This window comes from Campylobacter sp. BCW_6465 (genome assembly GCF_001762815.1).
Classification (GTDB): Bacteria; Campylobacterota; Campylobacteria; order Campylobacterales; family Campylobacteraceae; genus Campylobacter_D; species Campylobacter_D jejuni.
In genome coordinates, this window is the sequence record NZ_MJXN01000112.1 from 317333 (window position 1) to 366826 (window position 49494).

Annotated in this window: 49 protein-coding genes and 3 pseudogenes (1 of these 52 running past the window's edge); 35 read left to right on the top strand and 17 right to left on the bottom strand. The window is 29.6% G+C overall.

Features of this window, described 5'->3' with window-relative positions; genetic code table 11:
* Positions 1–100: the end of a SixA phosphatase family protein gene (locus AJ886_RS09755; RefSeq protein WP_004305696.1), read on the top strand. It extends 413 nt beyond the left edge of the window; 100 of the gene's 513 nt are visible here — the last part of the coding sequence; the start codon falls outside the window, past its left edge; its stop codon occupies positions 98–100.
* Between the two features lie 14 nt (positions 101–114).
* On the opposite strand, the gene rpoD is transcribed toward AJ886_RS09755, so the two are convergent.
* Together rpoD and AJ886_RS09765 are read right to left on the bottom strand one after the other, a co-directional pair.
* On the bottom strand, positions 115–1983 hold the full coding sequence (rpoD, locus tag AJ886_RS09760) for an RNA polymerase sigma factor RpoD (RefSeq protein WP_070287621.1): 1869 nt from the start codon (positions 1981–1983) through the stop codon (positions 115–117).
* Between the two features lie 79 nt (positions 1984–2062).
* Entirely contained in the window at positions 2063–2944 is an 882-nt protein-coding gene (locus AJ886_RS09765) for a LysR family transcriptional regulator (RefSeq protein WP_070287622.1), read from the bottom strand.
* Between the two features lie 112 nt (positions 2945–3056).
* Here AJ886_RS09765 and AJ886_RS09770 point away from each other — a divergent pair, with 112 nt between their 5' ends.
* Positions 3057–4154 carry a YeiH family protein gene (locus tag AJ886_RS09770; RefSeq protein WP_070287623.1) on the top strand — a complete coding sequence of 366 codons (1098 nt, stop codon included), beginning with the start codon at positions 3057–3059 and terminating at the stop codon, positions 4152–4154.
* 92 nt (positions 4155–4246) lie between these two features.
* Entirely contained in the window at positions 4247–4819 is a 573-nt protein-coding gene (locus tag AJ886_RS09775; protein ID WP_002861734.1) for a hypothetical protein, read from the top strand.
* Positions 4820–4834: 15 nt separating this feature from the next.
* Here the strand turns inward: AJ886_RS09775 and rsmG are convergent, their stop codons facing one another.
* Positions 4835–5401, bottom strand: a complete 567-nt coding sequence (gene rsmG, locus AJ886_RS09780; RefSeq protein WP_004305702.1) for a 16S rRNA (guanine(527)-N(7))-methyltransferase RsmG — start codon at positions 5399–5401, stop codon at positions 4835–4837.
* Positions 5402–5962, bottom strand: a complete 561-nt coding sequence (gene ribA / locus AJ886_RS09785) for a GTP cyclohydrolase II (protein WP_002854114.1) — start codon at positions 5960–5962, stop codon at positions 5402–5404.
* A gap of 57 nt (positions 5963–6019) precedes the next feature.
* On the opposite strand from ribA, the gene hemB reads away from it, so the two are divergent.
* From hemB to AJ886_RS09815, 6 genes and pseudogenes are all read left to right on the top strand, one after another.
* On the top strand, positions 6020–7003 hold the full coding sequence (gene hemB, locus AJ886_RS09790; RefSeq protein WP_044779212.1) for a porphobilinogen synthase: 984 nt from the start codon (positions 6020–6022) through the stop codon (positions 7001–7003).
* Positions 7000–7920 carry an ornithine carbamoyltransferase gene (argF, locus tag AJ886_RS09795; protein WP_044779213.1) on the top strand — a complete coding sequence of 307 codons (921 nt, stop codon included), beginning with the start codon at positions 7000–7002 and terminating at the stop codon, positions 7918–7920. Before hemB ends, argF begins: the two co-directional genes overlap by 4 nt.
* The gene (locus tag AJ886_RS09800; protein WP_044779214.1) at positions 7917–8408 is read left to right on the top strand and encodes a DUF2603 domain-containing protein; all 492 of its coding nucleotides are present in this window, start codon (positions 7917–7919) and stop codon (positions 8406–8408) included. Before argF ends, AJ886_RS09800 begins: the two co-directional genes overlap by 4 nt.
* Positions 8395–9750 carry an oxygen-independent coproporphyrinogen III oxidase gene (gene hemN / locus AJ886_RS09805; protein ID WP_002861729.1) on the top strand — a complete coding sequence of 452 codons (1356 nt, stop codon included), beginning with the start codon at positions 8395–8397 and terminating at the stop codon, positions 9748–9750. The genes AJ886_RS09800 and hemN overlap by 14 nt, the downstream gene beginning before the upstream one ends.
* 1 nt (position 9751) lies before the next feature.
* The gene (locus AJ886_RS09810) at positions 9752–11017 is read left to right on the top strand and encodes a (Fe-S)-binding protein (RefSeq protein ID WP_053872888.1); all 1266 of its coding nucleotides are present in this window, start codon (positions 9752–9754) and stop codon (positions 11015–11017) included.
* A pseudogene (locus AJ886_RS09815) lies at positions 11014–11774 on the top strand (DUF5416 family protein). The gene AJ886_RS09810 and the pseudogene AJ886_RS09815 overlap by 4 nt, the downstream one beginning before the upstream one ends.
* Before the next feature lie 2 nt (positions 11775–11776).
* Here the strand turns inward: AJ886_RS09815 and AJ886_RS09820 are convergent.
* The gene (locus AJ886_RS09820; protein WP_002853356.1) at positions 11777–11983 is read right to left on the bottom strand and encodes a membrane protein; all 207 of its coding nucleotides are present in this window, start codon (positions 11981–11983) and stop codon (positions 11777–11779) included.
* 232 nt (positions 11984–12215) lie between these two features.
* Between AJ886_RS09820 and AJ886_RS09830 the strand changes: the two genes are divergently transcribed.
* Both AJ886_RS09830 and AJ886_RS09835 read left to right on the top strand, forming a co-directional pair.
* Positions 12216–13436, top strand: a complete 1221-nt coding sequence (locus tag AJ886_RS09830) for a CynX/NimT family MFS transporter (RefSeq protein ID WP_002861726.1) — start codon at positions 12216–12218, stop codon at positions 13434–13436.
* A gap of 1 nt (position 13437) precedes the next feature.
* Positions 13438–14589: a M20 aminoacylase family protein gene (locus tag AJ886_RS09835; protein WP_044779510.1), complete on the top strand. Its 1152-nt coding sequence runs from the start codon at positions 13438–13440 to the stop codon at positions 14587–14589.
* A gap of 3 nt (positions 14590–14592) precedes the next feature.
* Here the strand turns inward: AJ886_RS09835 and AJ886_RS09840 are convergent, their stop codons facing one another.
* The gene (locus AJ886_RS09840; RefSeq protein WP_070287624.1) at positions 14593–15333 is read right to left on the bottom strand and encodes a YaaA family protein; all 741 of its coding nucleotides are present in this window, start codon (positions 15331–15333) and stop codon (positions 14593–14595) included.
* 91 nt (positions 15334–15424) lie between these two features.
* Positions 15425–16543 (bottom strand): lipoprotein adhesin JlpA, encoded by a 1119-nt coding sequence (gene jlpA / locus AJ886_RS09845; RefSeq protein WP_070276548.1) that lies wholly within the window; start codon positions 16541–16543, stop codon positions 15425–15427.
* Between the two features lie 221 nt (positions 16544–16764).
* Between jlpA and AJ886_RS09850 the strand changes: the two genes are divergently transcribed.
* Complete coding sequence (locus AJ886_RS09850; RefSeq protein ID WP_070233108.1) at positions 16765–17604, top strand: cysteine ABC transporter substrate-binding protein; 840 nt, start codon at positions 16765–16767, stop codon at positions 17602–17604.
* A 39-nt stretch (positions 17605–17643) separates the two neighbouring features.
* A complete protein-coding gene (locus tag AJ886_RS09855; RefSeq protein ID WP_044779505.1) occupies positions 17644–18891 on the top strand; it encodes an MFS transporter in 1248 nt (415 codons plus the stop codon).
* Here AJ886_RS09855 and AJ886_RS09860 read toward each other — a convergent pair.
* Positions 18874–20142, bottom strand: coding sequence for a M20/M25/M40 family metallo-hydrolase (locus AJ886_RS09860; protein ID WP_044779504.1), 1269 nt, complete (start codon positions 20140–20142; stop codon positions 18874–18876). The genes AJ886_RS09855 and AJ886_RS09860 overlap by 18 nt on opposite strands.
* 67 nt (positions 20143–20209) lie before the next feature.
* On the opposite strand from AJ886_RS09860, the gene AJ886_RS09865 reads away from it, so the two are divergent.
* Both AJ886_RS09865 and AJ886_RS09870 read left to right on the top strand, forming a co-directional pair.
* Positions 20210–20737, top strand: a complete 528-nt coding sequence (locus AJ886_RS09865; RefSeq protein WP_070233110.1) for a thermonuclease family protein — start codon at positions 20210–20212, stop codon at positions 20735–20737.
* 8 nt (positions 20738–20745) lie between these two features.
* A complete protein-coding gene (locus tag AJ886_RS09870; protein ID WP_044779503.1) occupies positions 20746–20919 on the top strand; it encodes a hypothetical protein in 174 nt (57 codons plus the stop codon).
* On the opposite strand, the gene AJ886_RS09875 is transcribed toward AJ886_RS09870, so the two are convergent.
* From AJ886_RS09875 to AJ886_RS10945, 4 genes and pseudogenes are all read right to left on the bottom strand, one after another.
* Entirely contained in the window at positions 20920–21498 is a 579-nt protein-coding gene (locus tag AJ886_RS09875; protein WP_002873190.1) for a hypothetical protein, read from the bottom strand.
* Between the two features lie 72 nt (positions 21499–21570).
* A complete protein-coding gene (gene cmoB, locus AJ886_RS09880; RefSeq protein WP_074470040.1) occupies positions 21571–22461 on the bottom strand; it encodes a tRNA 5-methoxyuridine(34)/uridine 5-oxyacetic acid(34) synthase CmoB in 891 nt (296 codons plus the stop codon).
* Between the two features lie 73 nt (positions 22462–22534).
* Positions 22535–23005, bottom strand: a pseudogene (locus AJ886_RS10415) (ShlB/FhaC/HecB family hemolysin secretion/activation protein); the annotation flags it as partial.
* 39 nt (positions 23006–23044) lie between these two features.
* Positions 23045–23614, bottom strand: a pseudogene (locus AJ886_RS10945) (hypothetical protein); the annotation flags it as partial.
* Between the two features lie 306 nt (positions 23615–23920).
* Between AJ886_RS10945 and AJ886_RS09895 the strand changes: the two are divergent.
* A complete protein-coding gene (locus AJ886_RS09895) occupies positions 23921–24295 on the top strand; it encodes a YbgC/FadM family acyl-CoA thioesterase (protein WP_002871461.1) in 375 nt (124 codons plus the stop codon).
* Here the strand turns inward: AJ886_RS09895 and AJ886_RS09900 are convergent.
* Genes AJ886_RS09900 through AJ886_RS09910 form a run of 3 tightly spaced genes read right to left on the bottom strand, consistent with a single transcriptional unit; the run spans position 24287 to position 26558 of the window.
* On the bottom strand, positions 24287–25477 hold the full coding sequence (locus tag AJ886_RS09900; protein WP_070233116.1) for a hypothetical protein: 1191 nt from the start codon (positions 25475–25477) through the stop codon (positions 24287–24289). The genes AJ886_RS09895 and AJ886_RS09900 overlap by 9 nt on opposite strands.
* On the bottom strand, positions 25474–26082 hold the full coding sequence (locus tag AJ886_RS10645; protein ID WP_070210213.1) for a uracil-DNA glycosylase family protein: 609 nt from the start codon (positions 26080–26082) through the stop codon (positions 25474–25476). The genes AJ886_RS09900 and AJ886_RS10645 overlap by 4 nt, the downstream gene beginning before the upstream one ends.
* Positions 26079–26558 (bottom strand): GNAT family N-acetyltransferase, encoded by a 480-nt coding sequence (locus tag AJ886_RS09910; RefSeq protein ID WP_002867426.1) that lies wholly within the window; start codon positions 26556–26558, stop codon positions 26079–26081. Before AJ886_RS09910 ends, AJ886_RS10645 begins: the two co-directional genes overlap by 4 nt.
* Positions 26559–26688: 130 nt before the next feature.
* On the opposite strand from AJ886_RS09910, the gene rpmH reads away from it, so the two are divergent.
* The 14 genes from rpmH to AJ886_RS09980 all read left to right on the top strand — a co-directional run bounded on the left by rpmH (position 26689) and on the right by AJ886_RS09980 (position 40672).
* Positions 26689–26823 carry a 50S ribosomal protein L34 gene (gene rpmH / locus AJ886_RS09915; RefSeq protein WP_002776864.1) on the top strand — a complete coding sequence of 45 codons (135 nt, stop codon included), beginning with the start codon at positions 26689–26691 and terminating at the stop codon, positions 26821–26823.
* Positions 26820–27146: a ribonuclease P protein component gene (gene rnpA, locus AJ886_RS09920; protein WP_002853349.1), complete on the top strand. Its 327-nt coding sequence runs from the start codon at positions 26820–26822 to the stop codon at positions 27144–27146. Before rpmH ends, rnpA begins: the two co-directional genes overlap by 4 nt.
* On the top strand, positions 27143–27484 hold the full coding sequence (gene yidD, locus AJ886_RS09925; protein WP_002865962.1) for a membrane protein insertion efficiency factor YidD: 342 nt from the start codon (positions 27143–27145) through the stop codon (positions 27482–27484). The genes rnpA and yidD overlap by 4 nt, the downstream gene beginning before the upstream one ends.
* On the top strand, positions 27481–29067 hold the full coding sequence (gene yidC / locus AJ886_RS09930; protein ID WP_002861707.1) for a membrane protein insertase YidC: 1587 nt from the start codon (positions 27481–27483) through the stop codon (positions 29065–29067). Before yidD ends, yidC begins: the two co-directional genes overlap by 4 nt.
* A 3-nt stretch (positions 29068–29070) precedes the next feature.
* Positions 29071–29889: a Jag N-terminal domain-containing protein gene (locus tag AJ886_RS09935; protein WP_070287626.1), complete on the top strand. Its 819-nt coding sequence runs from the start codon at positions 29071–29073 to the stop codon at positions 29887–29889.
* Positions 29882–31210 carry a tRNA uridine-5-carboxymethylaminomethyl(34) synthesis GTPase MnmE gene (gene mnmE / locus AJ886_RS09940; RefSeq protein WP_070287627.1) on the top strand — a complete coding sequence of 443 codons (1329 nt, stop codon included), beginning with the start codon at positions 29882–29884 and terminating at the stop codon, positions 31208–31210. Before AJ886_RS09935 ends, mnmE begins: the two co-directional genes overlap by 8 nt.
* Positions 31211–31220: 10 nt before the next feature.
* Positions 31221–33407, top strand: coding sequence for a phosphoribosylformylglycinamidine synthase subunit PurL (purL, locus tag AJ886_RS09945; RefSeq protein ID WP_070287628.1), 2187 nt, complete (start codon positions 31221–31223; stop codon positions 33405–33407).
* On the top strand, positions 33404–34174 hold the full coding sequence (locus AJ886_RS09950) for a DnaJ domain-containing protein (RefSeq protein WP_070287629.1): 771 nt from the start codon (positions 33404–33406) through the stop codon (positions 34172–34174). The genes purL and AJ886_RS09950 overlap by 4 nt, the downstream gene beginning before the upstream one ends.
* Before the next feature lie 2 nt (positions 34175–34176).
* A complete protein-coding gene (gene purH, locus AJ886_RS09955) occupies positions 34177–35709 on the top strand; it encodes a bifunctional phosphoribosylaminoimidazolecarboxamide formyltransferase/IMP cyclohydrolase (RefSeq protein ID WP_070287630.1) in 1533 nt (510 codons plus the stop codon).
* Between the two features lie 98 nt (positions 35710–35807).
* Positions 35808–37400 (top strand): methyl-accepting chemotaxis protein, encoded by a 1593-nt coding sequence (locus AJ886_RS09960; protein ID WP_070287631.1) that lies wholly within the window; start codon positions 35808–35810, stop codon positions 37398–37400.
* Between the two features lie 9 nt (positions 37401–37409).
* A complete protein-coding gene (locus AJ886_RS09965; RefSeq protein ID WP_002871471.1) occupies positions 37410–37844 on the top strand; it encodes an META domain-containing protein in 435 nt (144 codons plus the stop codon).
* Positions 37845–37941: 97 nt separating this feature from the next.
* Complete coding sequence (locus AJ886_RS09970; RefSeq protein WP_070287632.1) at positions 37942–38919, top strand: agmatine deiminase family protein; 978 nt, start codon at positions 37942–37944, stop codon at positions 38917–38919.
* A complete protein-coding gene (locus AJ886_RS09975; RefSeq protein WP_002861699.1) occupies positions 38916–39803 on the top strand; it encodes a cation diffusion facilitator family transporter in 888 nt (295 codons plus the stop codon). Before AJ886_RS09970 ends, AJ886_RS09975 begins: the two co-directional genes overlap by 4 nt.
* Entirely contained in the window at positions 39800–40672 is an 873-nt protein-coding gene (locus tag AJ886_RS09980; RefSeq protein WP_002871473.1) for an N-carbamoylputrescine amidohydrolase, read from the top strand. The genes AJ886_RS09975 and AJ886_RS09980 overlap by 4 nt, the downstream gene beginning before the upstream one ends.
* 11 nt (positions 40673–40683) lie before the next feature.
* Here AJ886_RS09980 and AJ886_RS09985 read toward each other — a convergent pair whose 3' ends face one another.
* Positions 40684–42030: an SH3 domain-containing C40 family peptidase gene (locus AJ886_RS09985; protein ID WP_070287633.1), complete on the bottom strand. Its 1347-nt coding sequence runs from the start codon at positions 42028–42030 to the stop codon at positions 40684–40686.
* 48 nt (positions 42031–42078) lie between these two features.
* Between AJ886_RS09985 and pif1 the strand changes: the two genes are divergently transcribed.
* Together pif1 and AJ886_RS09995 are read left to right on the top strand one after the other, a co-directional pair.
* A complete protein-coding gene (pif1, locus tag AJ886_RS09990) occupies positions 42079–43422 on the top strand; it encodes an ATP-dependent DNA helicase Pif1 (RefSeq protein ID WP_044794402.1) in 1344 nt (447 codons plus the stop codon).
* Between the two features lie 9 nt (positions 43423–43431).
* Complete coding sequence (locus tag AJ886_RS09995) at positions 43432–44166, top strand: hypothetical protein (RefSeq protein WP_044779484.1); 735 nt, start codon at positions 43432–43434, stop codon at positions 44164–44166.
* On the opposite strand, the gene lolA is transcribed toward AJ886_RS09995, so the two are convergent.
* Positions 44163–44672 carry a LolA-like outer membrane lipoprotein chaperone gene (gene lolA / locus AJ886_RS10000; RefSeq protein ID WP_002871477.1) on the bottom strand — a complete coding sequence of 170 codons (510 nt, stop codon included), beginning with the start codon at positions 44670–44672 and terminating at the stop codon, positions 44163–44165. The genes AJ886_RS09995 and lolA overlap by 4 nt on opposite strands.
* A gap of 100 nt (positions 44673–44772) precedes the next feature.
* On the opposite strand from lolA, the gene secA reads away from it, so the two are divergent.
* Genes secA through AJ886_RS10015 form a run of 3 tightly spaced genes read left to right on the top strand, consistent with a single transcriptional unit; the run spans position 44773 to position 49371 of the window.
* A complete protein-coding gene (gene secA, locus AJ886_RS10005; protein WP_070233134.1) occupies positions 44773–47361 on the top strand; it encodes a preprotein translocase subunit SecA in 2589 nt (862 codons plus the stop codon).
* Complete coding sequence (locus tag AJ886_RS10010; protein ID WP_070287634.1) at positions 47358–48563, top strand: ABC transporter permease; 1206 nt, start codon at positions 47358–47360, stop codon at positions 48561–48563. The genes secA and AJ886_RS10010 overlap by 4 nt, the downstream gene beginning before the upstream one ends.
* A gap of 22 nt (positions 48564–48585) precedes the next feature.
* Complete coding sequence (locus tag AJ886_RS10015; RefSeq protein WP_044794404.1) at positions 48586–49371, top strand: amino acid ABC transporter permease; 786 nt, start codon at positions 48586–48588, stop codon at positions 49369–49371.
* Positions 49372–49494: the final 123 nt, after the last annotated feature.

The window sequence follows — 49494 nt, forward strand, 5'->3', positions numbered from 1 at the left end:
TGATATTAAGGAATTTAAAAATTTAAAAAAACATAGCGGAAAATTAGTTTTTTTTGAACATGTACGCAAGTTAAAAGAAGAAAAAGATTTAGGTTTTTAGTAAGAGATTGACTCTTACTTCCAACCTTCTATATAATTTTTTAGTTTTCTTCCTACTTTAGGGTGTTTGAGTTTTTTTATAGCTGAGCTTTCTATTTGTCTCACTCTTTCTCGAGTGACATTAAGCTCTTTCCCAATTTCTTCTAAGGTTCTATCGCTTTCATCATCCATTAAGCCAAAGCGCATTCGAATTACCGCTTTTTCCCTATCGTTTAATTGATCTAAAACTTCATCAATTTGTTCTTTTAAATCATCCTTTAAGATATGATCCATTGGAGAAAGTGAATTTCTATCTTCAACAAAATCTCCAAATTTACCATCATCTTCATTTCCTATTGGAGCTTCAAGAGAAATTGGTTCTTTTGTAATTTTAATAACTTGTTTAACCTTATCTACGCTTAAACCTACTTCTTTAGCTATAACGCTGACATCAGGTTCTTTTCCATCTTTTTGTAGATGTTCGCGGATAATTTTGTTAATTTGATTGATGGTTTCTATCATGTGGATTGGAATTCTTATGGTTCTTGCTTGATCAGCTATAGCCCTTGAAATAGCTTGCCTGATCCACCAGGTTGCATAAGTGGAAAATTTATAACCCCTTTTGTATTCAAACTTATCCACAGCTTTCATCAAGCCTATATTCCCTTCTTGAATAAGATCTAAGAAAGGTAGACCACGATTTGTGTAGCGTTTAGCTATGCTTACAACAAGACGCAAGTTTGATTTTGCCATTCTTCCTTTTGCTTCATCAGAGATTTTTTTACCACGTTTAATTTGCTCTAAAATTTCTTTTAAACGTGATTTTTCAAGATCAAAGCTTTTTTCACTGGCTTCTTTAGTTTGAAATAGTTTTTTAATTTCCATATAAGTGCTTACCATGGTTGTTTCTAAAGCTCGCTCTGTGATTTCTTCTTTGCTCAATTTTGTAATATCTTTTAAAATATCTGCATGGCGTTTTTTAAGTTCATCAGAAAACATAGGTAAGCGGTATTCTAAACGCTTAAGTTCTTTGTCAAATTCTTCATCACTTTTTAGTGCAGTTTCCATTGATTTTACGATTTCACTAATAAGTTTTGAAGTAGGGCCTAGATCCATTAATTTTTCTTTTAAAATATTTTTTTTGAATGCAATGCTTAATTTATCTAAAAGCTCATCTCCACTTTCCTTGTCTTTGGATGTTTTTAGCCAATCTTTTTTAGCTTTTTCTAGAGCTTTAAATTTTTCTATAACTTTTAAAGTTCTTTCATCTTCTTTTTTGCTGTTTTTTTTAGTATTTTCTTCATCTGTTTCTAATTCTGTTTCGTTTTCTTCATCTTCGTCTATATCAAGTTCATCAAGTTTATCATCATTTTTTTCTTCATCGTCAAAGCTTTTAAATAATTCTTTTACTCTTCTTTCTCTGTTTATTAAAGGTTCTTTATAATCTAAAATAAAATCTATCAAATAAGGTACAGAACAAAAAGCATCAATGATAATATCTTCACCAAGTTCTATTTTTTTAGAAATTTCAATTTCTTCATCTTTGTTTAATAAAGCAATTTGTCCCATTTCTCTTAAATACATACGAACAGGAGAGTCTGATCTGCTCCATTCTAATAAATCGTTTTCATTGGCTAAATCAAATTCGTTCTCAAGGCTTGCATCTTGGAGTTTTTGTTTTTCTTCTTGAAGTCTTTTTGCATCTTCTATGTTTTTCATTTGTGCAATTTCAGCTGCTGAAAAAAGTTGCACTTTGTGTTTTTTCACTAATGCTTGCACTTTTTTAGCGGTTGATGCACTTGGTTGTTTTGTAAGATATTTTACCAATTTTTCATATGTGATATAATCTTTTGCATTTTCTTGAAATAATTCTTCTAATTCAGCTTCTTGAGTTTTGGCGTTCATTGATTATCCTTGAAATTTATATAAGCTTTAGATTTTATCTAAAAATTGCTTAACTTTCTATATAAATCGGTTATTATGCTTATGATTTAAATATTTTTTCAAATTTTTCTAAAGCTCTGTTAAAATTATAATTTTTTCTTTTTAAGGTATAAAATTTACGCTTTAGGTTGATATTTTTTAACTTGATTTCATAAAGTGTTGAATTTTTTAATTCTTTTTCTATGCTTTTTTTGGAAAAAATAGAGATTGCTTTTTTTTGTAAAACAAGTTCTTTAATCGCAGCCATTCTATCAAGCTCAAGAAAAATATTAAGTTTTTTTGAGCTTGCACCAATTTCGTTTAAAAATTTATCCCTTAAGCCTGAGCCTACTTCTCTTAAAATCCACTTTTGTTCTAAAAGTTCATCGATATAAAATTCTTTTTCATTGAATTTTTTATCACTTGTAGCTACTATAAGTTCATCATTTTGCCAAAAATTTATTTCTAAATTTTCATACTCCACTAAAGCTGGATCAAGTTCTGCTTCAATAATTGCAAATTCTATATTTCCGTTTTTTAGCAAATTTAAACATTCTTTTGAATTCTGTGTTTGAGAGCGAATTGCTATGTTTTTAAATTCTGCTTTAAAATCAAATAAAATAGGAGCTAAAAAATGTTCAGAAATGCTTTGAGTTGAGGCTATTTTTATTTCCCCTAAGAGCATACTTTCGTCGTTTAATTTTTCTAAGCTTTGGTAGTAGGCTTGTATAATTTTTAACCAATTTTTTCCTAGTTCTAAAGCTTTTGGTGTAGGTAAGAGTTTTTTTCCAAGTCTTTCAAATAAAATGCCATCAAATTTATTTTCTAAATTTTTAATTACTATTGAAACATTAGGTTGAGTTATGGAAAAATTGTTGGCTGTATGAGTTGGACTTTGAGTGTTTAAAAGATCTAAAAATATTTCCATATCTTTGATTTTCATGAGTGATTCCTTTATTTAATAAAAAAAAATTATTATAAAAATTAAAATAATATATTTTTATAATTTTAATAAAAAAAATATAATAACACAAAATTTAGAAAAAGGAAAATAAATGAAAACAAGTTTTTTAGCACATAGCATGGCTATAGTGCGTTCAAATTTTAAGGGTTTGCTTTTTACTGCTTGTATAGTGATTTTTGCTATGTATTTTTCTAGTGTTCAAAGTATCAAAGATACTACTCATTTGGCAGCGACTGCTTTTGCTATCATCATAGGAGTGTTGCTCTCTCCTTGGTTTTTTAAATACCAACATCATTTTCAAGCTGGAGTGCATTTTAGTGCAAAAAAGCTTTTAAGACTCGGTATTGTTTTATATGGTTTTAATATTACTTTAACTGAGCTTTTAAGTGTAGGGTTGAAAGGGTTTTTACTTTCTGCTATAGTGATATTTTTTGTTTTTCTTATTGCTTTATTTGTAGGAATGAAAATTTTTAAACTCGATAAAGAAACTTCTATGCTTGTTGGAGCCGGAAGTGCGATTTGCGGTGCGGCAGCGGTTTTAGCGTTGGAGTCAAGTTTAAAAAGTGATCCTTTTAAAGGAATTTTAGCTGTAGGTACGGTGGTGATTTTTGGACTTGTGTTTATGTTTTTGTATCCTATAGCTTTTTCTTTAAATCTTTTTCCTTTTTTTGATCAAAATGCTATGGGGGTTTTTATGGGGGCTACTTTGCATGAAGTGGCAAATGTTGCAGGTGCCGCTGAAATGGCAAAAGATATGGCAGGATTTGAGCAAGGTGCTTCTAATGTTGCAGTGATTATAAAAATGATGAGAGTGATTTTACTTGTGCCTTTTTTGCTTATAGTGACTTATTTTTTTGCTAAAAATCAGCATTCAAGCAGTGGAAAAACTGCAAAAAGTATTACTATTCCTTATTTTGCATTCGCATTTTTAGGTATGATAGTTTTAAATACATATCTAGCAACTAAAGAAAGTATTTTAGGTATTGCTACGAGTGATATTATTTCTTTAGGTAAAACACTTTGTACTTTATGTATTGTTTTTGCTATGGCAGCTTTAGGTTTGCAAATTGACTTTAAAAAATTTTTAAAGAGTGGCTCTAGAGTATTTGGTTTGGCTTTTGTTTTAGGGCTTGTTTTGATTTTTGGAGGATATTTTTTAACTTTGACTTTTAAAGATATACTTTGGTAATAACAATTATTTTTTGAAAAAATTTATTTTTATTAATCAAGTGATAATATAATTGTTTTTGTTTAATAAAATCTCATTTTGAAGGAGTTAAAATGAAAAAAATTGTTTTAAGTATTTTAAGTTCTTGTTTATTAGCATCTGCTTTAAGTGCCGTATCTTTTAAAGAAGATAGTTTAAAAATATCTTTTGAAGGGTATAAAACTAAGGATATGGTAGGAGTAGAAGGTGAATTTAAGAATGTAGAATATAAATTTTCTAAAAATACAAAGGATTTTGCAAGTTATCTTAAAGGAGCTAAAGCTACTATAAAGCCAAGTAATGCTTTTATGGGTGAAGGCAATGATGTTATAACCAATAATATCACAAAAGTGTTTTTTCCTGCTTTATTGGGAAATGCAGATATTAAAGTTGTTTTCCAAGATGTGATTGTAGGTGAAAACAAAGGCGTTATTTCAGCAAAAATTACCATGGATAAAAAAAGTACTATTGTACCTTTAACTTATACTATCAAAGATAATAAATTTGAAGCTAAAGGGCAGCTTGATTTGCATACTTTTAAAAATGGTTCTAAAGCATTAAAAGCATTAAGTGATGCTGCTCCAGGACATGGTGGAATCTCTTGGCCTTTGGTTGATATCAGTTTTAATGCTGATTTAGCAGAATAAAAAGTAGCCTTAGGGCTACTTTAAAATACAGTATTTTCTTAAATTATTTTCAAAAATTTCATAATTTTTTATATTTTCAAGTTCTTGATAAATTTCACTGCCTTTCCATAAAATAAAAATTGTATTTTCATCTTTTAGATTTTTGCAAATTTCAAGCAAAGGCTTGACATCCATTAAGGCTCTTGAAGTGATGATATCGGCTTTAAAGGTATTTTTACACTCTTGAACTTTTTCTTTGTAAATATGTAAATTTGAAAGTTCGCATTCTATTTTTAGTGTCCGCAAAAAGGCAGCTTTTTTGGGATTGGGTTCGAAAAGATGAAAATTGCTTTGCAGTAAAAAGGCTAAAAATACAGCTGGAAATCCTGCACCACTTCCTATATCGGCAATATTTTTTGCTTTAGAAAAATCATAAAAATCTAAAATTTTAATACTATCAAAGATATTTTCATCTATATTTTTTAAATGAGTAAGATTGTGAATGCGGTTAAATTTAGATAATAATTCTTTATAAATTTTTACCTTTTCTTTAAAGTTTTTTAAATCGTAGTGTTGTAAAAAATCATAATCTTTAAAAATCATTTATTTAAGATGTCCCATTTGAGTTTGTTTTATGTTTAAATATTCTACATTAAAACGGTTAGGTTCTATTAAAATCGGTATGCGTGTGATGATTTTTTCCTTAATGGACTCTAGTTTCTCGGGATTATTTGTGAGTAAATTAACCTTAGAAATTTCATAGTGTTTGAGTATAAATTCTACAATTTCATAAGTTCTCTCATCGGCTTTAAAGCCAAGCTGATGATTTGCTTTAATCGTATCAAAACCTTTATCTTGTAAAGCATAAGCATTAACCTTGTTAAAAAGTCCTATACCTCTTCCTTCTTGTCTAAGATAAATCACCATTCCGCCATTTTTTTCTATATATTTTAACGAAAATTCAAGCTGTTCTCCACAATCACATTTTAAACTTCCTAAAGCATCTCCTGTTAAGCACTCTGAATGAATTCTTAGATTGAGTGTGTCTTTTGGAGTATTTTTAAATATACATAAATGTTCTTTATCATTTTCTTTAAAACTTTGTATTTGGAAATTTCCCCATTTGCTAGGTAAATTCGCAATTTCTGAAATTTTTATTTTCATTTACTACTCTCTATAATCAAATTTATGTTAAGATTTTAGCAAAAAAAGGACAAAAAAATGTTTAAAAGATTTAGAAGATTAAGGCTTAATGAAAACTTAAGATCTATGGTAAGGGAAAATTCTTTAAGCGTGAATGATTTGATTTATCCGCTTTTTGTGGTTAGTGGAACGGGGATAAAAAAAGAAATTTCTTCTATGCCCGATGTGTTTCAAATGAGTTTAGATGAAATTTTAAAAGAGTGTCAAAATGTAGTCAACTTAGGTATTAAAGCTATTATACTTTTTGGCGTTTTAGAAAATGAGAAAAAAGATAGTTGCGGAAGCGATGCTTTAGATGATGAAGGGCTTGTTGCAAGAAGCATAAGAGAGATTAAGAAAAATTTTCCAGATCTTTTTGTAATTAGCGATCTTTGTTTTTGTGAGTATACAGATCACGGGCATTGTGGGATTATCGATCCAAAAACAAAAAGCGTGGATAATGATGCCACTTTAGAAATTTCAGCCAAACAAGCCTTAGTTCACGCAAGAGCAGGGGTAGATATGATAGCACCTAGTGGAATGATGGATGGTATTATCACTACTTTGCGTAAAGCTTTAGATAAGGAAGGTTTTGAAAATTTGCCTATAATGGCGTATTCTACTAAATTTGCATCAAGTTATTATGGGCCATTTCGAGATGTAGCAGAGTCAGCTCCAAGTTATGGAGATAGAAAAAGCTATCAAATGGATTTTGCTAATGGTAAAGAAGCTTTAGAAGAAAGCTTAGAAGATGAAGCACAAGGAGCTGATATTTTAATGGTAAAACCCGCTCTTGCTTATCTTGATGTAATTAAAGAAATATCCCTTTATTCTAACTTGCCTTTGTGTGTTTATAATGTAAGCGGAGAATATGCTATGCTAAAGGCAGCTAAAAATGCGGGAGTGATTGATTATGAAAAAATCTTATATGAAACTATGATAGCTTTTAAAAGAGCAGGGGCAAAGCTTATCATCACTTATCATGCCAAAGAATTAGCTAAAATGTTAAAAGGAGAAAAATGAAACATTTTTTAACTTTAAGAGATTTTTCTAAGGAGGAAATTTTAAGCCTTGTAAATCATGCTAGCGAGCTTAAAAAAGAGCCTAAAAAACTTTTACAAGATAAAACTTTAGCAATGATTTTTGAGAAAAATTCTACAAGAACAAGAATGGCTTTTGAATTAGCCATAACAGAGCTTGGCGGAAAGGCTTTATTTTTAAATAGCAATGATTTACAACTTAGTCGTGGCGAGCCTGTAAAGGATACAGCTAGGGTGATAGGGGCGATGGTTGATTTTGTGATGATGAGAGTCAATAAACATGAAACTTTACTCGAATTTGCAAGATATTCTAAAGCCCCTGTGATCAATGCTTTAAGCGAGCTTTATCACCCTACTCAGGTTTTAGGAGATTTGCTTACTATCAAAGAATGGAATAAGATGCAAAATGGTATAGCAAAAGTTGCTTTTATCGGAGATAGTAACAATATGTGCAATTCTTGGCTTATTGCGGCTGCGATTTTGGGCTTTGAATTTAGTATAGCTATACCAAAAAACTATAAAATTAGCTCTGAAATTTGGGAATTTGCTATGAAACAGGCTTTGATTTCAGGAGCCAAAATTTCCTTAAGTCATGATAAATTTGAAGCCTTAAAGGATAAAGATGTAGTCATCACCGATACTTGGGTTTCTATGGGTGAAGAGAATGAAAAAGAACGCAAGATTAAAGAATTTGAAGGATTTATAATCGATGAGAAGGCTATGAGCGTTGCCAATAAAGACGCGATATTGCTTCATTGTTTGCCTGCTTATAGGGGTTATGAAGTGAGTGAAGAAATTTTTGAAAAACATGCAGATGTGATTTTTGAAGAAGCAAGAAATCGCCTTTATGTGGTAAAAGCCTTGCTTTGCTTTTTGGATAATCAGAGAGGAAGAGAATGAAAGAGCTAGAAAAGTATAGCATTTGCTTAAAACGCATTGATGAATTTAGTCAAAATCTAGGAATAAAGAAAAAAGATAGAACGATTTTTAAAATGAAGCAAAGCGAGAATGAAAACGAAAAATGTTTAGTTCTTGAAAATGGAAGTTTTGATTCTCCTGAGCCTTGGTTTGTGATTGATGAAAACGATGAAATTCACACTTTGCTTTCTTTACAAAGTCTTAAGAATATACTTGAAAGTTTAAAACAAAGTCAAAAAGAGAATTTTGAATTGCGTTTAGAAAAGGCGATTTATCAACAAATTCCTGTAGATTTTAACGATGTTTGGACGGTTGCTATGGATGAGATCAAGCAAAAGGCGCAAAATGGCACCATGGAAGTTAGTATTGATCTTGAAAAATTAATTTCTAAAATCAAACAAAAGCATCCAAATTTATTTGTAGATATGCAAGCGATGATAGAAAGGGTAAACCAAAATGAGAGATTATAAAGCTTTTGTAAAATACTCTAAAGCAGGACCACGCTACACTTCTTATCCTACAGCAGTAGAGTTTAATGCAAATTTCAAATACGAAGAATATATAGAAATTTTAAAAAAGCAAGATAGATCTTTATCGCTTTATTTTCATTTACCATTTTGTAGGAGTGCCTGTTATTTTTGTGGTTGCAATGTTATTTATACAGCCAAAGAAGAGAGTAAAGAAAGATATTTAACTTATATTTTTAAAGAGCTTGATATTTTAAGTACTATTTTAGATACTAAAAGAGAAGTGGTGCAAATGCACTTTGGGGGCGGAACTCCAACTTTTTTTAGTGCTAAACAACTTCAAAATTTGATTTTAAAAATCAGATCTATTTTTAGAAATTTTTCTAAAGATGCAGAGATTAGCTGTGAGATCGATCCGCGTTTTTTAAATGACGAACAAGCCACAGTTTTAACACAAAATGGCTTTAATCGTATCAGCTTTGGAGTGCAGGATTTTGATGAAAAAGTTCAAAAAGAAATTCATCGCATCCAGCCTTTTGAATTAACACAAAATGCTTTAAATCTTGTAAGAAGTAAAGGCATAAAGTCTGTAAATATGGATTTAATTTATGGTTTGCCTTATCAAAATTTACAAAGCTTTACACAAACTTTAGAAAAAGTTATGCTTTTAAATCCTGATCGTTTGGCGATTTTTAATTACGCTCATGTGCCTTGGCTTAAGAAAAATATGAGAAAATTTGATGAAAATACCTTGCCAAGTCCTGATGTTAAACTTGAAATTTTAGAATTTTGTGAGAATTTTTTGAGTAAAAACGGCTATAAAATGATAGGTATGGATCATTTTGCAAAAGAAAATGATGAGCTTTTTAAAGCTTTAGAAAATGGAACTTTACATAGAAATTTCCAAGGTTATACTACTAAAGGTGGTGCTGATTTAGTCGGTGTTGGGCTTACAAGTATAGGCGAAGGACAAAGACATTATGCGCAAAATTTTAAAGATATGTCAAGTTATGAGGCTGCATTAGATAGAGGAGTTTTGCCTTTTGAAAGAGGCGTAGCTTTAAGCGATGATGATGAGCTTAGAAAAGCAGTGATTATGGAGTTAATGGCAAATTTTAAGCTTGATATCAAGTCAATAGAAAAAGAATTTTGCATTGATTTTCAGGAGTATTTTAAAGAGGATTTAAAAGCTTTAGAAGAATACAAAGATTTTATTAATTTTGATGAAAATTTTATCAAAGTCAATGAAACAGGTGTTTTGCTTATAAGAAATATTGCTATGTGTTTTGATGCTTATATGAAAAACATTAGTGAAGATAAAAAAGTATTCTCAAAAACGGTGTAAGATGAAATTTAGTCAAATAAGTGATGCTTGTGTTAAATGTGGCAAATGTATACCTGTTTGTACTATACATGAAGAAAATCGCGATGAAATTACCAGTCCAAGAGGATTTTTAGATCTTTTATCTGCTTATAAAGAGGGAATTCTAGAACTTGATAAAGAAGCTAAGAAAGTTTTTGAATCTTGTTTTTTATGTACCAATTGTGTTGAAGTGTGTCCAAGTAAATTAAGAGTAGATAATGCCATAGAAGAAGTTCGTTATGACATAGCTAAAAAATTTGGTATAGCTTGGTATAAAAAACTTATTTTTTTCTTTTTAAGAAGACGCACAATTTTAGATTTGGTAGCTAAGCTTGGCTATGTGTTTCAAAGTTGTGCGTTTAAAATTCAAAATGAGAATGAAAATACAGGTATGAAGGCAAGATTTTCCATGCCTTTTGTTAAAAAGGGAAGATTACTTACAAGTTTTAATAAAAAAAGTTTCTTAAATTCTAATCCAAAATTTATCAATAATGATGGAGAAAAAACAATAGGTTTTTTTGTAGGTTGTTTGGCGAATTATTTTTACATAGATACGGCTAATGCAGTGCTTAAAATCACTAGGGAATTAAAAATCAATGTGGATTTGATGAAAGAACAAGTGTGTTGTGGAGCGCCGCAATTTTTTACGGGTGATTTTAAAAGTGTTGAAGTTTTGGCTAAAAAAAATATTGAGTATTTTGAAAAAAAATTAGAAAAATTAGATGCTATTATAGTTCCTGAGGCCACTTGTTCGGCTATGTTAAAGATAGATTATGAACATTTTTTTATAATGCAAAATGATTTAGACTGGGCAAAACGCGCAAAATGTGTGTCATCTAAGATATATATGGCTAGCGAGTATTTTTATAAATTTACTTCTTTGGAAGAAATTTTAAAAACAAAAAATAAATTTAATTATAGCATTACTTATCACGATCCTTGCCATGCAAGAAAAATGCAAGGGGTTTTTAAAGAGCCAAGAGAACTTTTAAAAACAAATTATCATTTTGTGGAAATGAGTAATTCTAATACTTGTTGCGGTTTTGGCGGGGTGAGTATGCAAACGGATTATTATGATAAAGCCTTAAGTGTAGGGCTTAAAAAAGCACAAATGATCGATGAAAGTAAGGCTAGTGTGGTAAGTGCCGAGTGTTCAGCTTGTAGAATGCAAATTTCAAATGCATTAGAACAAAATTCAAGTAAGGTTGTTTTTGCTAGTCCTTTAGAGCTTATAGCAAAAGCTTTGTGATGATGAAGATAGTATTTAAAGGCAAAAGTTCTGAATATGAAATTCAAAGATCGTGCTTTTGTGTTGATGCTTTTGTGATTAAAGATAAGATTGAAGAACGAGATGGTGTTGATTTTATCACTTCAAATATAGAGCTTTTGGAATTTAGTGATGACAGTTTTACTTTTGAAGAAATTGTAAAACATTTTAATATTTGTAATAGTGAAGATATGATTATCGTTGAAGATTTTGACATGAAATCAAACAAAGATAATCAAAACAAGAAGATAATATAAAACACAACATCTTAAAATCCGAAAAAATAATACATGAAAACACAAAACAAATAAGTATGCAATTTAAAAATTTAAAATTTTTTTCAAGAATTTTTAAAAATGAAAATTTTCTTTCTGATTTTAAAGAAAGCAAGCAAGAAGTTGTTGCTATCAAAAAACATGAAAAACTTGAAATTTTTAAAAATTTATCTCAAGAAGATCAAGAAATTAGCTTTGTTAAAATTGAAATTTTAAATTATGATAGTAATGAAGATAGTTTAAGTTTTAATCTTGATATATTTCCAAGCGGTATGAGCTATAAGTATGGAATTTTAAAAGGTTCTATGCATATTATTTTACAAGGTAAAACTTCTAGTACGATGCTTTTTCCGTTTTTAAAAAGCATGATTTATAAAAATAAAAGCGAAAATTCAAGTGAAAAAATTTTTACTTTAATGATAAATCAGAAAAAGCACTATAAACTTATCGCAAATCTTTCTTAGTTTTATTTTATTATATTTTCTATATTAGAGCGATTTTTTTCAATTAAAGAGCGATTTTTTTGAGTTGTTTCTTTAAGATCGGCTATATCTTCTTTCATATTTTGTATGTTTTGGTTGAGTAATTTTATCTTTTTTTCATAGCGAGTAACGATGATAAAGACTACAAATAAAAATATAATAATCAAAAAAATAAATGCTAAAAATTCCATATTTTTCCTTTTTAAAACTAGATTTTGAAATATATCATTTAAATACTTCAAAAAACTTTTATGGGTTTTTATTTTGTATTTTAGTTTTTTTATCTTTAAACTTATATATAAATTTTCAAAAAGTAACAAAAAAATATATAAAAAAATAATTAAATTAAAAAAATAATCAAAGATAATAAATATCTCATTTTTTTATGTTATATTTTAATAAATATCCAAAAAGGATTTTAATATGGAAAAATCACTTTTATTTCATTTTAGACGCATTGGGGTTGAATTTATTATTTTTAGTGTTTATGCTGTTTTTAGTATCTCTTGGGCAGCAACAGGGTCTTTAATGCCCTTGATTTCAAATGATCTTGCTCTAAATACTCAGCAAGCTACTTTAATCACTAGTATGATAGTAGTTGCGAAAATTTTTGGTGCTTCATTTACTGCTTTTTTGGTTTATAAATTCGGATTAAAAAAGGGATATTTTTTAGGCTGTATTTTAATGAGTTCGGGTATCTTTTTAAGTTTTGTAGATAGTTATAGTGGTATTTTGATTATAAGATTTTTAACAGGGCTTGGTTCAGCTTGTGCTTTAGTTTGTTTAGTGCCTATTGCACAACAATGGTTTGAAAAAAAAGCTTTACATTTTGTAATTAGTTTTAATATGACTTCAAATTTGGTAGGCATTACCCTAGGACTTGTTTTAGCTGAAAGTATCTCAAATTATTTTGGAAATTGGAGAGATTCTTTATCATTTTATGCTTGGATTAATTTGATTTTATTGATTTTGTGGCTTTTTGTAGGTAAAGATGAGAATAAAAAAGAAGAAAAAAAGAATAATGCAAAAGATCTTATTTATGCTCTAAAATCTCGTGTTACTTGGGGTATGATTATTTTTTACATAGGGCCTATTTTATTTTTAAATTCTCTTTTTACTTTTTTACCAACTTTTTATGCGCAATATGCGGGTTTTAGTAAAGAATTAGCTGATTTTGCTAAAAAAGAAATTCCAGCCTTGGCTAATTTTGCTATTATTTTTGGTCCTTATCTTGGATTATTTTTTAAAAGAAAAAATATTTCTTTTAAAATAATGCTATTGTCTGGAGGAGCGTGTATTTTTATATGCGGATTTTGTATGTTGTTTTTACAAAATTTAGTATTGATACAGATTTTTGCTGTGTTATCAGGCATTTTTTATTCTATGTGGTTTCCATTTTTCTTTAATCTACCTTCAGAATTAAAAAATTCTAATCCAAATCAAACTGCTTATATTATGAGTGCTTTTTGGAGTATTACCTTTGTTATACTATCATTTAACCTATGGGTAGTATCTTGGAGTGTTGATAAAACCCATAGTTTTACTTTGGGTTTTGTTTATATTTTTGCTTTGATTTTTATTTCAGCGATCTTAGCACAATTTGTTTTACCTAGAAGAGAAAATTTTATACAAGGAGAAAAATAGAATGAATTTAATTCCAGAAATACTAGACTTACAAGGCGAATTTGAAAAAATTCGTCATCAAATTCATGAAAATCCTGAGCTTGGTTTTGATGAATTATGTACTGCAAAATTAGTGGCGCAAAAATTAAAAGAATTTGGTTATGAGGTTTATGAAGAAATAGGAAAAACAGGTGTTGTGGGGGTTTTAAAAAAGGGAAATAACGATAAAAAAATAGGACTTCGTGCAGATATGGATGCTTTGCCTTTACAAGAATGCACAAATTTGCCTTATAAAAGCAAAAAAGAAAATGTAATGCATGCTTGCGGTCATGATGGACATACTACTTCTTTATTGCTTGCTGCAAAGTATTTAGCAAATCAGAATTTTAATGGCACTCTAAATCTTTATTTTCAACCTGCTGAAGAGGGTTTGGGTGGTGCTAAGGCAATGATAGAAGATGGATTGTTTGAAAAATTTGATAGTGATTATGTTTTTGGATGGCACAATATGCCTTTTGGTAGCGATAAGAAATTTTATCTTAAAAAAGGTGCGATGATGGCTTCTTCGGATAGTTATAGCATTGAAGTTATTGGAAGAGGTGGTCATGGAAGTGCTCCAGAAAAGGCAAAAGATCCTATTTATGCTGCTTCTTTACTTGTGGTGGCTTTGCAAAGTATAGTATCTCGCAATGTTGATCCTCAAAATTCAGCAGTTATAAGCATAGGAGCTTTTAATGCAGGGCATGCTTTTAATATCATTCCAGATATTGCAACGATTAAAATGAGTGTTAGAGCATTAGATAATGAAACTAGAAAACTAACTGAAGAAAAAATTTATAAAATTTGTAAAGGTATTGCACAGGCTAATGATATAGAGATTAAAATCAATAAAAATGTTGTTGCACCAGTGACTATGAACAACGATGAAGCTGTGGATTTTGCTAGTGAGGTTGCAAAAGAATTATTTGGCGAAAAAAATTGTGAATTTAATCATCGTCCTTTAATGGCAAGTGAGGATTTTGGATTTTTTTGCGAAATGAAAAAATGTGCCTATGCTTTTTTAGAAAATGAAAACGACATTTATTTACATAATTCTAGTTATGTTTTTAATGATAAGCTTTTAGCTAGGGCTGCAAGTTATTATGCGAAGCTAGCTTTAAAATACTTAAAATAAAAACTAATCTAGAATTTCAAGCACAATTTCTTCCTTTAAACCTTTGATTTGAATTTCTTTGAGTTTTAGGTTTGAAGGAAGGTTTGCTAAAAGCTCTTTATTGTTTTTTACTTGTTTTTTTGCACTTATGGAGAGTAAAATTCCCCTATAAGCTTTAGCAAAATGACTGATGACTTTACCATTTTTTACAAATTTATAGGTATAAAATTTCTTTTTTGGGGTATAGAATTTATCATAAAATCCTGCTCTAAGGTCAAGTATTTCTTCATTTTCCAAGTATTCATCTAAGGCTTTACTAAAATGTTCTTTATAAAATTTCTCTATGACAAAATTTCCTATTTTAGCCCCTTGCTTGAATTTATAAAAGGGTAGGGTATCATTAGCTCTTACAACGCCAAAAAGATTAGAAAATATAAGAGTATTTTCTAAAATATAAGCTTGACTTTTTTTATCTAAAGCTTTAAAATTAAGATATTCATAACTTACCCCAGTATAAAGCAATATAGCTTCTTGAGTGGGAGCTTGTTTTAAATTGTGTTTAAATTTATCAATTTCATTTTCATTTTTAATGCCAAAAAGTTCTTGTAAATTCTGTAAACTTGCGTTTTTGATAAATTCTTCATAATGCTTTAAAGCTTTTATTCTACAAGGAAATAATTCTTTAAATATAAATGAGTTTTCATTGATAGGATTTTTTACGCAATTTTCATTTTTGCTTTCACTAGGGGAGAATAAAATTTTCATTTTAGCCTTTTTTTGTTAATGTTATGAAACATTAAGAGCAAAGAATTTAATCTTGCTTTTAATGTTTTTGAAGTTTTTATCATTTTAAAATTTAAAACGACGCTCCGCCCATTAACATAGAAAACATGATAAATGGAAGTATAATTTTTAACGCTTCTGTGGCGTCTTGATTGTTGATGCTTAGTTTTTCTATGCTGTCGATTCCTTGTGTGCTATAGTCACTAACAGGGATGTTTTTAAATTTTAAATCAAGATTGAGTTTATAATCATCATTTTGAGTGATATTGTTTAAAATAGCTAAAGCTTTATCAAAGATTAATGTTTGTTCTTCATTTTGACTTTGAGCTTTTAAGGTTTGTAAATTTTCCTTAGCAGTTGCTATATAGCTACTAAATACGCCTTCGGTTTTAAGAGTTGAATCAATTTTAAAATTATTTAAGATGATGTATTTTTGGATTGTATTGCTAAAATCTGAAGCTTGTTCGTAGTTTGCTATATTAAGAAGTTCATTGATAGCTTGTTCATCCATAGCTAAAGTTTGAGTGTTAAATTTTATACCCTTAGAATCAAGGTAATTAAGTAGATCTTCTTTTAGATTTATATTTAGATTTGTATTGAAATTTAATTTTGCGTTATAAAATTTTATATTAAGATTATCTAGATAATTGTTTTCTTGTTTGTTTATGGAGTTATCAAATGATAAAGTATAAGAATCCGAGCTTAATTTATTGATAAAAGAGCTGATTTTTGGATCTTGTTGAAATAAGCTTGCATTGATGTCACTAACAACTTTTTCTCCAAGTTTAAAATCTTCAAAAACCAAATTTGATTGTATGCTTTTTTGGTTTTTAAAAAGATCGTTGTAATATTCTTTAATGTTAATTGATGTATTTGCTTCGCCTTTGTAAATTTCATTTGAGCGAATTTTGATATTTTTTGCTTGAAATAGTTCTTGATACTCATCGTTGTTATCTTTTGCAAGAGTTTTGAAATTTGAACTTAAACACGCTATAAAATCACCATCTGCATTGCATTTAAAATCAGAAAATTCAATCTTTATTCCAGAATCCTGAGAAAGGTTTGCAATTTCTTGTTTAACTGTTTGATTTAGTTGATTTTCATATTTTTTAACTGTTTTTTCATCTATGGAATTTCCGCAAGCTGAAAACAAAACAGCTATTCCAATAGAGAGAAAAATACCTTTTTTCATAGTTTTCTCCTTAAAAATTTTTAAAACAAAGATTATATCTTTTTTTACTTAAAATTTAAACAATGCTAAAAGAGAGTGTGAGATTAATTACATTTTTACACATAGGAAAATCTTTTTAGTTTGTTTCAAATGCATTATTTATAATTTTAAGTATAATTAAGTTTGCAATTATTATATATTTTTGCAATAGCTTTAAGCTTATTTTTAAAGAAAGGAAATGTATGAAAAAAATACTTCTAAGTGTTTTAACGGCCTTTGTTGCAGTAGTATTGGCTGCTTGTGGAGGAAATTCTGACTCTAAAACTTTAAATTCTCTTGATAAGATCAAGCAAAATGGAGTTATTAGGATTGGGGTATTTGGCGATAAACCACCTTTTGGTTATGTGGATGAAAAAGGAAACAATCAAGGCTATGATATAGCTTTAGCTAAACGCATAGCAAAAGAACTTTTTGGCGATGAAAATAAGGTGCAATTTGTTCTTGTTGAAGCTGCAAATAGGGTTGAGTTTTTAAAATCAAATAAAGTAGATATTATTTTGGCTAATTTTACTCAAACTCCAGAAAGATCTGAACAGGTTGATTTTTGCTTGCCTTATATGAAGGTAGCTTTAGGCGTAGCTGTGCCAAAGGATAGTAATATAACTAGCGTAGAAGATTTAAAAGATAAAACTTTACTTTTAAACAAAGGCACAACAGCGGATGCGTATTTTACGCAAAATTATCCTAATATTAAAACTTTAAAATACGATCAAAATACTGAAACTTTTGCCGCTTTGATGGATAAAAGAGGCGATGCTTTAAGTCATGATAATACCTTGCTTTTTGCTTGGGTGAAAGATCATCCTGATTTTAAAATGGGTATCAAAGAGTTAGGTAACAAAGATGTTATCGCACCAGCAGTTAAAAAAGGTGATAAAGAACTTAAAGAATTTATCGATAATTTGATCATTAAACTAGGCCAAGAGCAGTTTTTTCACAAGGCTTATGATGAAACTTTAAAAGTTCATTTTGGAGATGATGTTAAGGCTGATGATGTAGTGATTGAAGGTGGAAAAATTTAATAAAGGGCTTTTTGCCCTTTAGTTGATTTAGGATAAAATATGCAAAAAAAATACAAAAATATTATTTATGCTTCTTTGGGTGGAATTTTAGAATTTTATGATTTTGTGCTTTTTGCTTTTTTTTTGGATATTTTTGCTAAGGTATTCTTTCCGCAAAATGATGCTTTTTGGATGCAGATAAATGCTTATATAGCCTTTGGTGCTGCTTATTTAGCGCGTCCTTTTGGTTCTATTGTGATGGCACATTTTGCTGATAGATATGGAAGAAAGAATATTTTTTATATTTCTATGCTTTTGATGGTTTTGCCTAGTTTTGCTTTAGCTTTTTTGCCAAGTTATGAAAGTATAGGTATATTTGCTACTTTGATTTTATTCACTATTCGTATTTTGCAAGGTTTAGCCGTTGGAACTGAGGTGAGCGGAGCTTGGATTTATGTGAGCGAATTTGTCAAAGGGTGCCAAATTCCTTTAGCTCTTGGTTTTATTTCAGCGACTTTAACCATAGGTTTATTGCTAGGAAATATTGCCACTTTAGGCATAAGATCTTATTTTACCCCAGAAGAAGTTCAAAGCTATGCTTGGAGAATTCCTTTTATCATAGGAGGATTTTTTGGAATTTTAGCTTTGTTTTTAAGAAATAAACTCAGCGAAACTCCAGAATTTATAAAAGTTCAAAATGAAAAGAAAATTTTAAATTTTCCATTGTTTGAAGCTTTAAAAACTCATAAAATGAGTATGCTTGTTTGTTTTTTAATGACTATGGTTTTAACAAGCGGTGTGGCAACTTTGATGATTTTGCCTAAGTATTTTGAAAGTCTTTTAGCTATGAGTAAAACTTCTGCTTTATGGGTGCAAAATTTTGCTATTTTAGCGGTGATTTTTGGAGCTTTATTTCAAGGTTTTTTAGCAAGCAAATGGGGAAGCTATAGGATTTGTTCTATTTTTAGTATAGCTTTTATTATTTTTGGTGTGCTTTTTAGTTTTTATGATGAGAATTTTTTATTTTATTTTTTACTGGCTTGTTTTGCACAAGGTATTATTACTTTCGCGCCTGTTTTTATGACGCAAATTTTTAAAAGCGAACTTAAATTTAGCGGGCTTAGTTTTGCTTATAATATTTCTTATGCGATTTTAGGTTTTTTAACCCCTTTTATAGTCAATGCTTTTTATAAAGAGTATTTAGGTATTTATCTTGCTATAGTGGGATCTTGCTCCTTGCTTTGTGTGTTTTTGTTAAAACGCGTTTTTGCAAGAAGCAAGATTAAAGAATTAAGCATTGTCTTTTAAAACTTCAAAAACAACCTTAGATATTTTTTCAACTGAAGCGATTTCGCAATGCTCATCAGTTGAATGAGGATTATGGATATTTGGACCTATAGAAGCGCATAAAAGCTCTTGTTTTTTCTCTATAATGCCACACTCAAGCCCTGCATGGATAGCTGAAACTTTGGCATTAGGCGATACTTTTTTAAGCGCTTTAAAAACCATGTCGCTAAGTGCGTTTGGTTTGCCTTCCCAAGGTGGATAGAAATTAAAACTTCTTACTTTAAAATCAAAAGCCTTGAAAAATTCTAAAGTTTCAAATTCTACTTGCTTAAGTCCATCAAGTATATTAGATCTTGCAAAAAGTGCGAATTTGATTTGTTTATCTTGCATTCTTAAAGTAGCTAGGTTAATGCTTGTTTGAATTATACCTAGATTTTCATCATAAGCTCTAACTCCATGAGTAAAAGAATTTATAAGGCTTAAAAGTTTGTTACTTTGATCGCAAATTTCAAATTCACCTTCTTCTTTAAAATCGCATTTTATCCAGTTATTGCTCTTTACTTCATTTTTAAAATGCACTAAAGCTTTGGCGTGTTTAGGTATAGAATTGATTCTTTCTCCACCTTCAAAAGAAATGATTTCTCCTTTATTTTCTTGTATGAATTTAGCCATTTCTTTGATGGAGCTTTTTTCGTTGCGTACGATATTTATGCCTGAGTGTCCACCTTTAAAATTTTGCGCGCAAAGCTCATAAATTTTACCCTTTTTTCTAAGGGTATTAAAAGGCAAGCTAGCTTCTATATCTACTCCACCTGCACAGCCTATCATGATCTCATCATCGCTTTCATGATCTAAATTTAAAAGCATTTTAGATTCTAAAGTGTGCTCGAGTGAATTCACTCCCATGAGTCCTACTTCTTCATCGTTTGTAAAAAGACACTCTAAATTTTCAAATTCAGCCATAGCGCTCATCATGATGGCTATACCTATACCATTATCCGCGCCAAGACTTGAATTTTTGGCTCTTAAAAAGCCATTTTCTTCATAAACTTCTAAGTTTGGTGCATCGCCCATACAGACCATATCATAATGGCTTTGTAAGCAAATTTTTGGTTTGCCTTTTATGGCACGGATATTTCCTGCTTTATCTACACTCACTTTAAAGCCTTTATCTTTAGCATAAGAGCTTAAAAATTCTTTCATTTGTTCTGTTTCATAACTGCAATGAGGAATTTTACATAATTGTTTAAAATTTTCTATAACATTTTGCATTTTATCTCCTTTGTTTTGATAAAATTATGGCATATTTTTTAAAATTTAAAGGCAAAATGATTAAAAAATGAGAATAAATTATAAAAAATTATTTAATTTAAGAAAATTACTAAGTGATCCAAAAAAACTTTTTTCTGTATTAATTTTTACTCTTGTAGTTGTTTTTATCCAGAATTATATTGCCCAAAATTCTAGTTTTGAAGGAAAAGTAGTTAGAATTATTGATGGAGATACTATAGAAGTTAATCATGAAAACAAACTCGCTAGAATAAGATTTTTTGGTATAGATGCACCAGAACTTAAGCAAAGTTTTGGAAAGCAATCAAAAGAAGCTTTAAGTAGAATTTTAAGCGGTAAACAAGTTGAAATTATTTATAAAAATAAAGATACTTATGGTAGAATTGTTGCTATTGTAAAGCTTAATAATGTTGATATTAATCAATTTTTAGTAAGCAAAGGCTATGCTTGGGCTGATACTTACTATAGTAATGCTTATATTAAAGAACAAGAAAATGCTAAGAAAAATCATTTAGGTCTTTGGAAAGAGGGTAATCCTATAGAGCCTTATAAATGGAGAAAACACAATAAATTCTAAGGAAAAACATGAAAAAATATACTTTAATGATACTATTAGTTTTAGGAATTTCTGGATGTTTTGTAAATGAAAGAGGAATTTCAAATCGTTTTTATGATGATTGCAAAGAATATTATGATGGAAGTGGAACTTATCATAAGGATTGCCCAAAGAATTGGGTGGATATTAAAATGACTCCTTGATTATTTTCCACCCACAGAGGCCATTAATGCAGCTGCTACGGCTTCTGGATTGTTGATTTTGGCACCTTGTTCTTGATTTTCTGTAGGTTTAACAGTATTAAGTGGCGGACGCTTGAGTTTAAATATATGCTCATCAGTGCTAACAACTTGTATCGTTCCTTCAAACATTTTAATTTCTTTAACATGCCCGACCACTTTTACATCTCTTTTTTTGGAGGTTTCGTCAAAAAGTGCATGAGCTTCAAGTTCTAAAACATCGCCTAATTTAAGCGGAGCATAAAAAAAACATTTTGATCCAATAATCACTGAAAATTCTTTATTGATAGAGGCTTGTGCTACATAGTTTGCTGCAGCGAAAATAAAGGCATCAAAAATCAATCCTTGATCATCTGCTACCATTTCGCTTGTGGTTATTAAAATTGATTTGGCATAGTTTTTATCAATTTCTATAATGGTTCCAGCAAGCGAGGTGTTTAATTCAGGACAAGTGAGTAATTCTGCTCTAACACGAGATATATCTTCTGCAGATGCGTATTCTTCAAGTTGTGCATATTCTTCAAAATTATCTTTTTTTGCCATATCTAACCTTTAAATTCTACTTATCTACTTCAAAATATCTAAAATTCAATATCGGCAAAAAATAAAAAGAATTTATATTTTAATGCGTATATAAACTCTTTTGGGTGCTTCATAGCCTTCAATGGTAAGATTTTTATCCTTTGGATCTAAGAAATTTTCCAGCGAAAAAGAGTCTATCCATTCTGTTTTTCTTTGTTCGTTTTCATCGGTTTTTTTTGTAGCCAAAACTTCAAATTCTTTAAATCCTGCTCTTTCACACCAGTTTTTTAATGCACTAATGCTTGGTACAAAATAAATATTTGGAATTTTAGAATAAGTTTTATTAGGCACAAGAGCGATTTCTCTCTCATCTTCTATATACATGGTATCTAAAAAAACAACTCCATTTTTATTAAGTCCTGCTTTTAAATCTTTTAGCATTTTTATAGGATCACTTCTATGATAAATCACCCCAAGACAGAAAATCACATCAAATTTCAAGCCATAGCTTGGAAGATCTTCTACGCCTAAAAGTTCGTATTCTATAGGAGTTTTAGCTAAAGCGTTAATGAGTTCAAATTGCAAACGGTATTTGATAGAAGGATCAAAACCTATGAGTTTTGCAGGATTAAATTCAAGCATTTTAAACATATAATAACCATTATTACAGCCTATATCAGCAACGCATTTTTGAGAAATTTCGTTCATAAAAGGCTTTAAAATATTAAATTTAATAAAACTTTGCCATTCTGTATCGATGAAAAGATCGTCTATTTTAAAAGGACCTTTTCTCCATGGTTTAAGTTCTTTTGTTATAGCTAGGATTTCATCTTTGGCTTGAGAATTTGTAGATAAATTTACACTATCATCTAAAGAAAAATTACAAGCAAGATTGAGAGCTTTAAGTTCTTGAATTTTAGCGTATAAAGGGTGATTTAGAAATTGTTTTTTGAGTAAATTTTCTTGCATTTTTATCCTTGACATTTGCTTTTAATGCTAAATTATAACATTAAAAGCTTTTATGGCAATATAAATCTCATATGTATTAAATATTTGATCAAAAATAAATTTTTAAAAACTCAAAATACTTCCCAAAACTCACATAAGCTTTAGAACTATAATCATCATTTTTATAAAGCTTTAGCTAAATCAAGCTTAACATAAAAATTTCCTGTTTTATTATAAAGCAGTTGCAAATCATAGGCATCCATATAGTTTGTTTCACTTACTCTATATAGTTTTAGAAACATTCTCACACCAAGAATAACCTATATCATAAAAAGGAGTGATATAAAAATCTTTCAAAGGAGTAGTCATTCTAAGTCCAAAGCTAGCTACTACAGCATTATCTCTATCTTCATTATTATAAACCCTTACTCCATAAGGACCTACCAAAGATATAGTTTTACTATTATCTAGTATAAATAGATTCATTAATAACTTGTTGATAATTTAAGCTAAAAAGATGAGTAAAGGTATCATTAAAGAAATAAGTATTGTTAAGATTGACATTAAGTTTAGCAAATTTTCAAATTCTACTCCATCTACTTTGCTTGTTTCTATACCTCATTAAGAAATTCATGCGTTGATTGCTTTTAGAACTGCTAAGATTTTTATATGAGTATCTTTAGGTTTAAGATAAAAAACTGAACTAAGTTCTCCTTGTTCTAATATAAGTTTATTATAACTTGCATTAGCATAATCGGTTTTTGCTATGATTAAAAAAGGAAGTGCTCTAACTGTTTTTATTACTATGATTAGCTGTATTGACACTATTAAAAGAAAGAACTTTATCTTCTCTCATATCAGAAGCAAGTAAATAATGTTTAAAATTTAAATCGTTTATATTTATAATATTAACTTTAGTATTGTTATAAATTAAAGTAATATTGTTAATATCATGTTTAGAACTCTTAGAATAATAATTTATACCTTGGGGTTTTTATAAGTAGAATTGGTTTTATCATAAAGTTTGTTATCATTAAAATAATACTCTGGAATATTGAAATTTCGATTGTCTGTAGTATTTGCTTGAGTGACTAAAAGCATTGATGCTTAAGAAGGTAACAATAGAAAGTTTAAAACAAAATTTCTCTACACCCCTCCCCGTGAAGTTAAAAAGCTTAATGGCTGGCATAGATATCCTTAAATATTGATTATTATATTTTAACTATTTAACAATATCTGTAAATATTATCAAAAGAAAGCGTAATTATAATATTCTTAAGTATATTAATTATAAATAAAATATTTAAATAATATTAATAATAAAAAAGTTATTTTTTAATTTTATTTTTTATAATATATATTTAATATTATTAAAAAGCTTTATTAAATTAATATTGGACGGAATTTTTAATATAAGCTAAAAAGCGATATCAAAGAATTTCCGTTGTATAATCTAAATGTTTTTTAAATGTAAAATATTTTTTAAGGTAAAGCGATGAAAATGCGTGTGTATTATGAAGATACTGATGCGGGTGGAGTGGTGTATCATAGTAATTATTTAAAATTTTGTGAGAGAGCAAGAAGTGAAATTTTTTTCAATAAAAAAGTAGATATTTTTGATGCGTCTAAGGGACATTTTTTGCTTGCAAAAGCAAATTGCAATTTCTTAAAACCTGCAAAACTTGGAGATATAATAGAGATTAAAACAAAAATTTTAGAAGTCAAAAATGCTTCTGTGGAAATTTCACAAGAAATTTATAAAGATGAAATTTTGCTTTTTAAAATGGAATTAACTTTAGCTTTTATTAAAAACGAAAAACCAGCTAGAATGGATATGCAGTTAAAAAAGCTCTTTGAAGAATTATTTTAATTCTTCAAAGCTTGCTTGTTTGCCTTGCATAAGACGCACTTTGTAATCAACTTGAGAATTTTTGATTTTCTCATCAAATAAACTTTCACTTTTTTTATTTAAGAATTCGGTATAAAAGTAATCAACTCCTATACTAGTGGCATAAGCAATCCAGTTATAATCTATACTTTGATTAAAAATTTCATTAAGATAGACTAAGTTATCATCGTGGTTATTGATAGAATTAGCAATGATGAAATTTTCTCTATCTCCTTGTTGTGTTAAACTTAAAAATGTTGGATTATAGTTGATTTGAGTGGATAAAAGCACATAAGGATGAATGTTATAAATTCTTAGTTGAGAACTTGCTAGAGCTGTTTTGATCAATGGAGTGTTAAAAAATATTGAGGCATTATTAACTCCGCCTTGTGATCTTAAAAGTCTGCTAAAATCAAGCTTCTCGCCTTCTATGGTATATATTCTAGCATTATTATTTTGAGCAAGAATTCTTGAATTTAGATTGCTTGATAAGGCAGAGCCATCGCTAAATATTGCGATATTAGCATTTGATTTGCTTAAAAGTGTGGTAATTTGAGCATCATAGTCAATACTTCCAAAAATAATATTTTGATTTGAAAATTGTATGTTGTTTTTATGGATGGTCGGTATAAAAATTTTCATATTTCCTGAGTAATTTTTCAACTCATTGGCACCTTTTAGAGTAAATCCAGCTATGGCATACTGATATCCTTGAGCTTGTGCTGCATCAAGCGCGGCTCGAATTTTATCACTATCTTCTGTGCCAGTTAAAAAAACTTTTACTTTGATTTCAGCTCTTTGTCTTAAAAGATAGGCTATGCTTGAATTTATTATAGTATTTGAGTAGCTTTTTATGGTTTTTTCTGGGATAATTATCGCAAGTTTAACAGAAGTAATTTTTTGAACATTTTTTTCAAAATCAGTAATGGAATTTAATAATTTTGCATAAACATTAGATAAAAATTGATCGTTTTGATCTGCAAATTCACTTAAAAAACTAAGATACAATCTTGATTCTAAAAGATCAAAAAGACAGTTTGCGTTGCATTCTTGAACGCTTAATTTAGGATAAAAATTTTCAACAGGTTTTACATCGACTAATTTTTGCTCTTTTGCACTAAGCAAAAAGCAAGATAAGAAAAATATTAAAAATATTTTTTTCATAAAAATCCTTTAATTTTTTTTAAATCTTGTATGAAATTTTTTTCATAACTTGGATTTTTTTCTATAAAATCTAAATCATAACTTGGCATTATGAAAAAATTTTTATAAGCAAAAACTTCACCTTTTAAAATGTGATAATCTTTAAATCCCAAGCTTTTAAATGTGTATTCTCCTAGACAAAGTAAAAAAGCAGGTTGAATCAGTTTTAGTTCGTTCCAGAAAAATGGTAAGCAAGATTGTAGCGAAAAATCATCAAATTTTCCATTACAAAAACATTTAAATAAATAAGAAAAATAAAAATCTTCATCGCAAAGCCCTAAAATTTGATAAATATAGTGTTTTAATTTTTCACCTTTTTTTGAATTAAGTAAAATTCCACTTTCATTTTCACTCTTTTGCCCAAAAACATCAAGAATTAGCAATTTGACATTTTTTATTTTAGGTTCCATAAGACTAAATTTTCTTGTTTTGGAAAATTGACATAAGGCGCAAGATGAAACAAGTTGTTTTAATTCTTGAAAATTTTGTGCTTGTTCAAAGCGGTTTATATGTGTATCAACAAAGTTAAATCCCATAGCTTTTAAATAATAAAGACTTCTTATCATAAATCACACAATTTTTCTAAATTTTCTCCACTTAGACGATAATTTCTCCATTGTTTAAGATGTTTAGCGTTTAAACTTTCATAAAAATTAATACCTAAAATATTATCATTTAAGCAAACCCAGTCGAGTCTTTTTAAATTTTCTTTTTTGCAAATTTCTCCTAAAAATTTAAAAACAGCTTTTCCATAACCTTTTTTACGAAAATTTTCTCGTATATAAATATCTTCAAGATAAATTCCACCGCTACCCCAAAAAGATGAAAAAGTATAAAAATAAATCATGTAGCCTATAGTTTTTTCATTTTCTTTTAACAAAAAAGCACGAGCAAATTTATTTTTTAGTAAAGAATGTTCCAGTTTTTCTTTCGTGCATTGAAGAAAATCTAACATATCTTCGTATTTTGCAAATTCTATGATCATTTCTTGTAAAATATCTAAATCTTCTTGTCTTAAATCAATAATTTTAAATTCTGACATTTTTAACCTTTTAAAAATAATTTCAAAATTTATCAAAAGAATTTAAAAATTACTCTTAATTAAAAGCAATTTATAAGTAAGATTAAGATAAAATACAAGTTTATTTTATAATTTTTTAAGGAAAAATCAAATGAAAAGAACTTATCAGCCGCATGGCACTCCAAGAAAACGCACTCATGGTTTCCGTGTTCGTATGAAAACTAAAAATGGTCGCAAGGTGATCAATGCAAGACGCGCTAAAGGTAGAAAAAGACTTGCTGTGTGAAAAATTTTGATAAATTTAGCACAAACGAGGAATTTTCATCTGTATATAAAGTAGGTAAAAAATGGCATTGCGAAGGTGTGATCATTTTTTATCTGAATAGTTATGAAAAAAAAATAGCAGTTGTTGCTAGTAAAAAAGTTGGAAAAGCAGTGGTTAGAAATCGTTCAAAACGAATTTTAAGGGCTTTGTTTGCTAAGTTTGAAAGATATCTTCAAGATGGCAAATATATTTTTGTAGCTAAAAATGAAATCACTGAACTTTCTTTTTCTAGGTTAGAAAAAAATCTAAAATGGGGATTGAAAAAACTAGAATGTTTCAAATGATATGCCTAAAAATACTCCGTTTTTATCAGAAATTCTTAAGCCCTTTAAAACCCGCTGCTTGTAGGTATTATCCTAGTTGTTCTGAGTATGCACTTTGGCAGTTTCAAAAAAAGAATTTTTTTCTAGCTTTTTTTTCTACTTTTTTTAGAATTTTAAGATGTAACCCTTTTTTTAAAGGGGGATTTGATTATCCTAGAGTTTCTAAAAATTTTTATCCTATGAATTTATGTTTTAAGCCTATATTTTTAGCAAAAAAACAACTTTGTTTTTTATACATACCTTATAAAAATAAAAGTTTTTATCTTATAAAAATCATCTTTAAAAGGACAAATCAGTGAATAATTCAAATAATATTTTTCAGCAAAAGCGTATACTTTTGGCTGTTGTGATTTCTTTTTTATTTTTTGTTGTTTATGATTATTTTTTCATTCCAAAGCAACCTTTAAAAATAGAACAAAACATTACACAACAAAATCAACAAAACACAAGCATAAATAACACTCCTAATATACAAAATACCACCACAAATACTCCAAGTGCGGCTTTAGTTTCGCAAGATAGTGTGATATCTAAGGTTCAAAGCAAACATTTTGAAGCACAAATTGACTCTTTTGGTAGAATTTCTGCTTTTTATTTAAAAGATAAAAAATACCAAAATGAGAAAGGGGAATTTATAAATCTTGTTAGCAAGGAAAATAGTCCTTATCCTTTAGAAATGCGTTTTAGTGATCCAAGTATTAACTCAGAGGCTTTTAAATTTCCTTATATTGCTAACTCTAGCAATCTTTTTGTTGATGAAAATGGAAGTCAAGTTTTAAAACTCACTCAAAATCTTTCCGGATTGAAAATCGAAAAAGATATTACTTTTTATCCAAAAGGAAATTATGAGATAGAAGTTAAACTCAGCAAAAATGCAAATTATTTTATAAGTCCAGGATATCGTCCAAATATTGCCGTAGATAGTTATACAGTTCATGGTGCTTTGGTAATGGATAATAAAGAAACCATCGAAACTTATAAAGATGGAGATGTAGAGAAGGATGAAAGTGCTAATAATGTCGTAATGACTTCGGCTTTTGATAGATACTATGCAACTTTCTTTTATAATTTTGATAAACCTTTAAATGTGGCAATCAGCAAGGATGCTAATAAAAACCCTATAGTTTTTGCTTATAGTGATAATGAATTTAAAGCAGGGGGTTATATAGGTTCTAAAGAACATGTGATTTTAAGAAGTATAGATCCACGCCTTGAAGCAGTTGTTGAATATGGTTGGTTTACTTTTATTGCTAAGCCTATGTTTGAGTTTTTGAATTTCTTACATCAGTATATAGGAAATTGGGGTTGGGCTATCGTTGTGATGACTTTAATTGTGCGTATTATTTTATTCCCACTAACTTATAAATCTATGATTTCTATGAATAAACTTAAAGATCTTGCTCCTAAAATGAAAGATATTAGAGAGCGTTATAAAGGCGATCCACAAAAAATGAATATGCACATGATGGAGCTTTATAAAAAACATGGTGCAAATCCTATGAGTGGTTGTTTGCCTATACTTTTACAAATTCCTATTTTCTTTGCTATTTATCGCGTTTTGCTTAATGCTATTGAGCTAAAAGCAGCTCCTTGGGCGTTTTGGATACATGATTTATCGGTAATGGATCCTTATTTTATTTTGCCTATTTTAATGGGTGCAACGATGTTTTTACAACAACTTATCACACCTATGACTATACAAGATCCTATGCAAGCTAAGATTATGAAATTTTTACCAGTGATTTTTACTTTTTTCTTTATCACTTTCCCAGCAGGACTTACGCTTTATTGGTTTGCAAATAATCTTTGTTCTTTGGTTCAACAATGGGTTATCAATAAAATATTTGCTAAAGAACATCACAAAAAAACAAGTGGAGCATGAAAAATGAAAATCGAAGCCATTGATCTTCAAAGTGCCTTAACAGAAGCTTCAAGAAGTTTAGAATGTTCTGTGATGGACTTAGAATATGAGATTATTCAGCATCCAAGAAAAGGTTTTTTTGGATTTGGAAGAAAAAAGGCAATTATAGAGGCTAAAGCAAAAAAAAGGATTTTGAAAAAAAATCCTAAAAAAGAATTTACAAGTTCAAAAAATCACAAACCAGAAACACATGAGCCAAAACAAGAAAACAAGATTGAAATAAAAAATGAAAAAAATAAAAGTCAAAAAGAAAAATACATAGTAAAAAGTGATGAAATTTTTGATAGTTTTCATCGAGAAAGCAAAGGAGTGCGTAATACTCAGGATATTTTAGATGAGATTCGTATTCAGCTTGTAAAACTTTTAGAAAGCTCCCAGTTTAAAATAGAGCTTAGTGAACTTAGAATGTATGATGAAGATTGTGTTTTGATTCGATTGGATGGGGAAGATGCTGCTTTGATGATAGGCAAAGAAGCACATCGTTACAAGGCTATTTCTTATCTTTTGCATAATTGGATCAATTTAAAATATAATCTTTTAGTGCGCCTTGAGATCGCTCAATTTTTAGAAAATCAAATTCAAGGTATGCAGCTTTATTTACAAAGCGTGATTGAAAAAATTAAAATTCATGGACGCGGACAAACCAAACCTTTAGATGGGGTTTTGATAAAAATCGCTTTAGAGCAGTTAAGAGCTGCATTTCCAGATAAGTATGTAGGAATTAAGCAAAATAATGATCAAAGATTTGTTGTAATAAACGACTTTTTCAAAAAAGATGAGTGATACTATAGCGGCTATTGCCACAGCTCATGGCGTGGGTTCGATTTCTATTGTAAGATTAAGCGGTGAAAGAGCTTTAGAATTTGCCTTAAAGCTTAGCCACAAAACCAAACTCACCCCCCGCCATGCTACTTTTACAAAACTTTTTAATCAAAACAATGAAATCATCGATGAAGCTATAATGATATATTTTAAAGCTCCTTATAGTTTTACAGGTGAAGATATAGTAGAGTTTCAAACTCATGGAGGATTTAGTGTGAGTGAAGTTTTACTCGAAGAACTTGTGAGTTTAGGGGCAAGACTTGCTTTAGCGGGAGAATTTAGCAAAAGAGCGTGTTTAAATGGCAAAATGACTCCTTTAAAAGCCTTAAATATACAAGATCTCATACTTTCAAAATCTGCGCTTGCAGCTAAAATTATAGCACGCAACATGCAAGGAAATCTAGGAGAACTTTTAGAAAAAATTCGTACAGATTTGGTTAAAACTTTAGCTTTTGTAGAAACTAGCATTGATTATGCTGATGATGATTTACCTTCTGATTTATTAGAACAAATTTCTACTATGTGTGAAGAAAATTCTAAAATTTTAAAAGAAGTTTATACACTTTCTCAAAGCAAAAAAGGACTTATAGAAGGTTTTAAAATCGCTATTGTAGGTAAGCCAAATGTAGGCAAATCCTCGCTTTTAAATGCCTTGCTTTCTTATGAAAGAGCTATTGTTTCAGATATAGCAGGCACCACTCGTGATACTATAGAAGAGAGCTTTAAATTAGGAACGCATTTATTACGCATTATAGATACAGCGGGTATTAGGGAAAGTAAAGATGTTATAGAACAAATCGGCGTAGCTTTAAGTAAAAAAAGTTTAGAAGATGCAGATATTATTTTGGCAGTCTTTGATGCTTCAAGAGTGCAAGATAAAGAAGATGAGAAAATTTTTGACTTATTAGCAAATACTGATAAAAAAATCTTTTGGATTTTAAATAAAAGTGATTTAGAAAATGTTTTCAAAAATACTCAAAATAAAAATTTTATCAAGCTTAGTGCTCAAAAAGATATCACTTTGTTAAAAGAAGAATTGCAAAATTATCTTAATTCTTTTGATAGCGAAGGTATTATGGTAAGTTCTTTAGATCTTATTAATGCTTGTAAAATTTCAAGTGAAGTGATTTTTAGAGCTAAAGGACTTTTAGAGGAAAGTTCTTTAGAACTTTTTGCTTTTGAACTTAATTTAGCTATTAATGAACTTGCAAGATTTACCAAAGATTTTCAAAGAGATGAAATTTTAGACGAAATGTTTGGTAATTTTTGTTTAGGAAAATGAAAGGATAAAAATGGATAAAGAAACCATAAAAGCACATAAAATCAGCGATGAAGAATATGCACAAATTTTAGAAATTTTAGGACGAGAACCAAATCTGTTAGAACTTGGGGTTATTTCTGCGATGTGGAGTGAGCATTGCTCTTATAAATCCAGTAAAAAATATCTTAATGGTTTTCCAACTAAAGCATCTTGGGTGATTCAAGGCCCAGGAGAAAACGCAGGGGTTATTGATATCGGGCAAGGTATGGCAGCAGTTTTTAAGGTAGAAAGTCACAATCACCCTAGCTTTATCGAACCTTTTGCAGGTGCGGCTACAGGAGTAGGGGGAATTTTACGTGATGTTTTTACTATGGGTGCAAGAGTGGTTGCAGGGCTAAATTCTTTAAAATTTGGCAATATTCATGATGAAAAATGCGGCAAACATCAAAAATACCTTGTTAAAGGTGTGGTAAATGGAATTTCTCATTATGGAAATTGCATGGGTGTGCCAACTATAGGTGGAGAATGTGCTTTTGATGAGTGTTTTAATGGAAATATCTTAGTTAATGCCTTTGCTTTAGGGGTTTGTAAAAGTGAAGATATCTTTTATGCTAAGGCTGAAGGTGTAGGAAATCCTGTGATTTATGTGGGTTCAAAAACAGGGCGTGATGGACTTGGTGGAGCGGTTATGGCAAGTGATAGCTTCAATGAAGAAAGCAAATCTTTGCGTCCTACAGTGCAAATTGGCGATCCTTTCAGTGAAAAACTTCTTATGGAGGCTTGTTTAGAGCTTTTTAAAACCGATTATATTGTGGGTATTCAAGATATGGGTGCTGCAGGACTTACTTCAAGTTCTTTTGAAATGGCAGGAAGAAGTGGCAGTGGCATGAAACTTTACTTAGATAAAACTCCTATGCGTGAAAGCGGTATGACTCCTTATGAGTTAATGCTTAGCGAATCTCAAGAAAGAATGCTTATTTGTGCGAAAAAAGGTTATGAAGATAAGGTTATAGAAATTTTCAAAAAATGGGATTTAGATGCTGTGGTTATGGGTGAGGTTACCAATACAGGAAAAATGGAGCTTTTTTTGCATGATGAGCTTGTAGGGCTTATTCCTATCGAGCCTTTAAGTGAGAAAGCGCCGATTTTAAGTCGCCCTACAAGCGAGCCAAAATATTTAAGTGAAATTAAAGACTATAAATTTGAGTTAAAATCAAGCGTTCAAGAGCTTTTTATACAAATGCTTCAAAATGAAAATATTAATAATAAAGCTTTTATTTATGATCAATTTGATTCAAGCGTGCAAACCAATACCATAAAAGCTGATGGAAAATTAGGTGCTAGTGTTATTCGTATCAAAGAAAATGGTGCAAGTGTGGCTATGGCTATAGAATGTAATTCACGCTTAAATTATGTAAATCCTAAAATAGGAGCAGCTTTAGCAGTAGCTTCTGCAGGAAGAAAGGTTGCTTGCACAGGAGCTAAGCCTTTGGCAATAAGTGATTGTTTAAATTATGGAAATCCGCAAAATCCTGAAGTGATGTGGCAATTCGCACAAGGTTGTGAAGGTATTAAAGAAGCTTGTAAAGAGTTAAATACCCCAGTAGTAAGCGGCAATGTTTCACTTTATAATGAAACTGAAGGCGTAAGTATTTATCCAAGTCCTACTATAGTAAGCGTAGGGGTTTTAGAAGATGCAAATAAAACCTTAAAAGCTAGTTTTGAAAAAGAAAATTTAAGCGTTTATCTTTTGGGTGAAAGTTTAGGAGAATTTGGCGGATCTATGGTAATGAAAATCCAAGATAAAAAAGTATCAGGAAGTCTTAAAGAGCTTGATTATAAAGCTGAACTTGCACTTTGGGATTTGCTTTATAAAGCCAATCAAAATTCTTTACTTGAGTGTGCCAATAGCGTAGGAATAGGGGGTATTGCTATGACTTTGGCAAAAATGTTTGCTATTTCTAGTGTGGGTGCAAATTTAACAAGTGATTTTGATGATGAAAAAATGATTTTTGATGAGAGTGCAAGTCGTGCTATAGTAGGGCTTAGTAAAGAAAATGAAGAAGCTTTTTTAAATTTAGCTAAAGAATTTGGAGTAAAAGCTTATAAATTAGGTGTGAGTACAAGCCAAAAATATTTTAAACTTGATAGCATTGAGTTAAGCAAGGCTGAACTTGATAAGTTTTATTTTGAAAGTTTTAAAGAGCAAATCCAATGACTTTAGTTTTAATTATACTCGTTGTTTTGGTGTTTTACTGGTATTATAAAACTTGGGGAAAACAGGATTTTTTACACTCAGCCACAAGAGGAGCCAAAGGCTTTGCTAAGGGTTTTGCTCGTGGGGTTATGGAAGAAAGAATGGATGAGTTTAAAAGGCGTATGAATTACTATGTTATCGCACTTTTGGCAAAAATTGCAAAAAGCGATGGCAGAGTAAGTGAAAATGAAGCTGAAATGATCAAAGATCTTTTAGATGCAAATGCCAAAGATGAAAAAGAAAGAGCTTTTTTAAAAGCAAGTTTTAACGAACATAAAGAAAATTTAAGCGATGCTTTTTATGTGGCAAAAGATTTTTTAAAAGAAGTGCCTTTACCTAAAAATGAGCGTTTTAATGTCTTGCGTGTGCTTGTTTTTATGGCTTTAATCGATGCAGATTTTAATGCTAAAAAGCGTGAAATTTTAGAGCAAATCGCTAAAGCCTTTGATATAGCAAAAAGCGAATTAGATGCTTTTATTGCAAGTCTTTCAAATTTAAAAAGTTCTAAAAAAGAATTAAGTCTTGATGAAGCTTTTGCTATTTTAGAACTTCCAAATAATGCAGATTTAAATGCGGTAAAAAAACAATACCGCAATTTAGCAAAAAAATACCATCCTGATATTTTAAACGCAAACAATGTCAGCGAAGAAGAGCTTAAAATCGGCGTAGAGAAATTTCAAAAAATCAACGAAGCTTATGAAAAAGTTAAAAAACATTTAGAAAGGTAAAAATGAGAGCATTACTTAGTGTGAGTGATAAAGAAGGCATAGTAGAATTTGGCAAAGAGCTTGAAAATTTAGGTTTTGAGATTCTTTCAACAGGCGGGACTTTTAAGCTTTTAAAAGAAAATGGAATAAAAGTTATAGAAGTGAGTGATTTTACAAAGAGTCCTGAGCTTTTTGAAGGGCGTGTGAAGACTTTGCACCCTAAGATTCACGGTGGGATTTTGCATAAAAGAAGCGATGAAAATCATATCAAACAAGCAAAAGAAAATGAAATTTTAGGCATTGATCTAGTTTGTGTAAATTTATATCCTTTTAAAAAAACTACCATTATGAGCGATGATTTTGATGAAATTATAGAAAATATCGACATAGGCGGACCTGCGATGATAAGAAGTGCAGCAAAGAACTATAAAGATGTGATAGTGCTTTGCGATCCACTTGATTATGAAAAAGTGATTGAGACTTTAAAAAAAGGTCAAAATGATGAGAATTTTCGTTTAAATTTGATGATAAAAGCTTATGAGCATACAGCAAATTACGATGCTTATATTGCAAATTATATGAATGAACGCTTTAACGGAGGTTTTGGAGCGAGCAAATTTATAGTAGGACAAAAAGTATTTGATACAAAATATGGAGAAAATCCACATCAAAAAGGGGCTTTATACGAGTTTGATGTCTTTTTTAGCGCAAATTTCAAAGCCCTTAAAGGCGAAGCAAGTTTTAACAATCTAACCGATATTAACGCAGCTTTAAATTTGGCTAGTAGTTTCGATAAAGCTCCAGCTATTGCTATAGTAAAACATGGAAATCCTTGCGGTTTTGCTATAAAAGAAAATTTAGTACAAAGCTATATATATGCTTTAAAATGCGATAGCGTCAGTGCTTATGGAGGAGTGGTTGCAATCAATGGAACTCTTGATGAGGCTTTAGCAAATAAAATCAATGAAATTTATGTAGAAGTAATCATTGCAGCCAATGTAGATGAAAAAGCTTTAACTGTGTTTGAAGGTAAAAAACGCATTAAAATTTTTACTCAAGAAAGTCCGTTTTTAATCCGCAGTTTTGATAAATATGATTTTAAACATATTGATGGGGGTTTTGTATATCAAAACAGCGATGAAGTAGGCGAAGATGAGCTTAAAAATGCAAAGCTTATGAGTCAAAGAGAGGCAAGTAAGGAAGAATTAAAAGATCTTGAAATCGCTATGAAAATAGCAGCATTTACCAAATCAAATAATGTTGTTTATGTAAAAAATGGTGCTATGGTGGCTATAGGTATGGGTATGACAAGCAGAATCGATGCAGCAAAGGCAGCAATCGCTAAAGCTAAAGAAATGGGGCTTGATTTACAAGGTTGCGTTTTAGCAAGTGAAGCCTTTTTTCCATTTAGAGATAGCATAGATGAAGCAAGTAAAGTAGGGGTTAAAGCTATAGTAGAACCAGGCGGAAGCATAAGAGATGATGAAGTGGTAAAAGCAGCCAATGAGTATGGTATGGCGCTTTATTTCACAGGCGTAAGACATTTCTTACATTAAGTTTAACGGAATGTTATGTTTTTTACACATAATTCAATAAAAATTAAATAAATTATGTGTAAAATATTTCCGAAAAAATTTATTTTTAGGAAACTATGATGTTTAAAACTATAGGATTTAAGGTTTCTGCTGCAATTTTTGTGGTATTGCTTATAAGTTTTATTGTAATGCAAGTGATTTTAAATTTAGATTTTAAAAATACTGCCAATAAAATGAGCAGGGCAAATTTAGATACCGTAAGTACTTCTGTTTTTCAAACAATGAGAATGGCTATGAATTTAGGAGATCCTGAAAAAATTAAAGAAGCCATTGAAGATGCAAAAAGTATAGAGGGTATTAGTGATATTAAAATTTATCCTTCAAAAGATACTATAGATCTTTTTGAGATGAAAGCCCCTCAAATTTCAAATGATAAGCGTATTATAGAACAATTTTCAAATCCTAAAATTCAAGCTTTAGAAGAAAATGTAAATGGTGTTGTGCATTTAAGATTGATACGCCCTTTGATTGCAGATGAAAGTTGTGTTGCTTGTCATGCAAATGCTAATGTAGGGAGTGTGATAGGGGTTATGGATATATCGCATTCTTTAGAAGGTGTTCAAAAAGATATAAGTAAAACCAGTCAATCTTATATTATAATATTTACTATTGCTTTGATTTTTACCCTTTGTGTGGTTCTCTTAATGCTTAAAGTTGTTGTTGGAAAGCCTGTTTTAGAGCTTTTAAATCATGCTAAAGAATTAGCTCAAGGAAGTGGTAATTTAAAAGCTCGTATTTCAGTTAAAGGTCAAGATGAAATTGCTTTAGCTTGTAGATATATCAATCAATTTATCGAAAAAACTCACAAGGCAGTTAGCGGTGCAAGTCATAATTCAAAAAATGTAGAAAAACAAAGCAATCTTTTAAATTCAAATGCTATTTCTTTAAGTGAAATTAGTTCACAAAGTCATAAACAAATAGATCAAAGTTTTAAGCTTGGTGCAAATGTTGGTAATGAGCTTGGGGAACTTGCTAGTTTGTCAAATAAGGCAAATAGTGCCAATGAAAAATCCTTTTTATTATTAGAGCAAATGCTTAAATCTTTGTTTAATGTTGCTAATAAAGTATCAACAGTATCTCAAAATGAAAATGAATTGGCTAAAAAAGTTGAAAATATGGTTAATCAAGCAGGTAATATACAAAAAGCAACTCAAATGATGGATGAGATCGCAGATAAAACAAATTTACTATCTCTAAATGCTGGCATAGAAGCAGCTAGGGCTGGTGCATTTGGACGAGGTTTTTCTGTAATTGCTGAGGATGTTAGGCAGTTGGCTCAGAACAGTGAAGATTTTTTAGGAAATATAGCTCAAATTACAAAAGAGCTTTTGCAAAGTATTAATGAGGTTAGCGCAGAATTAAAGAAAAATGCTCAAAGTATACAAGCTTTAAATGATGACACCACTTTATTGGTTGATGATGCTAATGAGGTTAAATTATGCAACGAAGATGCTAGGGCTTTGGTAACTCAATGTACTGAAAAAATAAAAATTTCCCAAGAGAATATACAAAATTTACTTTCTCGTATGCAAAAAAATGTCGAAGTAAGTGAAAAGAATGAAGAAATTTCTAAAATTCTGCTTCAAGTTGCAGATGAGTTAAAAATAGTGTGTCATAATCTCGAAAGTGAACTTAACCAATTTCAAATTTAAAGGAATAAAATGAAAAAAACGCTTCAAATTGCTTTAGCTGCAACTTTTTTTGCAGGTTGTGCTAGTACTTCTGTTACTTCATCTACTTCTAAAGGTAATAATGAACTTGTGCAAAATCAGCTTTTCAAAATAGAAAAAATTATAGTTAATGGTAAAACTTTTGATCCAAAAAACGCAGAGGAAAGTCCAAATATCAGTTTTGAAAATAATAAATTTTATGGTTATTCAGGATGCAATCGTTTTTTTGGTTCTTATCAAACTAAGGCGGATACTTTACAAATCGAAGGTGATCGCGTAGCTTCAACTCAAATGCTTTGTCACCCAATGGATGTAATGGATTTTGAAAATTCTTTCCTTTCAAATTTCAAAGGAACTTTTAAAATTTCAAATGAAAATGGAAAACTTGTTTTAAGCAATGATGAAATGAAAATCTTTTTTAAATAATACCCTAAAGCCTCGAAATATCGAGGTAATCTTCTTAAATTTGACAAAAGTCTAAAAAATGATACAATTATAATTTTATTATCAAAAAGGTAGTTAAATGATAAAATCAATTCCTGAATGGAGTGAGCAAGAATACCTCATGCTTTCTTTACCTCATGAAAAAAGCGATTGGAGTCCATATTTAGAGGAAATTTTGCAAAGTTATAAAGAATTTGTAAAAGTGGTAAGTGAATTTCAAAAAGTTTTACTTATAGCTCCTAAACAGAGTGATTTTGAAAATTTTAAAGATATAAAAAATGTTGAGTTTTTTAAATGTGATACAAATGATACTTGGATACGTGATTTTGGAGCTATAGATATAGTAGAAAATAATCGTTTAAAGGCTCTTGATTTTACTTTTAATGCTTGGGGAAATAAATTTCAAAGTGAGCTTGATAATGCTGTAAATTCTAAGCTTTTTAAAGAAAAATTTAAAGAGGAGCTTAAAAAGGTTGATTTTATTTTAGAAGGAGGAAGTATTGACTTTAATGGAGAGGGTGTGATGCTTACAAGCTCTCATTGTCTTTTAAATGAAAATAGAAATTCTCATCTAAACAAAACTCAAATTGATACAAAATTAAAAGAAATTTTTGGTTTAAAGCAAATTATTTGGCTAGAAAATGGTTTCATAAAAGGTGATGATACGGATCATCATATCGATACCTTAGCAAGATTTATAGATAAAAATACCATAGTGCATTGTATTTGTGAAGATGAAGAGGATGAGCATTATTTGCCTTTGCAAAAAATGAAAGAAGAGCTTAAAAAAACAGGCTTTGATTTAGTAGAACTTCCTATACCTAAGCCTTTATACTATAAAGGAAGAAGATTGGGGGCGACTTATGCGAATTTTGTTTTTATAAATAATGCTTTAATTGTGCCTTTTTATAAGGATAAAAATGATGAAATCATAACTAAAAGACTTTCTAAAGCTTTACCCAATCATAAAATTATAGGAGTAGATGCAAGAGTGTTTTTACGACAAAACGGTTCTTTGCATTGTTCTTGTCAAAATCGTTTCAAAGGTTTAAGATGAGTTTGCAAAAAAAAGCAACTCTTGTAGCAAGTTTATGTGCTATTGTTTTAGCCTTGGTTAAATTTATAGTAGGCTTAACAAGTGGTTCTGTTGCAGTGCTTTCAAGTGCGATTGATTCTTTAATGGATTTTGCTATTTCTGCTTTTAATTTTTTAGCTCTTAAAAAAAGCTCACAAAAGGCGAATGAAAATTATAATTTTGGTTTTTCTAAAATTGAAGCTTTAATGGGTTTGTTAGAAGGTGTTTTTATAGTTGGCGTGGGGATTTTTATTTTTTATGAGAGTATTTTAAAGATTTATTATAAAGAAGAAATTAAAGATTTAAATTCAAGCATCTATGTGATGATTTTTGCTTTAATTATGACTTTTTTTCTTGTACTTTTTTTAAATTATGTAGCTAAAAAAACCAAAAGTTTGATTATAGAAAGCGATGCTTTGCATTACAAAACAGATTGCTTAACCAATGCTTGTACTTTAGGGGCTTTGGTTTTGATTTATTTTACAAATTTACATATTATTGATGCTATTTTTGGGATAGTGATCAGTCTTTATACGGCATTTTCTGCTTTTAAAATCATTAAAAAAGCTTTGGCTTTTTTAATGGATGAGGCTTTACCTAAGGAACAAGTGGATAAAATTTGTATTTTGATTTCTAATAATCCTGAAATAATTTCCTATCATGAATTAAAGACGCGTAAAACTCCAAGTTGTAATTATTTAAGCGTGCATTTGGTTTTTTGCCCTATAATTTCGCTTTTAAATGCGCATAAAATTTCAGATGAAATAGAAGAAGGTGTGCGTAAGATGTTTGAAAATGAAAAATGGGATATACAAATTCATTTAGATCCTTATGATGATGCAGAACAAGAAAGGCAAAGACAATGAAAATCGCTTTAATACAACAAAAATTTCACTCAAACAAAGAACAAACTATAAAAAAAACTTGCGAATTTATAGAAGAAGCCTCTAAACAAGGAGCTGAGCTTATTTGTTTAGGAGAGCTTCATCAAAGTGAGTATTTTTGTCAAAGTGAAAATGTGGATTTTTTTGACTATGCTAATGATTATGAAAAAGATGTGAAATTTTGGGCAAATATAGCTAGAAAAAATCAAATAGTGCTTATTACTTCATTATTTGAAAAACGAAGTGCCGGACTTTATCATAATACTGCAGTGGTTTTTGAAAAAGATGGTTCTATAGCAGGTAAATATCGCAAAATGCACATACCTGATGATCCTTGTTTTTATGAAAAATTTTATTTTACTCCTGGAGATTTGGGTTTTGAACCTATAAATACAAGTTTAGGTAAGCTTGGAGTGCTTATTTGTTGGGATCAGTGGTATCCTGAAGCAGCAAGAATTATGGCTTTAAAAGGAGCTGAGATTCTTATTTATCCCACGGCAATTGGTTGGTTTGATAAGGATGAAGATGAAGAAAAACAAAGGCAGCTCAATGCTTGGCTTGGTGTTCAAAAAGGACATGCTATAGCTAATGGTTTATATGTAGTAGCTATCAATAGAGTAGGTTTTGAAAAAGATGTAAGTGGGGTAGAAGAGGGCATTAGATTTTGGGGAAATTCTTTTGTTTTTGGCCCTCAAGGTGAAGAACTTTGTCTTTTAGATTCTCAAAACGAATGTGTAAAAATCATAGAAATAGATAAAAAAAGAAGTGAAAATGTGCGTCGTTGGTGGCCTTTTTTGCGAGATAGACGCATAGAATATTTTGCAGATTTAACTAAAAGATTTATTGATTAAATCAATAAATCTTATTTGTTTTGTATATTTTCAAGATAGCTTTTTATTTGCTCTTTTTCTTGTTCGTTTAAATTTATAAAACTTATTTCTTTAAGTCTTGATAAAAGCAAATTATCTTCTAAAATTTCATTTTTTCCTATTTCTAAAGAAGTGATGACGCTAGAACTTATGAGAAGTCTTTGGGTTGCATCTTTTCTTAAGCCCCATATATTATGTATGGCAATATTATTATCTGTAATTTGTCCTGCATAAAGCATAATATGTCCAGGTAAATAAAGTAAACTAAGATAAGCTTTCCCAAAGCGGTTTAAAAAATCTTTTTTTTGAGAATTACTAAGAGTGCTTATATCAAAATGATTAAAAGAATTTTTTTGTGCAGCTGAATTTCTTGGTAGATAAAGTCCAAAAGCTGAAAAGATATCACGAGTTAGTAAAGAACAATCTCTTTCAAAATTATAACCGCCCCAGCCATAAGGTAAATTTAAAACTTGTGAAAGTTGATTTTTTAAATTTTTATCATTGAATTGTAAAGGAAATTTAGATACATCTTTTTTAGAAATTTTATATTTTTTAGAGCCTATTTTTCCATAAAAATAGTTTTTATCTTCTTTGTAGTAAGGATAGATAGCGCCAATTCTACTTTCAAAGAAAAATTTACCATCTTCGCTATAGATAGGAAATTTTTCTTTTAGTGGTGTGATAAAGTTAAGATTTTCATAGATTTTCGCTCTATCATTTGAGAAAAATTCCAAATTTTTACTTTCAACAAATCCAAATCCAGCTTCACCTAAAACAAAAGCATAACGCTTATCTTTGCTGAAATGTGAAATTAAGACAGGGGTTCCAGCATTTAAAATGCTATCGCTTGCATAGTCAAAAGGAATTCCTTCATTTTCAAAAAAAGGATTTTTTAAGATAGCTCTTTGGGTTGGAAGATTTTTAATGATTGTATTTTGGATAATCAAAGCTTTTTGATTAAGTTTGCCAAATTCTTGGATATTTGCGTTATTTATAGTATTTTTAAACCATGAAAGTGGAATAATTTGTTTATTGAAAAAATAATAAGTATTTTTTGAATTTAAATATAAAGGAAAGGACCAAAAAATATTTTGTCCTTTGTAATTTTTAAATGAATCATGCCAAGGGTTAAAGAAATATTTTTTATATCGTTTTGCATCAAAATTAATATCGTAAGCAAATTGTGGTAAAATGCTTACATTTTGTTCGTATTCAAGTTTTGCATAATGTTGATTTTCATTTTTTTGTTTTAAATTTTCACGATGAAGTGAAGTTAAATTTTTTGTTGAACAAGCTGTTAAAAATAGCACTATAAAAGTAAAATATAAACAAGATTTCATAATCAACCTTTTAGAAAAAATAGTTATAATTAAAGCCAAGGAAATATAATGCTTGATAAACTAGAAAAAATTTTAGCTTATGATAATGTTTTTTTAAGTGGTGGTGCTGGAGTTGGTAAAAGCTTTTTGACAAATGAGCTTATCAAATCTTATAGAAAACAAAAAAAATTAGCCATAGCTCTTGGTTCTAGTGCTCTATCGGCGTTTAATATAGGCGGTGTTACTTTACACAGCTTTTTTTGTTTAGGGTATTGTGATGATATGATGAAATTAAGTGCATTGGATCGCAATCAAAAACAAAAAGAAAAATTAACAAAACTTAAAGAACTTTTAAAAACGATTGAGCTTATTATTATCGATGAAATTTCCATGGTTAGTGCAAGTGTTTTTGAAATGATAGGTTTTAGACTTAAAAATTCTCAATTTAATGGAAAAATTTTAGTTGTTGGAGATTTTTTTCAACTGCCTCCCGTAGTTAAAGAAAAAAAGGAAACTTTATTTAACCATTCTTACTATGCTTTTTCTTCATTTTTTTGGCAAGATTTAAATTTTAAGAATGTTAAACTTTCTCAACCTAAAAGAACGCAAAATATGGAATTTTATAACCATTTATCTTTGATTAGACAAGGTTTTTTAGATGAAAAAATTTTAAGCTTTATTGAATCTTTGCGAATTGATTATAAAGAATTAGAAAATTTAGAAGATGATTATACTTTACTTTGTGGTATCAATAAAAAAGTAAACAATATCAATCAAGAAAAATTAAGCAAACTTGAGACTCCGCTTGCATGCTTTAAGGCTCAGGTTAAAAAAGAAGATAAGAGAATAAAAGATGAAGAACTTGATTCTTGGATTAGAAGCTTAAATATATTGGAAGAATTAAATATTAAAATAGGCGCTCGTATTATTTTTTGTGTAAATAATTGGGATAAGAATTATTATAATGGAGAGCAAGGCATTATAGAAGATATTCTTTATGAAGAGGAGAAAATTTATATTAGCATTATTAAAAGTAATGGGATGAAAATTTTACTTGAACCTTATACTTTTTTCATGGAAGAACTTGAGCAATCAGGTAAAGATTTTGTTGTTAATATTCTTGCAAGTGTTACACAGTTTCCTATTAAGTTAGCTTATGCTATTACTATACACAAATCACAAGGCATGAGTATTGAAAAATTAGTGTGCGATATTGATCATATTTTTGAAAATGGACAGCTTTATGTCGCTCTTTCTCGCGCTACAAACCCAAATACTTTAAAAATTTATTCTACAAAAAAGATAAATTTTGGATTTTATTTTGCTAATATTTTAAAAATAGATTCTAATGTGATTGATTTTTATAAAAAACATAATTTTTTAGATCTTGAAATGCAAGAACAAATCATTTAAAGGCATTAAATGAAAAAAATATTTTTAAGTGTTTTTTTGGTTTTGAGTTTAAATGCTCAAAATCTTGAAATAGAGAACATAAGAACAGATTTGTATTCTAAAAGTGGGACAAATGTTCTTAAAAAAGTTGAAATTTCTTTGGAATTTGATGGGAATAATTTAAAAGAAAATGAAAATAAGTTAATTGATGCTGTAAATACAGTAATTTCAGGGTTTTTTTACGAAGATATTTTTACAGAAATTGGAAAAAATAATTTTAAAAAGACTTTAGAAAAATTTTTAGATAAGAAATATAAGATTAAATTAGATGATATATATATCATATCTTTAAGCGGAGTGGAAAAATTTGATTTAGAGGAGTTTAAACGCTTTTTAGAAAGCACTGAGGCTAAAGAGAAGGGTATGGGCAGCGAGGTAAAAAAAGCACTTGAAAACTTAGAAGCTCCTAAAACTCAAGTTCCTAGTGTTGAAAAGATCTCAACTCCTAGTGTTCCAAATTTAGAAGTCAAACAAGTTGAACAGCTTTTCAAAGATTCAGATGAAGAAAATAAAAATGACAATGGAGAAATCAATATAGATAATTTAAATACACCTAAAATGACTCCAGATATAGAAGAAAAAATTAAAAGAGATTTAATCGCCAATCCTCCACAAATATTCAAAGAAAATAACGCAAGCAAGCCTTATCATTTACCACAAACAGGTTATGATATAAAGCTTGATGAAAATACAACGCAAAATTAGCGAACTATGTCATAATTTTGCGGAATTTTTGCCTTAAAAACATCGGAATTAATTTTTGGATTTTTAATTTGATTGTTTAGATTGATTATAACATCATTTTCAAATTCATCTTTATAGGATATGCTTTGAATTTGCTCTTGATTGAGTTTAATTGTATAATTTATATTATCATATTTTGCTACAAGTTTATCTTTATCTATAAGACTTGCTTTTTTGAAAATTTCATTAAGATTTGGAATGTTATCAAGATGAGAGAAAATGACTTGCTCTAGATCGTGCTCTATTATGGTTACTTGATTTTTGTTAATATAAATCTCTTTTTTACTAGGAGTATCATAACTCCAATATGCTTGATCTTTACTCAGTATAAAATGTCCAGAATAAGAAAGTGTAGAGTTTTTGGATTTTACTATTTGGATAAAATCGCTTGAAAAGGTATTAAAATTAAGATCAAGGGCAAAAAGTTGTCCTATAAAAATAAAAAATATCAAGAATGTTTTTTTCATTTATTTTCCTTAAAAAAATTATATTTTTTATATCATTCTAGCTAATTTTAATTAAATAATCGTTATAATGATAGTTTGAAAAATTTATAAAGGTTTAAAAATGTTTTTAAATACCTTAAAAGCCGTTTTTGGAACAAAAAATGATCGTGAAGTTAAAAAATACTTCAAGCGTGTAGCACAAATCAATGCTTTAGAAGGCAAATATCAAAATTTAAGCGATGATGAATTAAAAGCCGAATTTGCAAAATTTAAAGAGCAAATTTTAAGCGGAGAAAAAAACGAAAATGATATCTTAAATGATGTTTTTGCTATAGTCAGAGAGACAGGTAAGAGAACTTTAAATATGCGTCATTTTGATGTGCAGTTAATCGGTGGTATGGTTTTACACGATGGAAAAATCGCAGAAATGAAAACAGGAGAAGGTAAAACCCTTGTAGCGACCTTGCCTGTTGTTTTAAATGCCATGAGTGGCAAAGGCGTACATGTCGTTACAGTGAATGATTATCTAGCCAAAAGAGATGCTGAGCAAATGAGTGCGATTTATAATTTTTTAGGTTTTAGCGTAGGTGTGATTCTTTCTTCTCAAAATAGTGACATAGAGCACAAGCAAGCTTATGATTGCGATATTACTTATGGAACCAATAATGAGTTTGGTTTTGATTATTTGCGTGATAATATGAAATTTTCAAAAGTTGAAAAAGTTCAAAGAGAGCATAATTTTGTTATTGTAGATGAAGTAGATAGTATTTTAATTGATGAGGCAAGAACTCCGCTTATCATCAGCGGCCCTACAAATCGCACTTTAGATGGTTATATTAAAGCCAATGAAGTAGCTAAGCAAATGCAAAAAGGTGAAGTAGTTTTACCTCCTGCAAAACCTGAGGGTGATTTTGTGGTAGATGAGAAAAATCGTAGTGTTTTGATTACCGAAGCAGGTATTGCTAAGGCTGAAAAACTTTTTGGTGTAGAAAATTTATACAGTCTTGATAATGCTATCTTAGCACATCAGCTTGATCAAGCTTTAAAGGCACATAATCTTTTTGAAAAAGATGTGCATTATGTTTTAAGAAATAATGAAGTTATCATCGTTGATGAATTTACAGGGCGTTTAAGCGAAGGACGTCGTTTTAGTGAAGGATTGCATCAAGCTTTAGAAGCTAAAGAAAATGTAAAAATTCAAGAAGAAAGCCAAACTCTAGCAGATATTACTTTTCAAAATTATTTTAGAATGTACAATAAACTCGCAGGTATGACAGGAACTGCACAAACAGAAGCGACTGAATTTTCTCAAATTTATAGTTTAGATGTTATTTCTATACCGACAAATATTCCTATTAAAAGACAAGATAAAGATGATCTTATCTATAAAACTCAAAATGAAAAATTTAAAGCCGTAATTGAAGAGATTAAAAAAGCCAATGCTAAAGGTCAGCCTGTGCTTGTAGGAACCGCAAGTATAGAACGCAGTGAAGTTTTTCACAATATGCTTGTAAAAGAGAAAATCCCTCATCATGTTTTAAATGCTAAAAATCACGAACAAGAAGCTTTGATTATCCAAGATGCAGGTAAAAAAGGTGCCGTAACTATCGCTACAAATATGGCAGGTCGTGGTGTGGATATAAAAATCGATGATGAGATTAGGGCTTTGGGTGGGCTTTATATTATAGGTACAGAAAGACATGAAAGCCGCCGTATTGATAATCAACTTCGTGGTCGTGCAGGAAGGCAGGGCGATCCTGGAATAAGTCGTTTTTATCTAAGTTTAGAAGATAATCTTTTAAGAATTTTTGGTGGGGATCGTATTAAAAGCATTATGGATCGCTTAGGTATAGAAGAGGGCGAAAGCATAGAGTCAAGAATCGTTACAAGAGCGGTTGAAAATGCGCAAAAAAAAGTAGAAAGCTTACATTTTGAAAGCAGAAAGCATTTGTTAGAATATGATGATGTAGCAAATGAACAAAGAAAAACTATTTATCGTTATCGTAATGAGCTTTTAGATGAAAACTATGATATTAGAGCTAAAATTTCTCAAAATATCGCTGAATATAGCACAAATGTAATGAATGATTATATGCTTGATGAAAGCGGTTCTAATGTAAATTTTGAAAATTTGAAAGCAAAAATTTTATATGAGTGTTCAACTCAGATTAGTGAAAAAGATTTTGAAAATTTAAGCGTCATTGAAATGCAAGACAAGCTAAGTCAAATTCTTGAAAATTCTTATAATGAAAAGATGTCAAGACTTGAGATTAAAGAATTGCGTAATATAGAGCGTATTTTATATTTGCAAGTTTTGGATAATGCTTGGAGAGAGCATTTGTATCAAATGGATATTTTAAAAACAGGAATAGGACTTCGCGGATACAATCAAAAAGATCCTCTTGTGGAATATAAGAAAGAAAGTTATAATCTTTTCTTGGAGCTAGTTAATCGTATTAAATTTGATAGTATTAAACTACTTTTTAGTGTGCAATTTAATCAAGAAGAGGTACAAAATTTAGAAAATAAAGCCAATGAAGAAAATGAAAAGCTACTTCAAAGCTCAGTAGAAATGGGTGCAAGCGAAGATAATCTTGGCGAAGCTGAGTTTAAAAAAGTTCCACGCAATGCTCCTTGTCCTTGCGGAAGTGGAAAAAAATTTAAAGAATGCCATGGAAAAAGTGGTCCTAAGCAAGGAATTTTAGCTTGAATAAAAGCGTTTTAAAATATTTACTTTTTAAATATTTAAGATTTGATAAAGAACAACCCTTTATCAATCTTTCTATGCTTTTGGCCTTTTTAGGAGTTTGCGTAGGACTTTGTGTTTTGCTTGTAGCTATGGCAATTATGAATGGTTTTGATAAAGAATTTGAAAAACGCTTTTTTGTGATGAATTATCCTATTACTATTTTGCCTAAATTTTACGCTCCTGTAAATGATGAATTTATAGATGAGTTAAGAAAAACATTTCCAAATTTGTTATTTAGCCCTTATATAAGTACTCAAGTTGTTATAAAGGGGGATAATCGTTTTGAAGGTGGTGTGCTTTTTGGCGTTAATTTTAATGATGAAAAAAAAATAAACGAAGTGGTTGCTAAAGCTTTAAAGGATGAGAATTTAAGTGGTTTTGATATACTTGTAGGATCAGCACTTATTGATGAATTTGGTTTGCATAAAAATGACAAACTTTCACTTATTTTTTCAAATCTTAATCCTAGTGGATTTTCTTTAGTACCACAAACTAAACGTTTTGATGTTAAAGCGCGTTTTACTTCAGGGCTTGCATTTTATGATAAAGCTTATATGTACACAGATGTTGATGCATTGAAAAAAGTACTTGGAATGCCTAAAAATCCAAATTATGATGGAGTTCATGTATATAGTGATAATGCTTTTAAGGATGTTGAAAAAATTAAATCTTATTTAAAAGACGATTATGCTGTAGTAGGCTGGTGGGAACAAAATAAAAATTTCTTTTCAGCCTTAGAGCTTGAGAAAAGAGCGCTTTTTATAGTGTTGATGCTTATTATTTTGGTTGCAAGTTTAAATATAGTAAGTTCTTTATTGATGATAGTAATGAATCGTCGCAGTGAAATAGCACTTTTACTTGCCCTAGGTGCAAGCAAAAATGAGGTAAAAAAGAGTTTTTTTGCCTTAGGCATGCTTATTGGCGGCGGTGGTATGATAGTGGGTGTGATGCTTGCATTTTTTACTTTATGGCTTTTAGGAAATTTTGATATTGTAACTTTACCTGCTGATGTTTATGGAACCAGTAAATTACCACTTGATTTGTCTTTAATGGATTTTTCTTTAACCATTATAGGTGCTTTAATAATCATAGCTTTATCGTCTTTTTATCCTGCAAAAAAAGCAACTCAAATTAACATTTTAGATACTTTAAGAAATGAATAAATTGTAATTTTGGAGATTTTTATTGTCTTTGTTTATCCAAAAAAATAAGAATTTTAAACCTTTAAAACCTCTATCAAAGTCAAAAATAATCACTAATTTAATTCTTTTGATTTTATTTTTAATATTGTTTTGTTATTGTAGTTTTAGTATAAGTGCTTATCATTTTGATTTTAGTGCAATTGCGACCTATAAAGAAAAATTTCTTCAAGGTTTTTTAAATACCTTAATAATCAGTTTTTTTTCTTTATTACTGAGTATAATTTTGGGTGGAGTTTTTTGTGCTTTTTCTTTAAGTTCAATTGTTTTTTTAAGATTTTTATCTATATTTTACATAGAGCTTATCAGAGGAACCCCTTTACTAGTGCAGGTATTATTGATATATTATATCGTTGCAAATAATTTAGGACTTGATAATCGATATGTGGCTGGAGTTATTATTTTATCATGTTTTTCTGCTGCTTACTTAGCTGAAATATTTAGAGCTGGAATTTTAAGTATTTCTATATCTCAGCTTGAGAGCGCTAGGGCTTTAGGGTTAAAAGAGATGCAGGTTTTTGCGTATGTAATTTTTCCCCAAGCTTTAAAAAATATTTTAGCACCGCTAAGTGGACAATTTGCAAATTTAATTAAAGATAGTTCATTATTAAGCGTTATTGCTGTAAATGAATTAACCCAAAGTGCACAAGAGATAAATTCTTATACTTTTGCTACTCTTGAAGCTTATGTAATTTTGGCTATTACATATCTTGTTTTGACTTTACCTATAAGTATATTTTCTCGTTATTTGGAGAGAAAATGCCAAAAATGATTTAAAAAAGCTTGACAAATAGAGCTAATTTTGGCATAATCACATTTTTATTTCAGAAAATGTCTCGTTAGCTCAGCCGGTAGAGCATCTCCCTTTTAAGGAGGGGGCCGTTGGTTCGAATCC

Excerpts from the sequence above, each read along its gene's own strand:
- AJ886_RS09810 (WP_053872888.1), top strand. The coding sequence starts at position 9,752 with ATGAAATTTAGTCAAATAAGTGATGCTTGTGTTAAATGTGGCAAATGT.
- AJ886_RS09995 (WP_044779484.1), top strand. The coding sequence starts at position 43,432 with ATGAAAAAAATATTTTTAAGTGTTTTTTTGGTTTTGAGTTTAAATGCT.
- AJ886_RS09870 (WP_044779503.1), top strand. The coding sequence starts at position 20,746 with ATGAAAAAATATACTTTAATGATACTATTAGTTTTAGGAATTTCTGGA.
- ribA (WP_002854114.1), bottom strand. The coding sequence starts at position 5,962 with ATGAAAATAAAAATTTCAGAAATTGCGAATTTACCTAGCAAATGGGGA.
- rsmG (WP_004305702.1), bottom strand. The coding sequence starts at position 5,401 with ATGATTTTTAAAGATTATGATTTTTTACAACACTACGATTTAAAAAAC.
- AJ886_RS09900 (WP_070233116.1), bottom strand. The coding sequence starts at position 25,477 with ATGAAAAAAATATTTTTAATATTTTTCTTATCTTGCTTTTTGCTTAGT.
- AJ886_RS09935 (WP_070287626.1), top strand. The coding sequence starts at position 29,071 with ATGAAAATCGAAGCCATTGATCTTCAAAGTGCCTTAACAGAAGCTTCA.
- AJ886_RS09835 (WP_044779510.1), top strand. The coding sequence starts at position 13,438 with ATGAATTTAATTCCAGAAATACTAGACTTACAAGGCGAATTTGAAAAA.
- secA (WP_070233134.1), top strand. The coding sequence starts at position 44,773 with ATGTTTTTAAATACCTTAAAAGCCGTTTTTGGAACAAAAAATGATCGT.
- AJ886_RS09850 (WP_070233108.1), top strand. The coding sequence starts at position 16,765 with ATGAAAAAAATACTTCTAAGTGTTTTAACGGCCTTTGTTGCAGTAGTA.
- AJ886_RS09855 (WP_044779505.1), top strand. The coding sequence starts at position 17,644 with ATGCAAAAAAAATACAAAAATATTATTTATGCTTCTTTGGGTGGAATT.
- AJ886_RS09765 (WP_070287622.1), bottom strand. The coding sequence starts at position 2,944 with ATGAAAATCAAAGATATGGAAATATTTTTAGATCTTTTAAACACTCAA.
- AJ886_RS09965 (WP_002871471.1), top strand. The coding sequence starts at position 37,410 with ATGAAAAAAACGCTTCAAATTGCTTTAGCTGCAACTTTTTTTGCAGGT.
- AJ886_RS09840 (WP_070287624.1), bottom strand. The coding sequence starts at position 15,333 with ATGAAAATTTTATTCTCCCCTAGTGAAAGCAAAAATGAAAATTGCGTA.
- AJ886_RS09975 (WP_002861699.1), top strand. The coding sequence starts at position 38,916 with ATGAGTTTGCAAAAAAAAGCAACTCTTGTAGCAAGTTTATGTGCTATT.
- rpmH (WP_002776864.1), top strand. The coding sequence starts at position 26,689 with ATGAAAAGAACTTATCAGCCGCATGGCACTCCAAGAAAACGCACTCAT.
- AJ886_RS09985 (WP_070287633.1), bottom strand. The coding sequence starts at position 42,030 with ATGAAATCTTGTTTATATTTTACTTTTATAGTGCTATTTTTAACAGCT.
- AJ886_RS09770 (WP_070287623.1), top strand. The coding sequence starts at position 3,057 with ATGAAAACAAGTTTTTTAGCACATAGCATGGCTATAGTGCGTTCAAAT.
- rpoD (WP_070287621.1), bottom strand. The coding sequence starts at position 1,983 with ATGAACGCCAAAACTCAAGAAGCTGAATTAGAAGAATTATTTCAAGAA.
- purL (WP_070287628.1), top strand. The coding sequence starts at position 31,221 with ATGGATAAAGAAACCATAAAAGCACATAAAATCAGCGATGAAGAATAT.
- AJ886_RS09860 (WP_044779504.1), bottom strand. The coding sequence starts at position 20,142 with ATGCAAAATGTTATAGAAAATTTTAAACAATTATGTAAAATTCCTCAT.
- hemN (WP_002861729.1), top strand. The coding sequence starts at position 8,395 with ATGAGAGATTATAAAGCTTTTGTAAAATACTCTAAAGCAGGACCACGC.
- jlpA (WP_070276548.1), bottom strand. The coding sequence starts at position 16,543 with ATGAAAAAAGGTATTTTTCTCTCTATTGGAATAGCTGTTTTGTTTTCA.
- AJ886_RS09800 (WP_044779214.1), top strand. The coding sequence starts at position 7,917 with ATGAAAGAGCTAGAAAAGTATAGCATTTGCTTAAAACGCATTGATGAA.
- AJ886_RS09895 (WP_002871461.1), top strand. The coding sequence starts at position 23,921 with ATGAAAATGCGTGTGTATTATGAAGATACTGATGCGGGTGGAGTGGTG.
- purH (WP_070287630.1), top strand. The coding sequence starts at position 34,177 with ATGAGAGCATTACTTAGTGTGAGTGATAAAGAAGGCATAGTAGAATTT.
- AJ886_RS09950 (WP_070287629.1), top strand. The coding sequence starts at position 33,404 with ATGACTTTAGTTTTAATTATACTCGTTGTTTTGGTGTTTTACTGGTAT.
- AJ886_RS09980 (WP_002871473.1), top strand. The coding sequence starts at position 39,800 with ATGAAAATCGCTTTAATACAACAAAAATTTCACTCAAACAAAGAACAA.
- AJ886_RS09830 (WP_002861726.1), top strand. The coding sequence starts at position 12,216 with ATGGAAAAATCACTTTTATTTCATTTTAGACGCATTGGGGTTGAATTT.
- AJ886_RS10645 (WP_070210213.1), bottom strand. The coding sequence starts at position 26,082 with ATGATAAGAAGTCTTTATTATTTAAAAGCTATGGGATTTAACTTTGTT.
- hemB (WP_044779212.1), top strand. The coding sequence starts at position 6,020 with ATGTTTAAAAGATTTAGAAGATTAAGGCTTAATGAAAACTTAAGATCT.
- AJ886_RS09960 (WP_070287631.1), top strand. The coding sequence starts at position 35,808 with ATGTTTAAAACTATAGGATTTAAGGTTTCTGCTGCAATTTTTGTGGTA.
- yidD (WP_002865962.1), top strand. The coding sequence starts at position 27,143 with ATGATATGCCTAAAAATACTCCGTTTTTATCAGAAATTCTTAAGCCCT.
- pif1 (WP_044794402.1), top strand. The coding sequence starts at position 42,079 with ATGCTTGATAAACTAGAAAAAATTTTAGCTTATGATAATGTTTTTTTA.
- AJ886_RS09865 (WP_070233110.1), top strand. The coding sequence starts at position 20,210 with ATGAGAATAAATTATAAAAAATTATTTAATTTAAGAAAATTACTAAGT.
- argF (WP_044779213.1), top strand. The coding sequence starts at position 7,000 with ATGAAACATTTTTTAACTTTAAGAGATTTTTCTAAGGAGGAAATTTTA.
- lolA (WP_002871477.1), bottom strand. The coding sequence starts at position 44,672 with ATGAAAAAAACATTCTTGATATTTTTTATTTTTATAGGACAACTTTTT.
- AJ886_RS09820 (WP_002853356.1), bottom strand. The coding sequence starts at position 11,983 with ATGGAATTTTTAGCATTTATTTTTTTGATTATTATATTTTTATTTGTA.
- AJ886_RS09875 (WP_002873190.1), bottom strand. The coding sequence starts at position 21,498 with ATGGCAAAAAAAGATAATTTTGAAGAATATGCACAACTTGAAGAATAC.
- AJ886_RS09970 (WP_070287632.1), top strand. The coding sequence starts at position 37,942 with ATGATAAAATCAATTCCTGAATGGAGTGAGCAAGAATACCTCATGCTT.
- AJ886_RS09775 (WP_002861734.1), top strand. The coding sequence starts at position 4,247 with ATGAAAAAAATTGTTTTAAGTATTTTAAGTTCTTGTTTATTAGCATCT.
- mnmE (WP_070287627.1), top strand. The coding sequence starts at position 29,882 with ATGAGTGATACTATAGCGGCTATTGCCACAGCTCATGGCGTGGGTTCG.
- cmoB (WP_074470040.1), bottom strand. The coding sequence starts at position 22,461 with ATGTCAAGGATAAAAATGCAAGAAAATTTACTCAAAAAACAATTTCTA.
- AJ886_RS09910 (WP_002867426.1), bottom strand. The coding sequence starts at position 26,558 with ATGTCAGAATTTAAAATTATTGATTTAAGACAAGAAGATTTAGATATT.